We start from the raw sequence: 57,671 nt of genomic DNA, 5'->3' as shown, positions 1-57,671 counted from the left end.
TCGCACTAAATCCTTCGTTGAGTGCAAGGCGATGGCTAAGCTCATCTTTTGGAGCAGCCAAAACAGATACAGAAAAGCCGCATAGCAATAAGGCCAATACTTTATTCATGGATATCACTCCGATTAGACAATAATTACGTTCTTTATAGGTGTTTATTCACCTTGATTTGTCAGCGTTTTGTGGAGATTTTAACGCTGCATTGACCGCTATTTCCCACAGCATTGCTTAAATTTTTTGCCGCTATCACACGGACAAGTATCATTGCGGCCCACATTTTTGAATGGGTTAACACTTTGTGTTTTGGCACCAAGCATTAATTCATCAGCCATCAAAGCCACTTCAGTGATCATCAAATCCAGTTGCTCGGCAAAATCACTTAAACTGGGTGGTATCTCAAATCCAGATTCTTTCATCTGTTGTTGGGTTTGCTCTTCATTAATAGCAAGCATAAAAGTGGTAAGCAACGCTTGAAGCATGCGTAAACTACCATCCCCAATTTGGTGTTCGACCCAATGCTCTTCAACTACAGGCCAAACATTCATGAAGCCTTGTGCGTAATCTGCCCATTGCTCACGAGTATCTAACAAAGCAAGGGCAGAATATTCACTGCGCTTGAGTAAATGATATTGCTGATTTATCTGCTCAACAACCAAAGGCTCAATAGTATTGACCTTTTCACCAACCAAAGGTTCTAACCATGCACTCGGTTCAAGCGGTTGAGTAGCGAAGTTGGAGGCAAGTATCGCACCTTCTAGAAACAGTGGGGAATGTTGGCATTCAGCCTCAGAAATATTAATAAGATGGTAGGTCATTGAATTCAGTCTTTACGTGCATTTGGCCGCTAATTATATACTAACTCTTGCGGTTAGTGACTTTTGATTCCTCAACCACTACAATCTCGCCTCAAATTTCTAAGGCGATATGATAATGCGAGTAATTTTGGGCCCAATGGAGGGTGTGTTAGATCATTTAATGCGTGAACTACTCACTCAGATCAATGATTACGATCTGTGTGTTACCGAATTCGTGCGTGTTATCGACCAACTGCTGCCTGATCATGTTTTTTATCGCCTTTGTCCTGAGTTAGAAAATGATTCTTGTACCCAGTCTGGTGTACCTGTTCATGTGCAATTACTCGGTCAAGAAGCAAATTGGATGGCAGAAAATGCCGTCCGAGCCGCAAGCTTAGGCGCTCGAGGAATTGACCTCAACTTTGGCTGCCCAGCAAGGCTTGTAAACCGCAGTAAAGGCGGCGCAGCATTATTACAACACCCCGAGTTAATCTACCAAGTGGTCAAGGCGTGTCGAGATGCCGTGCCCGACCATATTCCTGTTTCAGCTAAAATTCGTCTGGGGTGGGAAGACCCTAATGATTGCTTTGAAATTGTAGATGCGATTGAACAAGCCGGTGCTAATGAGTTAACGGTGCACGCCAGAACTAAAGCCGGTGGCTACAAAGCCAGTGAAATCAAGTGGGATTACATTAATCAAATTCGTCAAAAAACGTCGATTCCTTTAATCGCCAATGGTGAAATATGGAATTACGCAGACGGACAAGCTTGTATTGAAACTACGGGCGTTGATTCATTGATGGTATGTCGCGGTGCATTTAATGTCCCCAATTTAGGCAATGTGGTCAAACATAACCATAAAGTGATGCCTTGGTATGATGTCGTTGATCTGATGCTGCGCTATTCTCAGTATGAAATAAAAGGTGACAAAGGGCTTTATTACCCGAATCGCGTCAAACAATGGTTCGCTTACCTGCGTCAACAATATCCTCAAGCTAACGAGCTATTCAGAGAAATACGTACTTTCAATACCGCAGCTCCTATCGTTGAACACATAGAACGATACCGCGCTAGCTTACATGCCTAAGCTTTGAGCTCAAGGCTAAAATACGAGTTTATTCTTGCCTGTTTTTTTAGCTTGATACAGTTTCTCATCGGCGGCTTTAAACCAAGTTTCGAAGTCGTCAGAGCTTTTTTTAACCACTTCTACGCCACCTGAAATAGTAAATCCAGAGTCAATAACTCGACTTGAATCAGCCACTATTGCATCTTTTACCCGTTGCATGATCTGTTTCATTCTTTCCACATTATGCCCCGTCAGGTACACCACAAACTCTTCGCCACCAAACCTTGCAACTGCATCGCTATCACGTGTATTCGTTTCTAGCTGATCAGCAACGTAACAAATTACGTTATCCCCCACGTCATGCCCATAAGTATCATTAATTACTTTAAAGTCATCTATATCCAACACCGCAATTACGGCATATTCACCGTACTTTATTTTACTCAAGAAAGTCTCTAAACCTCGGCGATTAAGTAGACCTGTCATTGGGTCTCGAGCCGCTAAGTCTTTTAAATGGGCTTGTTCAACACGCGAATTAAAATAAAACAATGTGACAACAGAAAATAGATAAACAATGAATACGACGGTTAAGTTGAATTTTTTCACCTCGAGGAAATTTTTAAATTCATCATGCCAATTTAATTCATAGTAAAGTAAGTGATGGAAGTCGAGCCCATCAATATTAAGCAATTTTTCCCGGTAAGCATTATCGGGAACAGGGGTGGTTTTATTGTCAATCAAATGTATTAAATTGGTCAGTTTACTCTGCTTATTGAGCAGTTTATCGACCTCGATATTTAAAGCGATAGCTCCTTGGAATTTGTCTTTGTACATTACCGGTAATGTCATGGATAAAACCGGTTCGCTTAAGGAAAACTCACCTAATGTTGCAGGGCCAGACACAGTAACTTGATTATGATTTGCAGCTGTTTTTTGCCAATAAGGACGTGATTTTACAATAGCAAGTGTATCTTTATTAATATTTTTGGAAACCGTATCTGGCGATGACATCACATAACCAAAATTATCGACATAATGAATACCGTAAATAAAATCATCTAAATCATGTAAAAATGACAATATTGGTGCTAATGCAATTTTTCTTGCTGCGCGTTTAAATAATGCACTACTCTCATCACACAGCGACTCCTTTCCCACCAACATATAACTGATCTCAACAGTTGGAATGTCATGGCTTTTATTGTCAGCTAAAATTGACGATTCAAAAGGCCACATGCGACACAGCCCCCCCGATACCTCTCGGTTAAGATCAACTAACTGCACATCCCTATTTTTGAAATAACTGGTAAAACTATAATCTAGCGAGGTTATAACTTTTGCTGAGCGTGTAAGCGACGCATCAATATACGCGTACTGGTTATCAATATCCTCATTTACGATATTCATATAATTGTGTACAACAAGCATCACCATAATCAGAGCAAAAACAATAGGCCCCAAAATAATCGATTTTAGACTTACATTGTGGTTCATTCAGCATCCTAGTTCAGATAGAGATATTAAAGCCCATCAAAAGTTTAATACAATTGATGGGCTTTCGACATAAATTCGGTAAAACAAAACCAAACTAATCAGCAGACGTTCCTTAACAGCGTATATTATAAAATCATAGCGTTATATACCCAAACCACTTGAAGGGCATGCAACGCCTAGACTAATTGAGCAATAGGCTATCATCAGCCAGTTCCTCACCACGGACCTTGGAAAACATTTCTAGTAGATCAGGCACTTTCATATTGGCACGCTGCTCACCAGACACATCAAGAACAATTTCACCTTGGTGAAGCATGACAGTTCGATCACCACATGCTAGGGCATCTTTCATTGAATGCGTTACCATCATTACCGTCAAATTGAATTCTTTGACGATAGTTTTGGTTAAATCGATAATGAAAGCCGCCATACGAGGATCAAGAGCTGCAGTGTGCTCATCAAGCAGCAGAAGTTTGCTATCTGACAAAGTCGCCATCACTAAACTCACGGCTTGACGCTGTCCACCAGACAGCAAACCGATATTATCACCGAGGCGATCTTCTAAACCTAACCCTAGAATCGAAATACGCTCTTGGAATAGCTTTCGGCGAGACGCAGAAAGTGATAAACCCCACCCTCTTCGCTTACCACGCATAAACGCTAGCGCCATATTTTCTTCAATCGTTAAATCACCACATGTACCTGCTAATGGGTCTTGAAAAACGCGCGCACAGACTTTGGCTCGCTGATCAACTGTCTGACGAGTGACATCAATCTCATCAACCAATACTTTTCCACCCACCATCGGTGTCTCACCAGTTACGGCCCCTAATAAGGTCGATTTACCAGCTCCATTTGACCCAATCACAGTCAAAAATTGATGTTCTGGCACTTCCAAATTGATACTTCTTAACGCTCGATTTTCTAAAATAGTGCCAGGATTAAAAGTAACTTGAATATCTTCTAAACGGATCATAATGTTTCTCCTGACGCTTTATCCTGCTTAGCAACAACGGGCTTCTGAGCAGGATTACTCCCCTTTTTTGCCTTGAAATTCCTTTTAAGTTTTGGAGCAATGAGTGCAACCGCGACCAGTACAGCCGTTACTAAGTTGAGATCCGACGCTTGCAAGCCAAACATCCCAGAACTCAGCGCAAAAGCTACCGCTAAGCGATAAAGCACAGATCCTACAATAACCGCTACAACGGCTACCCATATTTTGCGTCCTGGAATTAATGTCTGGCCTAAAATCACAGCGGCAAGGCCAACAACGATAGTTCCTACACCAGAAGTTACATCGGCAAAACTGTTCGTTTGTGCAAACAAGGCACCAGCAAAACCGACAAAGCCATTAGATAAGGCCAGCCCAAAATAGGTATAGAATGCGGTGCTACCACCCTGTGCTGAAACCATACGCGCGTTAACACCAGTGGCACGCAAACCAAGGCCAAAATCACTATTAAGCAAGCGTACTACTGCCCATGCAGAGATAAGCACCAGCACACCGACTACAATTGGGCGGATGTAAACAGGATCACCTAAAGCTTCAAATGGGGTCAGGATCGTGTCTTCACCCAACAACGCAATGTTAGGACGCCCCATGATACGGATATTAATAGAGAAGGCGGCAATCATTGTTAAGATTGAGGCGAGCAAATGTAAGATGCCGCAACGGACAGCTAGAAAGGCAGTAACCCAACCAGTGAAGGCCCCCGCTAAGATAGCCATGCCAGTCGCAACCCAAGGATTTATACCAGCAACAATAGCTGTAGCAGCTACAGCTGCTCCCATTGGGAAGCTACCATCAACACTCAGATCGGGAAAATCAAGGACACGGAAAGTCAGGTAAACACCCAGTGCCACCAGCCCGTAAAGCAACCCTATTTCTAGAGCGCCAAAAAAAGCAAAAGCAGACATAACAACTCCTTTCTCTGCTTAAACAGAGTTGGGGTACTGACCCCAACTCTGAATTTTCTTTATTTTACGCTCGTCGCACGATCTAGAACGGATTGAGGAATGGCCAAACCGAGTTTGTCTGCAGCGGTTTTATTGACAAAAAGGTCTGATCCTTTCGCCACTTTAACATCCAGTTTCCCAGGCTCTTGCCCTTCTAAAATAGCGGCAACATAATCGGCCGTTTGAACACCAATTTGATAATAATCAAAACCAAGGCTTGCTATTGCGCCACGTTCAACATATGAAGTCGCCGCACCAAATACTGGCGTTTTAGCTTGGTTGGCTGACACAATCATGCCTTCAATAGCACTAGCAACCGTGTTATCAATCAAGGCATAAATAATGTCAGATTTGGCCGCGATAGCTTGAGTTGCGGTTTGAACATCCGCGCTTTTTAACGCCGTCGCTTCTACTAATTCGATGCCATGCTTTTTGGTGCTTGATTTTAATAGTTCCATCAAACTAACGGCATTAGCCTCTCCAGGGTTGAAAACCACACCGATCGTTTTCACATTCGGCATAATTTCTTTAATCAATTCAACATGCTGTTCTACCGGTGATAGGTCAGAAAGACCGGTGACATTTTTACCTGGCTGCTCTAGCTTCTTAACAAGTTTTGCCCCTACTGGGTCAGTAACTGCGGTAAACACAATAGGAATATTCTTAGTAGCAGACACTAGCGCTTGCGCTGTTGGTGTTGCAATACCAACTAATACATCTGGATTTTCACCGACAAATTGACGAGCGATCTGTACAGCAATGGCAGGGTTACCTTGAGCAGTTTTAAAATCAAACTCTAAGTTTTTGCCCTCTTCATAGCCCTTTGCTTTGAGGCCATCAAGAAGACCTTGACGAGTGGCGTCTAAGGCCGGGTGTTCAACAATTTGTGATACTGCAACTTTGGCAGTTTTTGCCATGATACTCGTTGAAGATAGTAATGCGGCTCCAGCGAGAACGGCGGTAGCAATGACTTTGCCTGCTTTCATCTTAACTCCTTGATTTAAGCACTTGGTATTGGATGTTGTGTTTTATATTTTTATAAGTGTGCACTTAATGCGCAACTAACAACATTATTACCAGTAACTTAGAATAAAGGGAAGTGAGATTTAACAGTAAAATAACAAAAAGAGAGGTGAGAATACGGTCTTACGGTATTAAAGAGGAAATCCAAGAGGACTCCACCTGGAAGTCCTACAACGGTTAATTTCAGAGTACAACTAACTGGCTAGCACGATTTAAAACCAACGCTCTAATGCTGCTTTGTCTAAATGACGAAACGCACGATTGAGAATCACGGCTAACTCTTTGTAGCGCGGCTTTGCTTTCATCGGATCTAAAGCAAATCCATTTTCAACAATTTTTTGGTGCAGTTCACGATACCACCCCGCTAATGACGGAGGAAGTTGTGTGTTGGCACGATTACCTAACCACCACATACCTTGTAGCGGTAGACTGATCGCAAAAAGTGCAATCACGATGGCCTGTGGCATCGCTTGTGCATTATGAAACACCATTTGAGTCAGCACGCTGATCGCTGCGATAGCCGGCATAACTTTAACGCCGAATCGCGTTGCTTTAATAATACGCTGCTCTGGGAAAATAAATCCCAACTCTTTACGGATAGGCCAAGTATCCATGTACTTCTGGCCATCTTTCAAGCTGTGAACGATTCCAACTTTATTATTCATAGCGCTCTCTCACTCTAGATGCCGCTCATTTAACTAAAAAATAGTTTAATGATTCAACTAATCGCGTAAAAATTTGATGAAAGTTAATATTCTTTCAAAATTTTTTTGTTATATTGGCCCAATATCGCTATCCTTTGCAGACCCTCAATCTCATTGTTGCTGTTATTTAGCATTTAGGCAACTCCGAGATGAATTCTGCAAGGAATGCACCGACTGATTTTACTCAAAAAGTCACGTCTCATTATACGGAAATTCAAGTTTTATTGACCAAGATTAGTAGCACTCCGTAAAGGTTGGACTATTCTTGAGAATGATTTTTATCTTAACCGATTATTACAGGTAGTCACACATGTCTAAGCTAGTTTTAGTTTTAAACTGCGGTAGTTCTTCTCTTAAATTCGCTGTTGTTGATGCAGAATCAGGTGCAGAGCACCTATCAGGCCTTGCTGAATGTCTTCACCTTCCTGAAGCACGCATCAAGTGGAAACTTGATGGTAAACATGAAGCTCAATTGGGCGAAGGTGCAGCACACGAAGAAGCACTAGCGTTCATGGTTGAAACTATTCTTGCTTCTAAGCCTGAACTTGCAGCCGATATTGCAGCCGTTGGTCACCGTGTTGTTCACGGTGGTGAACAATTTACTGCTTCAGCACTGATCTCTGATGAAGTACTGCAAGGTATTGAAGATGCAGCGAACTTCGCACCACTTCATAACCCAGCGCACATCATCGGCATTAAAGCAGCTCAAAAATCATTTCCAAATCTAAAAAATGTTGCCGTTTTTGACACAGCATTCCACACAACAATGCCTGAAGAAGCATACCTATACGCGTTACCGTACAACCTATACAAAGATCACGGTATTCGTCGCTATGGCGCACACGGTACTTCTCACCTATTCATTGCTCGTGAAGCGGCTGAGCGTTTAGGTAAACCAGCTAATGAAGTAAACATCATTAACTGCCACCTAGGTAACGGTGCGTCTGTTTGTGCTATTAAAAATGGTCAATCAGTTGATACGTCTATGGGCCTAACTCCACTAGAAGGTCTTGTAATGGGTACTCGTTGTGGCGATCTTGACCCTGCGGTAATGTTCCATTTACATGACAAATTAGGTATGAGTGTTGCTGAAATCAACACAATGTTCACTAAAGAGTCTGGCCTTTTAGGTCTTACTGGTGTGACTTCTGATTGCCGTTTCGTTGAAGATAACTACGGTACTAAAGAAGAAGCTACACGTGCGATGGACGTATTCTGTCACCGCCTAGCTAAGTACGTAGCTGGCTACACGGCTTCTATGGAAGGTCGTCTAGATGCTATCGTCTTCACTGGTGGTATCGGTGAAAACTCTGCACCAATTCGCGAAATGGTTCTAAACCGTTTAGCTATCTTCGGTATCGAAGTGGATGGTGAAGCTAACCTTAAAGCTCGTTTCGGCGGCGAAGGTGTTATCACAACAGAGAACAGCCGCATCCCTGCAATGGTTATCTCTACTAATGAAGAGCTAGTCATCGCTGAAGATACAGCTCGTCTAACAGGTCTTTAATTGACTTTCTGGCTAACTCCTTGAGTTAGCCAGTTTTTTACCGAGGCTCAACAAATAATTCCTACTACTGGTAATGTTGAGCTTTGTTCCTTTTGTAATCTAATCTCGATTAGATTGATTTCAATAGTTTGAGGTACTCTACTCATGTCCCGTACTATTATGCTTATCCCTATTAGCGCTGGTGTTGGTCTTACTAGCGTAAGCATGGGTGTCCTTCGCGCAATGGAGCGTAAAGGCGTTAGCGTTTCTTTTTATAAGCCAATTGCACAACCACGTTCTGGTGGCGATCAACCTGATCTTACCTCTACCATTATCGGCCGTAACAGCGATATCAAAATTGCTGAACCAATGATGATGTCAGCCGCTGAAGCCTTAATCGGTAGCGAGAAGATGGATGTGTTGCTTGAAACGGTCGTTGAACGTTACAACCACATTAATAAAGTTTCAGAAGTAACGCTGATTGAAGGTCTAGTACCAACTCGTAAACACCCATTTGCTAACCAAGTAAACGCTGAAATTGCGAAAACTCTGGGTGCTGAAATTGTGTTTGTGGCCACCCCAGGTACGGATAATCCAACTCAGTTGAAAGAACGCATTGAAGTGGCGTGCTCAAACTTTGGCGGAACAAAGAATAAGAACATTTCTGGCGTTATCATTAACAAGCTCAATGCCCCTGTTGATGATGCAGGTCGTACTCGTCCTGATCTATCAGAAATCTTTGATGATGCAGACAGCGCCAAGCAAGCTAACCTTGAAGTGATGCAAATCTTCAACTCTAGCCCAATTCGTGTGCTAGGTTGCGTGCCTTGGAGCATCGACTTAATCGCGACTCGCGCTATCGATATGGCCAAGCACCTTAATGCAGAAATCATTAATGAAGGTGAAATCAAAACACGCCGTATTAAGAGCATCACATTCTGTGCGCGCTCTCTACCGCACATGATTGAGCACTTCAAACCAGGCTCTCTGCTAGTCACTTCAGCTGACCGTCCTGACGTTATCGTTGCGGCCTCTCTAGCGGCTATGAACGGCGTAGAAATCGGTGCGGTATTGCTAACCGGTGGCTATGATATTCCAAAAGAAATCGCTGACCTGTGCAAACCTGCATTTGAAAGTGGCTTGCCAATTTTCAAAGCACAAGGCAACACATGGCAAACTTCACTAAACCTACAAAGCTTTAGTCTAGAAGTTCCAGCTGATGATAAAGAGCGTATTGAGTTCATCAACGATCACGTTGCAAGCCACATTGATGGTCCTTGGATTAACTCTTTATCAGAAGGTACGCAAGGCATTCGTCGCCTAAGCCCACCCGCATTCCGTTACCAATTAACAGAATACGCTCGTCGTGCAGGCAAGCGCATTGTTCTTCCTGAAGGTGATGAGCCACGTACAGTGAAAGCTGCAGCTATCTGTGCTGAGCGCGGTATTGCTACTTGTGTACTTCTTGGTAACCCAGAAGAAATCCGCCGCGTTGCGGCTCAGCAAGGTGTTGAGCTAGGCGCTGGTGTTGAGATTATCGATGCCGATTCAGTACGCGAAAATTACGTAGCACGCTTAGTTGAACTTCGCGGCGCGAAAGGCATGACTGAAGTCGTTGCTCGTGAAAAACTGCAAGATTCAGTATTCCTTGGCACAATGATGCTTGAAGCGAATGAAGTTGATGGCCTAGTTTCTGGTGCAGTACATACCACTGCAAACACCATTGTACCGCCATTCCAAATCATCAAGACGGCACCGAATGCATCGATCGTATCTTCGATCTTCTTCATGCTACTGCCTGATCAAGTATTGGTTTACGGCGACTGTGCAATCAACCCAGATCCAAATGCTGAGCAATTGGCTGAAATCGCGATTCAATCTGCAGATTCAGCAGCAGCATTCGGTATCGACCCACGTGTTGCGATGATTTCATACTCAACTGGTGAGTCTGGTAAAGGCGCAGATGTTGATAAAGTACGTGAAGCTACTCGCATTGCTCAAGAGAAACGTCCTGATCTTATCATTGACGGTCCTCTACAATACGACGCAGCAATCATGGAAAACGTGGCAGCTTCTAAAGCACCAAATTCTCCAGTAGCAGGTAAAGCAACGGTATTCGTATTCCCAGACCTAAACACGGGTAATACAACCTACAAAGCGGTACAACGCTCAGCAGACCTTGTTTCTATTGGTCCAATGCTGCAAGGTATGCGCAAACCTGTCAATGACTTGTCTCGTGGCGCATTGGTTGACGATATTGTTTACACTATCGCCCTAACTGCTATTCAGGCTGGCCAAGAAACTAAATAATTTTTAGATTTTGGTTTAACCAATGACAAAAGCCCTCAAGGTTAACCTTGAGGGCTTTTTTTCAAGCTGATCACTTAATTACTGTGAGTGGTATAACATGATATTTATATCGCGATACTCTCGCGACCATGCGGACTTTCTAAATCCAATTCAGGGCCTGCGGGCACCACTTGAGTTGGGTTGATCCCGCTGTGACTGAAATAATAGTGACGTTTAATATGGTAAAAATCGGTACTTTCTTTCACTCCAGAAACTTGGTACAGCTCTTTTAAGTAACCATTGAGGTACTTATAATCAGCAATGCGCTTTTTATTGCATTTAAAGTGACCAACATAAACTGCATCAAAGCGTATCAATGTAGTGAATAAACGCCAATCCGCTTCTGTGATCTGCCCTCCCACCAAATAACGATGAGTCGCTAGGTGGCTATCCACCTTATCAAGAGCAGCAAAAAGCGATTGATACGCTTCTTCATAAGCCTCTTGTGTGGTTGCAAAGCCACAACGATATACCCCATTATTGATATTAGGATAAATATAATCATTCCATTCATCGATAGCAGCACGCAAAGCGTCAGGGTAATAGTCCTGTTGATTCCCCGTCAGTTGATCAAATGCACTGTTAAACATACGAATAATTTCAGACGATTCGTTACTCACAATCGTGTTGGTTTTTTTATCCCATAAAACGGGAACGGTTACCCTACCTGTATAATCCACTTTTGCTTGGGTATAAATTTGGTGTAAACGAGTATAGCCATATAACGGCTCTGGAATACCAAAGCACCAGCCCTCGCTAAGCATGTCTGGGCATACAATGGTGACATCGATATGTTGTGTTAATCCTTTTAACTCACGAAAAATCAGCGTGCGGTGTGCCCATGGACAGGCAAGAGAAACATAGAGATGATAGCGACCTGATTCTGGCTGATATAGCGCATCCGGTTTATTTTCTATCCAGCTACGAAAACCTGCATCTTCACGGATAAATTTACCGTTGCTCGCCTTGGTATCGTACCAAACATCATGCCACACACCTTGCACTAACTTTCCCATGATTCACCCTCTTAATATCGCTGCTTTATCATCCCATTATAGAGACCACAGTACAGGGCAAAACCCGACTCTATTGAGCTTGTCATTCAAAAAATTCGAACAGATCTTTGGTCGACTAGAATAAAAAAAGCGCGACCCAAACAAGGAGCCGCGCTTATGCCCGTCACAGGCTGAATTTACATGTCAACATGCAAGCATGAAACAGCATGGACATCACTGCCTTTAATCTGAGGCTTTTGTTTCGCACAAAGGTCCGTTGCTTGAGGACAGCGAGTTCTGAATACACAACCAGATGGTGGGTTAATTGGCGACGGTAAATCGCCTTCCAACATTTGGATTTTCTTCGAACGCTCTAGTTTTGGATCAGGAATCGGTACCGCCGACATCAACGCCTTGGTGTAAGGGTGTGATGGGTTAGCAAACAACGCCTCTGAAGTACCGAGTTCAACTGCATTACCTAAGTACATCACCAATACACGGTCTGAAATATGTTTCACTACCGATAAATCATGAGCGATGAAAACTAAACTCAGGCCGAGCTCTTTTTGTAGCTCTTTAAGCAAGTTAACCACCTGCGCCTGAATCGATACATCAAGCGCCGAGACTGGTTCATCACAAATGATCATTTTCGGGTTCAGGATAAGTGCACGCGCGATACCAATGCGCTGGCATTGACCACCTGAAAATTCATGCGGATAACGGTTAATCACATTAGGTAACAGACCAACTTTAGCCATCATCTCTTTAACGCGATCTTTCACCTCTTGCTTAGAAAGCTCTGGGTAAAACGTTTGTAGCGGTTCAGCGATAATATCACCAACCGTCATTCGCGGGTTTAATGAGGCAAGTGGATCTTGGAAAATCATCTGAATTTGCTTACGTGTCTGACGACGTTCAACTTCTTTCATTTTAGTCAGGTCATCACCCAACCAAACGACTTCGCCTTCTGTCGCTTCAACTAAACCGATAATGGCACGAGCAAACGTGGATTTACCACAGCCTGACTCACCAACTACGCCTAATGTTTCGCCTTCGTATAGTCGGACATTAACACCATCCACCGCTTTTAAGTTTGACGGTTTAGACCAAGGCCACGCGGATTTAGAGGCAATATTGAAGTGAACTTTGAGGTTCTTTACATCTAGTAATAATGGTTTTTGTTCGCTCATTTAACCCAAGCCTCCCAATCAGAAAAACAGGCACGTTGGCGACCATCGGCAAATGGCAATAAAATAGGTGCTTCACGTTTACAGCGTTCTGTCACTCGGTGGCAGCGCTCTTGATAAGGACAACCCGGTGGCAATCGTAGCAAGTTAGGTGGGTTTCCAGGAATTGTTGGTAATATTTCACCTTCCGTATCCAAACGAGGAATGGCTTTTAATAAACCTTCAGCGTAAGGGTGACTCGGGTTGTAGAAAATCTCATCCACAGAGCCATATTCCATCGTACGCCCAGCATACATTACCAATACTTTGTCACATGAACCCGCAACCACACCCAGATCATGGGTGATCATGATAATGGCGGTATTAAATTCGCTTTTGAGTTCATTCAACAAATCCATAATTTGGGCTTGCACCGTTACGTCCAATGCGGTGGTGGGTTCATCAGCAATCAGTAACTTAGGCCGGCATAGCAACGCCATTGCAATCATAACGCGTTGACGCATACCACCAGAAAACTCATGCGGATACATGGTAATTCGCTTACGCGCTTCGGGGATTTTAACCGCCTCTAGCATACGTACCGACTCTTCAAACGCAGCCGACTTACTCATTCCTTTGTGCAGCATCAGCACTTCCATCAACTGCTCGCTGACCTTCATATAAGGATTCAGTGACGTCATTGGATCTTGGAAGATCATCGCAATTTGTTCAGCGCGCACTTTGTTCAAGGCTTTTTCTGGCAAATTGAGGATCTCTTTCCCTTCAAATTTTGCGCTACCCGTGATAATACCATTTTTGGCAAGTAGACCCATAATAGCGAACACGGTTTGCGATTTACCAGAGCCAGACTCCCCTACGATACCGAGGGTTTCGCCTTGCTCCAGTGAAAAAGTTAAATCGTTGACAGCGGTAACAATACCATCTTGAGTGGTAAATTCGACCCGCAGATCTTTGACATCTAATAAGCTCATTATTGCTTCCTTAATCTTTTAATTATCGGTCTTTAGGATCAAGCGCATCGCGCAGACCATCACCGACATAGTTAAAGCAAAACAGGGTGACCACCATGAACGCGGCTGGGAAAGCAAGTTGCCAAATAGCGACTTCCATTGTTTGTGAACCTTCTTGTAGAAGTGCTCCCCAGCTTGTCATCGGCTCTTGAACACCAAGACCAAGGAAAGATAAAAATGACTCTGTCAAAATCATACTTGGGATCAACAGCGTCGAATAGACCGCTACAATACCCAACACGTTTGGCACAATATGACGTGTAATAATTTTCCAGTTGCTGACGCCACACACATGCGCCGCTTCAATAAACTCTTTGCTGCGTAGGCTCAAGGTTTGGCCACGCACAATTCGCGCCATATCAAGCCATGCAATTGCACCGATAGCGACGAAGATAAGTACGATATTGCGGCCAAAAAACGTGACCAACACAATAACAAGGAACATGAAAGGAACAGCGTATAGAATCTCCAAAATACGCATCATAATGCGGTCTACTTTACCGCCAATGAAGCCCGACGCCGCACCATAAAGTGTGCCGATCAGAACAGCAACCAACGCGCCCATTACGCCAACCATCAGCGAAATTCGCCCACCAACTAAGGTACGCACATACAAATCACGCCCAAGGCTATCGGTGCCGAACCAATGATCCGCATTGGGCCCAACGTGCATTGAATACCAGTCCGTATTGTCATAGGTATACGGGGCCATCATCGGTAGTACGATCACCGCAAGGGTCATCATCGTCAAAATACACAAACTGACCATTGCCGCTCTGTTACGCATAAAGCGAATTCGCGCATCTTGCCATAAGCTGCGGCCAGCTATTTCTAAGTTTTCAGAAAACTTCTCAACCGCGGCTAGGTTTTCTCTTTTCGTTAACATAACCATACGTCCCTGTTAGTAGCGAATTTTCGGGTCAATGACCGCAAGCAAAATATCAACAATGGCGTTGAAAAGAATAAATAGGAAACCAATTAAAATGGTTACACCCATCACCAATGAGTAATCGCGGTTAAATGCAGCGTTAACAAACAGCTTACCGATACCCGGTAGACCGAAAATCGTTTCAATCACCACAGACCCCGTAATAATACCGACAAACGCAGGCCCCATGTACGACACAACAGGCAGTAAAGCAGGCTTCAAAGCATGGTTAACAACGATATAGGGATAACTCAATCCTTTCGCGCGTGCCGTGCGAATAAAGTTACTGTTGAGTGTTTCTATCATTGAGCCACGGGTGATACGGGCAAAGGTGGCAATATAGAGCATCGACATACCCAGCACTGGCAGTACTAAATATTGGAAACTTCCATCTAACCAACCACCAGCCGGGAATATTTTCCAATGCAAGGAGAAGAGATAAATTAAAGCTGGGGCGAGAACAAACGACGGCATCACCACGCCAATCATTGCCGTCGACATGATGGTGTAGTCAATCCAAGTGTTATGTTTTAGTGCGGCAATCGTGCCAATGGAAACACCCGCGATAACGGTAAAAATAAACGCGATAAAGCCGACTTTTGCCGAGACAGGCAAGGCAACGGCGATCAATTCATTCACCGTATAATCTTGGTATTTGAATGATGGGCCAAAATCACCTTGCAAAATATTGGTCAAGTAGGTGAAGTATTGCTCAGACACGGGTTTGTCTAAGCCATATTTGGCTTCAATGTTGGCCATCACTTCCGGTGGTAAAGGACGTTCGCTTGAGAATGGGTTACCAGGAGCGAAACGCATGAGAAAGAAAGATACCGTGATCAACACCAACATGGTTGGTATCGCTTCTAATATCCTTTTTGCGATGAATTTAAGCATAAACTCACTCTTTCAGTCTGTGACAATGAAAATTAGAAAGACGCTGCATGTAAATTACTATCTGAAGATAGCTACATGCAGTGTCTAAGTCGTTATATTTTTATCAGCGTAAGTGGACTTACTTTGCTGTGATATAAAGATCTTTTGAGTAGATCTTATCTTCCGCATTATTCACCGGGAAGCCGCCTACATTAGGAGATACTAAACGAGATTTAACATACTGATAGATAGGGGCAATTGGCATATCTTTAGTTAATTGCTTTTCAGCATCCAGATATAGCTTAGTGCGCTCTTCTTCTGAGGTTGATTTCAACGCTTTATCAATAATTGCATCGTATTCAGCGCTTTGGTAGTGCAAACCACCCGTGGTGTTATTGCTCACCATTAAGGTTAGGAATGAAGACGCTTCATTATAGTCACCACACCAACCAGCGCGTGCCACTTCAAAGTTACCTTGATCTTTAGAATCTAGATACGTTTTCCACTCTTGGTTCTCTAATACAACGTCAAGACCTAACGTTTTTTTCCACATAGAACCCAGTGCTACAGCGATTTTCTTGTGGTTTTCCGATGTATTGTAGAGGAGGCTGAATTTCAGTGGGTTGTCTTTATTAAAGCCCGCTTCAGCTAACAATTTTGCCGCTTCTGCATCGCGCTCTTTTTGCGTCATCTTGCCGTATGCTGGCATTTGAGGATTAAAGCCAGCCGTAATTTCAGGTGTTAAGAAATAAGCTGGTTTTTGGCCTTGACCTAAAATCGCATCACTCACAATGTTACGGTCGATAGCGTAAGAAATCGCTTTACGTACGCGAACGTCGTCAAATGGTGCTTTTTTGGTATTAAAAATGTAGTAGTAGGTACATAGGTTACCCTGAATCGATACTGATTCCGGGTGCTCTTTCTTCAGACGCTTGAAGTGCTCTGTTGGCAATTCATTGGTGAAATCGATTTCGCCTGATAAGAAACGGTTCATTTCTGATACTTGGTTTTCAATAGGCAGGAAAGTAACTTTGTTAATGACTGTTTTGCCGTTGTCCCAGTATTGCTCGTTACGCTTTAGTACTAAACGCTCATTGACAACCCATTGATCAACAACGTAGGCACCGTTACCAACAAAATGCTCAGGCTTGGTCCATTGGTCACCAAACTTTTCTACGGTTGCTTTATGAACGGGTTTCACGGTTGTATGGCCCATCATCATGACGAAATAAGGCACAGCATCTTCAAGTTCAACAACGAGTGTATGGTCATCTTTAGCTTTAACGCCAAGTTCACTTTTGTCTTTCGTTCCTGCGATAATCTCTTTTGCATTTTTCATCTTGGTATATTCCATATACCAAGAGTAAGGAGAAGCCGTTACAGGGTCGACGGCGCGCTGGAAGCTGAAAACAAAATCACCAGCCGTGACAGGATCACCATTTGACCATTTTGCATTTTTGCGCAAATGGAAAATGAATGTTTTGTTGTCTGCCGTTTCCCAACTTTCTGCGACACCAGGAATGGTTTTACCATCCGAGTCTTGGTTCACAAGCCCTTCCAATAAGTCACGAATTACATGCGACTCAGGAACACCTTGGGATTTGTGAGGATCGAGTGTGGCGACTTCAGTACCGTTACCACGAACGATTTCCTGAACTTTGGCCAATTTGGTGCCGGCTGGAACATCAGCCGCGATAGAAAAAGTAGAAGTGGCAGCCACTGCCATACCCGCCCCTAGAAGAAGGGCTTGGGTGATTTTATTTTTATACATGCATAAACTCCAAGTTTTTATTTTTGCATCCATGACTTCCTCACAAGGTATCTAGAACGGCTAGATATTTAGATTTATTTAGCGCAAAAACTAAGCAGAAAAATCTAAAACCTTACAAGGAGTGCGGCACACATTATCAATCATTGAAATAATTTGCCATAAAAACGTCGTAAAAAGTCGCATAATCCTCCGACCAGATACTTAAATCAGTGGAAAAAAATGTCTAATAACCAAAAGTCAGTTCATTAAAGCAAATAATACATTTTGATTGTGATCACGGTACCAAATCATCTACCACAACACGATTTTACAACATCTTATGCTAGAGATTTGCTGAAAAATCTAGCACTAACGGTATCGTAGATCTAGCGTTAACTAACGATTAACTTTCCTAATTACATGTTCTGTGAAGAAAGTTACCCTTTCAGAAAAATAACACCACGACAACCTGTAAAGTAATATTTACAAATTAATGAATAATAAATGATATACCCAAACAACTTGAAGTTGCAGGTAGGCGGCAAGTGAGTTCATCCCCATGAGCATAGATAAACTATGTGATTGGGGTGAGCGAATGTAGCCAACACCGCTGCAACTTCAAGTAGGAAGGGTATAGAGCTAACTGTAAACGGCCCGGTTGTCGCATTAAAACGACAATGAGGATTGAATAACGCCATTCTCACTACTTTATAAAATAGCGAGAATGACACTCAGAGATGAAAGACGCGACTAAGAAGAGTGGATAAATTCAGCAAGGTTGATTAAACGGCGTTGATGCTCTGATACATAAGGGTTACTCACATCCCAAGCATATCCCGCAAGGATTGAACAAATCATTTGTTTAATGCGTGAGTTCGGATTTTCATAAAAGATCACATCTTGCAATGTGCCGTTATACCACCCTTCCACATAGGTTCTAAACACATCAACGCCGACCATTAATGGTTGTGAATAATCTTGATGCCAGTCAACCCGTTGACCTTTTAACTGATTAACGACACACGATGTAGCCAATTGCGCGGACTTCATCGCGATGGTGACACCAGAAGAGAATACGGGGTCTAAAAATTCACCAGCATTACCTAACAAAGCATAATGACGAGTCGCTAATTGCTTTACGTTCGCCGAATACCCGCCCAACTCTCCTGCAGGATTAGGGAATTGTGCGTTATTTAGAATTGCAGCAAGCTCTGGAACTTCACTCACTAATTGTTGAATGGTATCAATTTTTTCACTCGGATATTGAGCGAAAAAATCAGGCTCTCCGACAACACCTAACGAGCAGACACCATTTGAAAATGGGATAAGCCAATACCACACATCTGGGTTAACCGGGTGAACTGAAATTAATATTTTATTCCTATCATATTGCTCTTGAGGTGAATCGATATTATCAACAATATGAGTAAAAATAGCCTTGCGCGGTGGTAAACAAGAAGGTTCTTCCAATTCAAGTAGCCTTGGCAACACACGACCAAATCCACTCGCATCAAGTACATATTCTGCTTCAATCTGATATTCGACACCCTCTGAATCCTTAACAAGCAACAGTGATTGTTCATCTTGGAACTGGATATCAAGTAATTCATGCTGATAGCGAATTTCAACCCCCTGCTCAGCCGCAGAATCGGCAAGGACTTTATCAAAGTGACTTCGCTGCACTTGGAAGGTCGTTCCTGGGCCCGATGAAAATTTATCGGTGAAGTCAAATTGGGTATAGACGCCATTTTTGCGAAAAGCTGCACCATCTTTATATTGAAAGCCAGCGTCGACAACCGATTGCAGCATCCCTGCTTCTTCAATCACTTCCATACAAGCCGGAAGTAAGCTTTCGCCAATAGAGAAACGAGGAAACTGAGCTTTTTCTAGAACAATAACGTCAATTTGCTGAGCATGGAGCAACGCAGCTGCCGTCGAACCTGAAGGACCCGCACCAATAATGACGACTTGTGTATTCTCTTTATTCATAATAGGACTCATATTTCTGGAGTTAATCTTGGGCTTTTAGTTGTAATAAAGTATGGCCAAGACCAATGTTATCCGTTCTTTTTACAATTCCCAGCCCCGCTTCAGCCACAATTTCTAAGAAATCCTCACTACGGTAAAAACGACTGTTCCCGTTAGCTAAGCAAGTGAAATAAAGAGAGGTAGCATTGAGACTAAAAGACGCAGCATCATATTTCTGTGCGTCCCAAAACAGTTCAAGAATATACACTGTGGAGTCAGGTGTAAGGTTAGCGCGTACTCGCTTTAAAATGCTCAATATTTCCATCGGTGAGAAACAATCTAAAAATTGACTCATCCACCACACATCTGCCTTTTCAGGAAGTGGTTGTGATTTATCAAGCATATTGGCTGGAAACGGATGAATGCGATCCGCAAAACCTTGTTGGTCTGCATTGCGCATTGCCATCTCAAGTTGCTGAGGTAAATCAACAATGGTCACTTCAACATCAGCATCATAGCCACAGCATTGCAACGCCCATTTACCCGTATTGCCACCAATATCCACCAAGCGCTTAGGTTTGTTAGCAAAAACCTCGGCTAACAATACGGGAAATGAGCGATCAGAATAAAAATGGTCAAACTTAAACCAGCTCTCTTTGGCTTTCGGTGGTAATCGCGATAAACCTTGGTAAATAGTTTCCCAATCCCCCAACTCTTTTAAACCCGCAGGTTTGCCCTCAGTAATGGATTCCGTTAGATGCATCATCGCCGCGTAGCAAACGTCAGCAGTAAAATCCATATTCGCTTGCGTCATCCCATCATGAAGCAAAAAGATACCAAGGTTAGCGAGTGAATAATTAGGCTTATCCCATAAAACGATATGAGCGCTAATGGCCATATCTAGTAGCACTTTCACACCGTATTCAGACACACCAGTACACTGCGCTATTTTTTCTGCATCTAATCCTTCCGCTCCTGCCTCATCTAAAACCGCTAAAATACCGAGATCACGCAGTGTGCGAGCTGTATGAAAAACAATGGGAGCAAAAGAAAGCTTTTGTGCTTCCGTTTTCGCTTCTAAAGCGTTGTAAGGATCTATTTTTTGATTTAACACGTAACAACCTAATTTAAAATTTTCGAACAATATCCCAACACTTAATCCAACTTCCGCTCAATTCATTAAAAACATTATTTAAGTCAATGATACAAACAGTTATAGTTGTAAGGATTCATCATGTGCCATAGTATTTAACCCCAGCGAAAACAATTCAATATCTTATGTCAAATCAACAGCAATTAATCACACTAAATATTGACACTTGGAAAGCAAATTCGGCTGGCCTAAGTAACTATCAAGATTGGCAAGAATGGGCAAGTACTCAAATATGGCCAGAAGATGCGACATTAAATGTTGCCAATATTCCTGCGATGATGCGTCGTCGTATGAGTACTTTAAGTAAGATCGCCGTTCAAACCGCACTGGAAATAATTCAAGATCAAAAAATTGACTACATGGTTTTTTCTTGCCGCCATGGCGAATTACACCGCAGCGTCGATATCGTCAAGGCTATATTGCAAGGTGAAGAAGCATCACCAATGGCATTTTCACAATCGGTTCATAATACATCTGCAGGGTTAGCGACCATAGCGACTAAACAACCAATACCATTAACCTCTATCGCCGCTTCACAAAATACCTTCCAAAGTGCTCTATTAGAAGCTTGGCTGTATCTCGCAGAACATCCAAACAACAAAGTACTGTTAGTTGATTTCGACGAACCTTTGACAGATGAATATCAACAATTTGAAACTCATCATTACCAGAGTTACGCCTTAGGTCTCGTTATTTCTCAAGGTTCAAATTTAACGATATCATCTTGCCCTTCAACTAACGAAAAACTCACAATGCCTCAAGCGTTAACTTTTCTTAAGCACTATTTATCCAATCAATCTAGCTGGATAATTGAAGGCTCAACGCATGCTTGGCAATGGCAACGTACATGTTAAAGATCAATCAATATTGGCGAGTTTTCGCCACTGGTTTTTGTTTCGCTATATTCGGCCTTGGTGGCCTGTTTCTCAGTTTTATTGCCATCCCGCTTATTTCATTGTTTTCTCGCCAAAGCATCAAGCGTGAATATCGAGTACAAAAAAACATCCAATTCACATTCAATTTATTTTGCAAATTAATGAAACTCACCGGAGCAATTGATTATAAAATTGATGGTGCAGATATTTTAAAACAAGATAAAAACTGTCTTATTGTCGCTAATCACCCAAGCTTAATTGACTATGTTTTAATTGCTTCGCAGTTAAAACAATGCGATTGCTTAGTCAAATCTGCAATTTGGGCGAACCCATTTATGAAACATATTGTTAAAGCGGCGGGCTACATACCTAATGAAACTCCAGATGATTTATTGAATTTGTGTGAAAAGCGCTTTGATCAAGGCAATGTACTGTTAATTTTCCCTGAAGGGACTCGCACCACCCCGGGGATTAAGTCAAAACTACAACGTGGCGCAGCACAAATTGCGATAAGAACCCAACGTGATTTGCGAGTCATCCATATTACTGTTTCTCCTCACTTTCTTACTAAAGAAAGCAAATGGTATCAGGTACCCAAAACTAAACCCTTTTTCCATGTGGAAATTAAAGGTAGAATCGAGACGCAGCCCTTTATCGATCAAGCTGTGAATGCAACCACTGCAGCTAGGCATTTAAACCGCCATCTTGCAGATAAGCTTTTCCCATCAAAACAACATCAGTATTCACTAAAAAACGATAATATTTTTAGCAACTATTTGCATACAAACAAGCAGGTTTACGTGGAAACACTACATAAAGAAATCAAACAACTGATCATTGAAGCTCTTAACCTCGAAGATATCACTGTTGAAGAGATTGACTCCGATGCACCATTATTTGGTGATGGCTTAGGCTTAGATTCTATTGACGCTTTAGAGCTCGGTTTGGCGATTAAAAAGAAGTACAATATCGTTATTGACGCTGATGATTCCCATACTCGCCAACACTTTGCATCAGTGGCAAATTTAGCACGTTATATTTCATCTCAAACTAACCACAAATAAACAGATAGCGTTATGACAGAAGTAAACCAACAAGTATTTGATCAAGTTAAAGAAGCTCTCGTTGAATTATTTGAAATTGATGAATCTGAAATTCAACCTGACGCACATCTGTATCAAGATTTAGATCTCGACAGTATCGATGCTGTCGATCTTGTCGTCCATCTACAAAAAGTAACAGGAAAGAAAATTAAACCTGAAGAGTTTAAAGCCGTTCGCACTGTTAATGACGTTGTAGAAGCGGTAATTGAACTCGTGAAGGAAAACTAATGCGCCAATTGCTGACAGTTTTGTCTGCAATTGTCCTGCTTGCCTATCCTTTCGCGGTCTATTTAGGGATCAATGAATTTGGTCTACAGACTGTTGGAATTCTACTAGCCTGTATTTTCGGCTTAAGAATAGTAGCAGGGCAGCAGGCCAAAATTCAGGAATTGAAGCAATTAGCGTGGATAAGTGGGCTGATTGGCCTGACTTTAGCCATTTTAGGCATAGTCTTTAAACAGCATGGTTGGTTACTATTTTATCCCGTTGTCGTCAATGTATGCATGCTGAGTGTTTTTGCGTTAAGCCTTAAACAAAAGCAGACCATCATTGAACGACTCGCTCGCTTACAAGAACCAGACCTCCCGCAAAGTGGCATTGCCTACACGCGCACAGTAACCAAAGTGTGGTGTGTTTATTTTATGTTCAACGGCGTTATTGCCCTATTTACTTGTTTTCAATCTATCGAAATCTGGACCTTATACAACGGCCTCATCAGCTACCTCCTTGCAGGTGCTATCTTTGCTGGGGAATGGCTTGTAAGACAAAAAATTCGTCAAAGCTAGGCAAATTATGAATATCGACAACAACGATTTTTATTCACTTTCCACTTTATTGTCATCGCCAAAAGACCGTGATCATGTCGTTGCTTTTGATCGGGGAAAGCACATCCGTTGGTCACAATTTCTGTTTGACATAGCTCAACTACGAGATCGACTGCGTCAGCATAACGCTCACCATATTGCATTATGCTCTAATAATAGTTATCTCTTTGCTGTTGGATTTTTTGCGGTGTGTCATGCCAATAAATATTTGGTTTTACCGGGAAACTATCAACCAGCGGCTTTAGCCGAACTCAGCCCTTATTTCGAACTTCTGCTGTGTGATGAAACTATTCATCACACCCATTTAACCGACAGTTTGCTTCTAGAACATTCACAACATCCCAGCTCATTGATTGAATTCCCAACACTCGATCTAACTCAACATAGCGTCACGCTGTTTACGTCTGGAAGCAGTGGCATACCGAAAGCTATCATTAAAACACTGCATCAACTTGACGTTGAAATTGCTATTTTAGAAAAGCTCTGGGGGGCTGTGCTGCAAGATTCAAAGATAGAAAGTACCGTTTCGCATCAACATATCTACGGCTTACTATTTCGCCTATTATGGCCCCTATGTTCTGGTCGAGCATTCGCAATTTACAACTTAGAATTCCCGGAGCAAGTGATCGCTCACGCGCAACCAAATACGACCTTGATTAGTAGTCCAGCATTATTGAAACGACTAACTCAAGAAGAACATGCCAAGCCAATGTGCGCTGTTTTTTCTTCTGGGGGGCCACTCAGCTATAGCGCATCCTGTCATGCGGACACCCTATTTCATCAACGCCCGATAGAAGTCTATGGCAGTACAGAAACTGGCGGGATAGCCTACAGACAGCAGCACAATGAAATGCAACCTTGGCAATTATTTCCGTCTATTGATGCACAGCTCAATCATGAAAACTGCTTAGCTTTGCGTTCAGCTCATATTGATCCTAACGGTTGGTACCAAACGGCTGATGAATGTGAATTCACGGACACACGACACTTTATTCTTAAGGGGCGTACCGATCGCATCATAAAAATCGAAGAAAAGCGGGTATCTCTTGTCGAAGTCGAAAAACGACTTGAGCAATTAGCTTGGATAGTTGAAAGCGCCGTTCTTCCACAACAAGATGGCGAGCGCTTAATCCTAGTCGCTGCACTTGTGTTATCGCCAGAGGGAGAGACCAAACTAGCTGAGCTCGGAAAAGGAAAACTCTGGTTATTATTACGTTCTGAATTACGTCAATGGCTTGAACCAATCGCTTTGCCTCGCCGCTTTAGAGTGGTAAAAGAGATCCCACTCAACAGTCAAGGCAAACGCCTAATGACAGAACTCGTCACACTATTTCAACCATCATGATGATTAAGCCCAACACTATGGTCAAACGAAAACCGACATTATTAGCTACAGAGACCCAATCCGATAGCGTGGTCTTAACATTCAAGGTTGACTCCGATATTTTGGATTTTACTGGGCATTTCCCTCATTTTCCTCTGCTACCAGGAGTGACTCAGATTGATTGGGCTTTACACTACGCACGAGAATATTTACTAGTACCATCCGCATTTAAAGGGATGGAAGTGGTTAAATTTCAAGAGCCAATTCTGCCCGATGCAACCATACAGCTGACCCTAGTATGGGATGCTGAGAAAAATAAACTCTCGTTCAGCTATAACTCTCAACGAGGTGACAACACAGTCACTCACTCTTCAGGCAAAATGAAACTTGGTGAACCTAGTGTCTGACTATCGAGCCTGCTTTTTGATCCCATGCTATAACCACGGCAGTACTGTCGCAAATGTCGTTTCATCACTCGAGTCTTTCACACTTCCTGTGTTATTGGTCGATGATGGTAGCAATCTAGAGACAAAACATGCATTAAATGCACTCACTTCACGCGACAACCTCCACCTGCTCACCCTGACGGAAAACCAAGGCAAAGGTGGAGCGGTAATGGCTGGTATTCGTTATGCCCATCAACTCGGTTTTAGCCATGTCATCCAAATTGATGCTGATGGCCAACATGATGTACAAGCACTCCCTAAACTGCTGGCCGCATCACAAGCACAGCCTACGCATTTGATTTCGGGTCAACCAATTTACGACGAAAGTGTTCCTAAGGCTCGCCTTTACGGCCGATACGCTACCCATATCTGGGTATGGATTGAAACACTATCACTATCGATTAAAGACAGTATGTGCGGCTTTCGTGCGTATCCAGTTGAAAAATCAATTGAAGTAATCGATAGCTATCGAATTGGCAAGCGGATGGATTTTGATATCGAGATTTTGGTGCGCATGTATTGGCAAGGTGTCGACATCGACTTTGTCGAAACTCGCGTGATCTATCCGGAAGGTGGTATTTCACACTTTGATGCCTTATGGGATAACGTTAACATCAGTTGGATGCACACCAAGTTGTTTTTTGGCATGCTTACGCGCATTCCTCGGTTAGTAAAACGCAATTTCAGCCGTACGCAAGCTAATGTCCACTGGTCGAAGCAGCAAGAACGCGGTACGGTACTGGGTATTAAAACTCTGTTGTTTATTTATAGCTTACTGGGGCGCTCTGTTTTTAACCTCATTTTGAGAGTAGTCATTGGTTACTACCACTTAACGGGTAAACAGGTAAAACAAGCTTCGGAGCATTATCTACAACAACTAAGAGAGCACGCCAGCCAACACTCGCTTGCGTTGCCAACGCATTTATCTAGCTACAATCATTTGCTCTCTTTTGGTCACACCATGCTTGATAAGCTTGCGGCTTGGAAAGGTGATTTTACGGTTGATAATTTAACCATTCACGGACAAGACCTTTTTCAACAACTCGTCGAGCGCAAACAAGGCGTGCTACTGTTGGGGTCTCATCTTGGCAATATTGAACTGTGCCGAGCCTTGGGACGTCGGCATACATCGATTAAAATCAATGCATTAGTCTTTACTGAACATGCAGAACGTTTTAACACCGTAATGAAAGCCATCAATCCAAATTCAGAGCTCAATCTCATTCAAGTAAGTAGCCTTGGGCCTAGCACTGCCATTTTATTACAACAGAAAATTGAACAAGGTGAATGGGTCGTTATCGTCGGAGATCGAACGTCAACCAGTAAAGAAACCCGAGCCGTTTGGGCAGATTTCTTAAGTAAACCAGCCCCATTTCCACAAGGGCCATTTATGCTAGCATCTATTTTAAAAGCCCCAGTATACCTTCTGTTTGGTTTAAGAGATGATACGGCACAAAAACCTCATTTTAACGTCTATTTCGAGCACTTTAGCGACAGCATAGATCTACCGAGGAAAGAACGACAAGCGGCGTTAGCGCAGGTAGTACAACGCTACGCTGATCGGCTGGAACATTACACACTGCAAGCTCCACTGCAGTGGTATAACTTTTTCAACTTTTGGACTCTAAGTAAACAACAGCATGACGATTCAGACAGATAACCGCATAACTTTTGGCGTCGATCACCTCACCATTGAAGATGTTGTCGCGATTTCGCAAGGCGCGCAGGCCAACCTCAATTCTTCAGCGGAATTCACCGCTAAAATTGATCGCGGCGTCGCTTTTTTAGAACGACTTTTAAAAGAAGAAGGCGTGATTTACGGCGTGACCACCGGCTATGGTGATTCATGCACCGTGGCCATTCCGCCGAATCTAGTGGATCAATTACCACTGCATTTGACTCGCTTTCACGGCTGTGGCTTAGGCGAGGTATTAAGCCACCAGCAATCACGCGCAGTATTAGCAACACGCTTATGTTCACTAGCGCAAGGTGTCTCTGGTGTGAGCCATGAACTGCTTAACCAAATCGTCACCTTGATCAACCACGATATTGCCCCTCGTATTCCACAAGAAGGTTCGGTCGGGGCAAGCGGCGATTTAACGCCACTCTCCTACCTCGCGGCCACACTGATTGGTGAGCGCGACGTGCTTTATAAAGATGAGATGCGCCCGACTCAAGATGTGTTTGACGAACTGGGTATTAGCCCGATTAAGCTAAAACCAAAAGAGGGATTGGCGCTGATGAACGGCACATCAGTCATGACCGCTTTAGCCTGCTTAGCCTATAAACGCGCCGAGTATTTAACTCAACTCTGCACCAAAATTACCGCTATGGTGTCTGTCGGCATTCAGGGTAACGACTTCCATTTTGATGCCGCGCTATTTGCCGTCAAGCCGCATCCTGGTCAGCAACAAATCGCAGCATGGCTACGTGATGACTTACAAGCAGAGCGCCCACCTCGCAACAGTGACCGCCTGCAAGATCGCTATTCATTGCGCTGCGCACCCCATGTGATTGGCACCGTGCAAGATGCACTGCCGTGGCTACGTCAACTGATTGAAAATGAGCTCAACAGTGCCAACGACAACCCCATCATCGATGGCGATAATGAACGCGTACTGCACGGCGGTCATTTTTACGGCGGCCACATTGCCATGGCAATGGATACCTTAAAAACGCAGGTTGCTAACCTAGCCGATTTGCTCGATCGCCAAATGGCGCAATTGATGGATTACAAATTCAACAACGGTTTGCCGTTTAACTTAACTGGTGCAGAAGGCGAAAGAAAACCGATCAACCACGGTTTTAAAGCCGTGCAGATTGGCATTTCAGCGTGGACGGCCGAAGCCTTGAAACATACCATGCCTGCTAGTGTTTTTTCACGTTCGACTGAGTGTCACAACCAAGATAAAGTTAGCATGGGAACCATTGCCGCACGTGATTGCCTACGTGTGCTTGAACTGACAGAACAAGTGGCGGCCGCCTCACTGTTAGCGGCTACCCAAGCAATAGAATTGCGCAAACGTCATAATGAGCTGGATGAGCAACACATGAGTCACAATATCAAGCAAATGCGTTCCGCTGTGTTGCAAGAGTTTGACTTTGTAGTGGAAGATCGTCCACTAGAACATGATTTGCGCCACTTTATTAACCGCATTCAACAACGCCACTGGGCACTTTACTAGGAAGCGCGATGAGCGATGTACTTCATCCATTGGAAAGTGAGGTGACCTTAGTCACCTCGTTTCAAGATGCCGACCCAATGGGCGTTATCTACCACGGCAATTATTTTCGTTTTTTTGAAGAAGCACGCCGCGTGCTGATGGAAAAAATTGATTACAGCTATCATGCGATGACTCAATCGGGCTACCTATGGCCAGTGATTGATACCCACGTGAAGTACGTGAAAGCGATCCCGTTCAACCATACGATTCGTGTCAAAGCGACCTTGACCGAATGGGAAAATCGCTTGCGTGTTAACTACATGATTTTTGATAGCCAGACCGGGCAACGAATGTGTAAAGCGCACACCACTCAAGTAGCGGTTCGCATCGACACGCAAGAGATGTGTTTCGCTTCCCCAACGCTATTTACCGACAAAGTGCAGCACTGGCATACCTACGGGAAATTATAATGCGCCGTTTTCTATGGCTAACTTTAGCTCTATTCTCGCCCCAACTCTGGGCACAGGTGACCGACCTTGCCTCACTGCAAGCGCAGTTGGCGAAACACCAGATCGTGCGCGGAGAGTTTACTCAACTCCGCCATATTGAGATGTTCGAACAACCACTATCGTCAGCTGGGAAATTCTTGCTTGATGAACAAAATGGCCTACTTTGGCAACAAAACTCACCATTTCCGGTTAATTTAGTGCTAACACAAGACAAGCTTCGCCAAACTTTTGCTAACCAACCACCACAGGTGATTACCGAAAAAGAGAACCCAATGGCGTTTTATTTCAGCCATCTCTTTTTGTCGGTATTTCATGGTGACACGCAGCAATTAAATAAACAATTTACGATGACGCTGCACACCGGAGATGGCCAGTGGCAGTTAAATTTAACGCCGAGAAATGAGCCACTGAACTCTGTGTTTACCTCGATAACGTTAACGGGACGAGATGACATTGATGGTTTAATCCTGCAAGAAGTGCGAGGCGACAAAACCGAGATTCAGTTTACTAACCAAAACCACCAGCCAGAGCGTTTAACCCATGCTGAGCAAACGCAGTTTAACTTCTAAATCGAATCGGCTGGCATTGTTCTGGCTGACTTTTGTGATCCTCTGTCTTGGCTTACTGCTCAAGCAGTGGGCCTTTTCGGCAGCCTCACCAATCGAAACGGATATCCTTAAGCTACTGCCAGCCAACCAGCAAAGTGTGCTCGCCGAGCAAGCGTTTGAAAAAGTCACCGCTAGTATGAGCGATAAGGTAGTATTTATTGTCACTGCACCCAATGAGGCTGACCGACTCAAATCCGTGACAACGCTAGAAAACCATCTCAAGCAGAGTGGCTATTTCAAGGATGTGGTTGGGAAAATCGATGCCACTCAACAGAGCGCTTGGGCTAGTTACTACTTTCAACATCGAGCACAGCTGCTCACCAGCGAGCAACGTAATCAGCTCAGTCAACATCCCGAACAACAAGTGCAAACAGTAGTGCAAGCCCTATATAACCCTTTTTCTGGGGTGACAGGGAAAGAGCTAAGTCACGACCCTTTTTTGCTATTTCGCGACTACTTAGCGCAAGTTAGCCAGCTATCGTCTCATTTTCGTTTGCAAGATGGATACTTAACCCGCGAGTATCAAGGCCAAAAATACGTGCTGATCACCGCTCAGCTCAACGATTCACCATACAGTTTCAAAGCGCAACAAGTGGTGCCCGATATTGCTCAATGGCAACAACGCATCAAGCAACAATTTGGGGCGGATATTTATCACACTGGTGTTTTATTTTACGCCGATTTTGGTACTCAAAGTGCCAAGTCAGAAATCAGCACCATCGGCCTTTTCTCATTACTCGGCATTGTGCTGTTGGTAATGCTGGTTTTTCGCAGTGCCATGCCTTTACTGTTGGCACTGCTCTCGGTATCCGTTGGGTTAGTGGTTGCCATGGTGATCACCACCGCGTTTTTTGGTCAGATCCATCTGTTTAGCTTAGTGTTCGGTGCCAGCTTGATTGGCGTTTCAATCGACTACGCCTTTCACTACCTGACCGATCGCCTTGCCGCGAATGAACAATGGGACAGCATGCAGGGGCTAAAACATATTCTGACCGCCATTACCTTAGGGTTAATCACCAGTTTAATTGGCTATCTCGGTCTACTGGTCGCCCCTTTCCCCGGCTTACAACAGTTAGCGCTATTTTCCGCCTTGGGGCTCGTTGCCGCTTACGCAACGGTCGTGGCTTGGTATCCGATTTTGGCTAAAAAGCCAAGTTTATCGAGAACTCTCCCCGGCCTCACTTATTGGTCTTTATGGTTTTCGCTTTGGCAAAAGCCATGGGTTAAATGGGGCCTACCCTCGGCGTTATTGATCACCAGCAGCCTTGCCCTGACACAAGTGCACTACAACGACGATATTCGACAATTACAAGCCATGCCGAGCGAATTAAAACAGCAAGAGCTGCAAATTAGCGCCTTGACTGGTATTCAATCATCACAGCAAATGTTGGTCGTCAGTGCCGACGATGATGAAACATTAATGCAGCAGTTAGAAAAATTAGATACGCAATTGTCACAATGGCAACAACAAGGCGTACTTTCTGGCTATCAAAGTTTAAGCCAAAACATCAGCTCGCTTAAGCATCAACAAGAAAACTACGCACTGGTTGAAGCACTGTACGCGAACCAAGGTGCAGCACTGGCTCACACGCTGAAACTATCTTCGATTCCTAAACTGGAAGCGTCATTTTTGCCCATTACACTGGCGCATTATTTAGCCCATGATGTTTCCCAACCGCTGCGCTTTCTTTATTTGGGTGAAGTTGAGCAAAAAGTGGCGGCGGTAGTGCTGCTGAAAGAGGTTCACCAAGCGGCGGTAATTAAGCAGTTTGCGGCGCAAAACAGCGACTACGCCTATTTGAATAAAACCGAAGAGATCTCAACCCTGTTTGGGCAGTATCGCCTTAAAGTGATGGAATTAATTGCGCTGGCACTGACCTTGATCAGCGCTCTCACTACTTGGCGCTACGGCGTGAAACACAGCATTCGCATTATGTTACCTTCGCTTATTGCTTGTATGGCTGGGTTAGCCGTCACCGTCGCGACAGGCTCTACGCTCAATTTATTCAATCTATTAGCGCTAGTATTAGTGATAGGTATCGGTATTGATTACACGCTCTTTTTTGCCGAACAAGCCCGCAGTCACAGTACCTTGCTTGCCATAACCCTTTCAGCACTGACTACTTTGCTCTCGTTTGGTCTGCTTGCTCTTAGCCAAACTCACGCCATTCACAGTTTTGGTTTGACGGTACTTAGCGGCATTTTCGTTGCTTGGTTGCTTTCACCAATGGCGATCAAATCACAACCTGCCGCCATGAAAGCGCATGAGGAAAAACCATGATGATGAGACAGATACGCCTTACACTGCCCATACTGTTACTGATGTTGTCTGGCTGCTCTTTAGTGCCAAACCAAGCTTCCACGCAAGTAGAAATTAGCCCCAACACATTCGTTACACTGCCCAAACCTGCGCAACTTGGGTACCAAGTCACAGCAAGCCAGTTGATCAGCGCCCGTTGGCAAGATGACAGTGGCCAACATAACCAACAGCTTCCGGTCCAGTTGCAGGTGACCGATGACAAGATTGTGCTGGCAGGGTTTTCATCTTGGGGAACGAGGATTTTATCGCTCAATTATCAGCAAGATACTATTGAGACCAGCGTGCTCAATGGCTTGGAAAACACCTTGCCGAAGCCCGAACAGATACTCTTTAACCTGATGATCACGCTCTGGCCGCGAAATGCTTGGGAAGCCTCGTTAAATAAGGTAAAGTGGCAAATCATTGATGATGAGAATAGACGAACACTCATCAATGAACTGGGTGAAACAGTGATTGTTATTGATTATCAACATCCCTTCTCGATGAAGGGCGATATTCGCTTCCACAATCAATTATTGAATTACACCATTACGATTACAACGCTCAGTGCCCAGCACCCTTTGCCGCCCACACAACCGTAGATAGCTATCATGAACTCATCCACGACTTCTCCTATTGATTCTCGCTCACCTATTTATGTCCAAGACTGCGGTTTTCACTGCGCGATGGGGAGTGACTCGTCGCACATTCACCAAAGTTTAGCGCAGGGCTATTGTGACAACATTGTGGCTGACGACACGTCGCTCAATACTGGCACCGCAACCATCGTAGGCCGAGTGAGTGAACCGCTACCAGAAATCCCAGCGCATTTAAGTGCGTTCAATACGCGCAACAACCAACTGGCTTTATCGGCACTGCAACAAATCGAACCAAGCGTCCGCCACGCGATTGCCACTTATGGTGCAGATCGCATTGCAGTGGTGGTTGGCACGAGCACGTCCGGCATTGCTGATGGCGAAATCGCACTCGCCCACAAGTTAGAGCAGGGCGAATTCCCAAGCGACTACCACTACTACAAACAGGAATTAGGCAATTGCAGTGATTTTATCGCTCGCTATTTTGCAATAAGCGGCCCCTGCTACGCCATTTCGACCGCCTGTTCATCCAGTGGCCGCGTCTTTATCACCGCCAAAAGAATGCTTAATGCTGGGTTGGTTGATGCGGTGATTGTCGGTGGTGCTGACACTTTGTGCCGCTTAACTCTCAATGGTTTTAACGGTTTAGAAGCGCTGTCTCAACGTTTGTGTAAACCGTTTGATGCACAGCGAGATGGCATCAACATTGGTGAATCTGCCGCTTTTATGCTGCTGGGTAAAACGCCGTCTCAGCAACACACTCACGCCATTGCGCTATTGGGTGCAGGCGACAGCTCCGATGCACACCATATTTCTGCACCCCACCCAGATGGAAACGGTGCAGAACAGGCAATGCGTAACGCGCTGCAAGATGCCAAATTAACCGCCAGTGATATCGGCTATATCAACGCTCACGGCACCGCAACACAGCTCAATGACAGCATGGAAAGTAAAGCGATTTTTCGCGTTTTTGGCCAGCACGTTGCGGTGAGTTCAACCAAACCACTCACTGGACATACGCTCGGCGCGGCCAGTGCAACCGAAGCCGCCATTGCTTGGCACATACTGCAATACCAATTGCCTTTGCCCATTCAGCGCTGTGCTAACAAAGCGCCAGACATCGATATTACGCTAGTGGAAACCACTCAATATTTAGAAAACAAGGCCATTTTAAGCAACTCCTTTGCTTTTGGTGGCAACAATATTAGCCTCATTTTTGGTTACGTTAATGACAAAGCTTCCTGCAATTGATCAACTGCTGCCTCATCAAGCGCCGATGATTTTGATTGACCGCGCGCTTGAGGTACAGAGCGAATCTATCCACTGCCAAGTGGATATTGAATCGCACCACCTGTTTTTTGACCCAGTGACACAAAGCATACCGGCCTATGTCGGTATCGAGTTTATGGCACAAGCTATTGCCGCGTGGTCTGGGTATCATTCACTTATCCAAAGCATTCAACCACCGATTGGCTTTCTGCTCGGCAGTCGCCGTTATCGCGCGCTGTGCGATGCATTCTTGAAAGGGCAAACGCTCGATATCTATGCTGAACAACTAATGCAAGACAATGGTATGGCTGTGTTTAGCGCAAGAATAGAGCACCAGCACCAGCTTTTGGCCGAATGCCAATTAAATGTGTATGTGCCATCAGAACAAAAATTAGAAGAAATGAAAATGAGGAGTCAAGCATGACCCGACACGTATTAGTGACTGGTGCGAGTAAAGGCATAGGCAAAGCGATTGCGATTGCGCTCGCCAAAGATGGTTTTGCCATTGCCGTCCATTACATGGGCGACCAGCAAGGTGCCCTGCAAACACTAGCGACCATCGAGCAAAACGGTGGTTCAGGCCGATTGATTCAATTTGACATCAGCAACCGAGCTCAGTGTCGCGAAGTATTGGAAGCCGATATTGCTCTACATGGCGCTTATTACGGCGTGGTCAATAACGCGGGCATTACTCGTGACACGGCGTTTCCCGCCATGACAGAACAAGAATGGGATGGTGTAATTCACACCAATTTAGACAGCTTTTATAACGTCCTCCACCCTTGTGTGATGCCAATGGTGCAAAAACGCCAAGGTGGGCGCATTGTGACTTTAGCATCGGTGTCGGGCATCACGGGCAACCGAGGTCAAACCAATTACAGCGCCGCTAAAGCTGGCGTGATTGGCGCGACCAAATCGCTCGCGCTTGAACTGGCTAAGCGCAAAATCACCGTCAACTGTGTTGCTCCGGGTTTAATCGATACCGGCATGGTAGATGAGCACGTCAAAGAGCACGCACTGCCACAAGTTCCTTTACGCCGCATGGGTGAACCCGAAGAAGTCGCAGGCCTTGTGAGCTATTTAATGTCTGATATTGCCGCTTATGTTACTCGCCAAGTTATCTCGGTTAATGGAGGCTTAGTATGACCCGTCGCGTTGTCGTTACAGGCATGTCCGGCGTGACTGCTTTTGGTAATGACTGGGCCAGTATTGAGCCAAAACTCAGAGCTTGTGAAAATGCCACTCAATATATGCCTTCCTATGAGCAGTATGAGGGTTTAAACACTAAACTCGCCGCGCCAATAATGGGCTTTACACTGCCTAGCCACTACAAACGTAAACAAGTCCGAGGTATGGGCCGCGTGTCACAACTGGCGACCGTTGCCACCGAAAATGCGCTGCTGCAAGCAGGCTTAATTGGTCATGAAGTGCTGACGAATGGCCAAACCGGTATCGCTTATGGTTCATCAACAGGCAGTACCGATGCCATCGGTGCGTTTGGTGTCATGCTCAACGAAAAAACCACTCGAGCCATTACCGCCACCACTTATGTGCAGATGATGCCTCACACTGCCGCGGTGAACGTAGGCCTATTTTTCGGGCTCAAAGGCCGCGTCATTCCAACCAGTAGCGCCTGCACGTCTGGTAGCCAAGCCATCGGTTACGCGTATGAAGCGATCAAACACGGCTACCAAACCGTAATGGTGGCGGGCGGTGGTGAAGAGCTCTGCCCTACCGAATCGGCCGTATTTGATACCTTATTTGCCACTAGCCTCAAAAACGACCAGCCAAAAACCACCCCACGCCCGTATGATACTCAGCGTGATGGTTTAGTAATTGGTGAAGGCGCAGGAACTTTAGTGCTTGAAGAGTATGAACACGCCATCGCACGCGGTGCCGCCATTCACGCAGAAATCATCGGTTTTGCCAGCAACTGCGATGCCGCCCATGTCACTCAACCACAAATGGACACCATGCAAATCTGTATGGAGATGGCGCTGCGTGATGCCAATTTAAGTGCAGATAAAATTGACTATGTTTCTGCCCACGGTACGGCGACCGACCGGGGAGACATAGCAGAAAGTCACGCCACCGCAAACGCGTTGGGTAAAGTGCCGATCAGCTCGTTGAAAAGTTATTTTGGTCACACATTGGGCGCATGTGGCGCGGTTGAAGCTTGGTTGGGTTTAGAAATGATGCGCAGCGGTTGGTTTAATCCAACCCTTAACCTAGATAACATCGACCCGCAATGTGGCGATCTTGATTACATTACAGGCACCGGGCGTGAGCTGGATGTGCAATACCTAATGAGCAATAACTTTGCTTTTGGTGGCATCAACACTTCGATTATTTTTAAAAAATTCAGCGAATAATCCCATAAAAAGCCGTTGCCCACACAACGGCTTTTTTTACTACGTTGAGTTACAGGCAGTTGGTAAGTAATTTCATCTCTATGAGCATAGACAGGCTATGTGATTCGGATAAACGAACGTAGCCAACCACTGCAACGAGTAGGGCAAGAATAAGCCGATTTGACAAAAGTCAGACATAACCATACAAGCTATTGATATTATCCTCTCTATCGATTTTGTACAGTGTTCACATCCAAACATAAGCCCTTAAATGGAAGAACATAATGAAAAAGATCGCACTATTTATTACAGCATCGCTTATCGCGGGCAACACTTTAGCTGCCCAAACGTACATTCGTAACGGCAATATCTATACCCACGAAGGTCAATGGGTTGCGGAAGTGGGTGCTTTTGGCAGCACTGACCTACTCAAGGATCAAGACAAGTCTTACGGTGCTTTGCTGAACTTTGGCTACCACGGTGAAGATTTGAATGCAGACCTCACCAGTATTAACTACCGCTTCTTTGGTAACACAGGGGATGTCGTTAATCTAGGTACTTACCTGACGGGCAGCGGCGTTACTTATGACCAAGATTCGGCAAACAGCGTTAAAGGAATGGATAAGCGTAAAGCCACGATTGATCTAGGTTTAAATGCTGATATCGCGCTGGGTAACGGTACCGTATCGACCTACTTCCAACATGATATTCTCAAAGAAAACAAAGGCTACAAAACTGGCGTTAACTACTTCCATGTCATCGATTTAGGTGCTGTTGATTTGGTACCTTTTGCGGGCATTAGTTACCAGAGTTCGGATTACAACAACTACTATTTCGGTGTGAAAGACAAAGAAGCGACCGCACAGCGTAAAGCTTACCATGCAGGTGGCGACTTCTCTTACAACCTAGGTTACAAACTGGCTTACCCAATTAATGACCGTTGGGAAATCACCCAAACCAGTTCTTACACCCGTTTAGGCTCTGATGTCGCCAATTCGCCAATCGTAGAAAGCGCAAACCAATGGCTCGTTGGCGCAACCGTCGCTTACCACTTTTAAGCTGTACCGCCCTCAGGCAGGAGCCGTATCCCCTGCCTGATTTTTCTACTTGAACTGCCCATCTCGATCAAAATAGCGTTGATATGAACCCACGCATTGATTCTCTATGAATCTTGCCTTTTGCATGTCTGAGTTTTCCATGCCTGAGGTAATTCATGGAGTACAAACCTACGACCCCATGAAACTCAATTTTGCCCCATTTCGCGTTAGATCTTTTACTCATCCACATTCGGTTCATATACTTTTGCACTACTAAAAATTATCCATTCTTATAGTACTGTTAGCTGAGCATCCCCGCGATGAATCACGGGGCGTAATTTCACCGTAATTATGAACATTTGGTCAACCTATTTTTACAAACTCCAACACCCCACCCACTATTAGATGCTTATAAAGCAGTAGGTTATCTCTCACATTCATTTCTTTATGCTATTAATTGGGAAGTAATGTGTGTACGCTCGGTCTCTATTGATATTTTGGGCAACCATGTGCATTTCACCAAGTTTAATACGGTAGCGACTATATGGATTTTGAAATACTAATTGATAGTTCTTTTTCTGAACATTGCAGTAGCAAAAGCATTTCTCCTATACACAACAAACATGTTCTTAGCCTCGTCAATGACTTCGAAGATGGTAAATGGAGGTTCAAACATTTCCAAAATTTCATTTGGGACAACATTGCTGAAACATCTCTTTCAATTACCGAACGGCAAGCACTAGTTGACCAATCTCATTCTCTTTTAACAGCTGCCGCTGAAAATTTACGATTGGTAGACAAAGATAAGAGTAAAGACATTAGCAAGGGAAGCGAGTTAGCAGAAATACTTCTATACGGTATTATGAAGCACCATTACGGCGCTTTACCCGTAGTACCAAAGATATTTTATAAGCAAAACGCGCAAGATAATGCGAAAGGTGCAGATAGTGTGCATTTAGTCATCAAAGACAATGACTTTACTGTCTGGTTTGGTGAAGCTAAATTCTACAATAAAATCGAAGATGCTAGGTTGGCTTCCATCGTCAGCTCTGTGGCTAATTCTCTAGACACTAAAAAACTAAAAAAAGAAAACAGCATTATCACCAATGTTAGTGATATAGATTGTCTGATTGAAGACGAAACACTTCGAAAGTCCATTAGAGATGCGCTTTCTAGCCGCATCTCTATAGATTCTTTGAAACCCAAAATTCATGTACCTATTTTTATTCTACACGAATGCGAAATAACCAGTTCGTGTACCAGCATGGATAGCGATTATGTAAAGAAAATCAAGGATTATCATATAGACAGAGCTAACGCCTTTTTCAAAAAACAAATAGAGGGCTTAAAAGGTGTTCACTTATATGATCAAGTGACATTCCATATAATTCTATTTCCAGTCCCAGATAAGCAAAGAATCGTGGACAGATTTGTAAAAAAGGTAGAGCAGTACAAGGAAGATGATTGATGGATGTTTTTAATAAATGTATTGAAATAAACGACTTTATAAATATTTATGATGAATTTTCTGCTAGAAATGAATTGATTAAGTTACTGGCATTTTTAGAGGAAAATGAAGAGCCTTATAACCCACTAATTAATAACTTGATTAGACAAGTTGGACTCTACCCATATTTAGATTTAGATACATCGTCGTGGCAAGACCGTTTCGCTCATGAGTCATTTAAGGTTGATGTTGGTGAAAAAAAGCCGTTAACACTTCATCGTGAGCAATCATCTATATTAAAAAAGCTGATCAACGGTAAGCACCTTGCGGTAAGTGCCCCTACTAGTTTCGGCAAAAGCTTCATTATCGATTCATTTATTGCAATCAAAAAACCGACTAATGTTGTCATAATCGTACCCACAATTGCCTTAACCGATGAAACACGCCGTCGCTTGCACAAAAAATTTAGCTGTGAATATAAGGTGATTACGACTTCAGAAGTCTCATTGGCAGACAAGAACATCTTTATTTTCCCTCAGGAACGAGCAATCCATTATGTTAACAAACTGGATTCAATAGATATGCTTGTTATAGATGAGTTTTATAAAGCCAGTGCCGATTTCGATAAGGAGCGTTCTCCTGCACTAATAAATGCGATTTTGAAACTTGGTACTAAAGCTAAACAACGTTATTTCTTAGCACCTAACATTACGTCGGTTAACGAAAGTATATTCACTAAGGGTATGGAGTTTGTGCCTGTAGACTTTAATACGGTGTTTTTAGAGAAGCATGAGTTATATAAAGATATTGGTAAAGACGACAATCTAAAAAGTGACGTTTTACTTGAAATCCTTTCTAAAACTAAAGGAAAGTCTCTGATTTATGCAGGCACATACTCCAACATTACCAATATTTCTAATTTGTTGATAGACAAGCATAAACCCACTGAACGTCGATTGTTGAGAGACTTTGAGTCATGGTTAACTGAAAATTACGACAGAAATTGGAAGTTGACGAACTTAATTAAAAGAGGGTCCGGTATTCATAACGGGCAGTTGCATCGCTCATTAACTCAGATTCAAGTTAGGTTATTTGAAGAACCCGAAGGATTGACCAATCTAGTTTCAACTTCTTCCATCATTGAAGGTGTAAACACATCAGCGGAAAACGTTATTATTTGGAAGAATAAAAATGGCAAGTCTAAATTAAATGATTTCACTTATAAGAACATAATCGGCCGTGGTGGTAGAATGTTTAAGCATTTTATTGGTCAAATCTATATATTAGACAAACCACCACAAGCAGGTGATACACAGTTAACTCTAGATTTACCAGAAGAGCTAGCTGGCGATGTTGATCTCGATGAACTTAAGAACGAACTTACTCCTGAGCAGATTGCCCATATTATCGCTTACAAGCAGGAAATGGACGAGATACTTGGGTACGGCAAGTTCAACGAATTACAAGAATCCGGTCAGTTTGAATCCAGCAATTCAATGGTGCTTCGTGATATAGCTAAGGAGCTTGTCGCTAACAAGCAGACTTGGTCAGGGTTAAATTACCTTAACTCAACAAATGTTAATGAGTGGGATCGTTTACTTTATTTGGTGCTAAAAATGGCGCCAGGACAATGGGGAATCCAATACGGAAGTTTTGTAGGCTTTATAAAAGTGCTATCAAACAACTGGAAGTTAACAATACCTGAATTATTAGACGAGTTAGACCACTACGATATTGACGTTGACAAGTTTTTTGAACTAGAAAGACACGTTACCTTTAAATTAACTTCACTTTTAAATGACATAAATGTAATTCAAAAAAATATCATTGACAAATCAGTTGACATATCACCGTTCATAGCTAAGGCATCAAACGCTTTTTTACCTCCTCTTGTTTATCAATTAGAAGAGTATGGCTTACCACGAATGTTGTCGAAAAAAATACATGAGTACGGTGTTATTGACTTAGAAAGAACTGAAATTGAGCTGCACGACGTATTCAAAGAGTTCATAGACATGACTATAGAGAACAAAAGTATGTTACTACGTATCTTTAGTTCTTTTGATAGATACATTTATGATTACTTCTTAGAAGGCATAACCACAGATTAAAACTGTTTCGGCTCCTAGATGATAGGAGCCCACACTTAACCCCTTATCGTATAAGTGATGGAACGAGAATTTTTTAGTACTTTTGTTGTCGTTGTTAATCCTGGCTTGGATTGAATGTCCAGTAACGCCATGCCTAAAACAACTTCATTTCTGTACAGACCGTTACAACCTGAATTTTAATGTAAGCGCGTCATAAACGTGCGTAATGTCTGTTTTCTTCCTTAAAAGGTAAAGGAACTCAATGCGTCTTAGAGCTCTCTAGCAACTTAATTTCGCTTCACGCTTTGGCTCTTTTAACGATGACGAAAATGGCCCATTCGATAGAAAAGAAGCGAACAGAGCAGCAAGCCGCAGCCGAAAATCTTATTCGCTGGCATCGATTCATCATAAATCAGCACGCTCAGAACCAGTGTCCAGATTGGCTCAAGCAGCATTAATATGGCTGCATTGGTGGGGTTGGCGTGCTTTTGACCTACGGTTTGCATCAAATACCGCAAACTGGTGGCCAGTAATACGCTCAAAGCAAGCCACTGCCATGTCATCACACTCACTTGAACCGGCCATGACTCAAAGAGTAAAGAGAGTAAAACCCCAAGGCAGCCTCCGACAAACAGTTGTAATGTGGTGAGCAACATTGGCGGCAGATTAGCCGAAAAACGACTGTTAAAGTTAAAATGCAATGCCAAGCTAAAGGCAGCAGCCATAAACCACAACTGGCTGGTCGCAACAACCCACTCCCCGTTCCACGACAGTAAAAAAAGCCCAATCAGTGCAATGGGTAGTGACAACCAAAATGCGCGCGCCGGTTTAGCGCCAAACAGCGGCCATGCTAATAACGGAACAAACAGCATAGAGAGGCTCATGATGAATGCGCCCTCGCCTAACGTGTCGCTAATGGAAATCGCGTGGATCCAGCAAAAAATCGAGCCACCTAATAACACACCCACACTCATCGATTTTAAACAATCGTGCAGTGAGGCTTGGCGCAGCGCTTTAAGACAAAATGGCAGTAGGCACAGCGACGCTAAAAGAAAGCGCACCCCAATAAAGCCAAAAGGTGGCAACCCCTGGATTGCTTGTTTGGAAAAGACCCATCCAGCGGCGGCCAGCAATGTGGTCACAACTAGAATAAGTTCAGCTCGCCGATTGGAATACATAATTAAGCTTATTGAATGATGAAGAAGGCGATTGTAACGGCAATTTTTATCGCACGTTAGGTCAGTTAAATTTTTATTATATCCAAACAACTTAAAGTTGCAGGTAGGCGGCCAGTGAGTTCATCCCGATGAGCCTAGATAAACTATGTGCTTAGGGTGAGAGAACGTAACCAACACAGCTGTAACTTCAAGTTGTTCGGTATATCAAATTTAGGCAAAAGAACGGCTTACCAAAGCAAGCCGTTTCGTTTTTGTTCTGTATTACAGTGCTTTTACCAGTTCAGCAATGCCCTGCCAATCACCTTGATCCATTAGATCGGTTGGAACCATCCACGTACCGCCACAAGCCACAACCGATTTAATCGACAAATAGTCTTGAACGTTACTTGGGCTAACGCCACCTGTGGGCATAAAGTTCACTGGATAAACGGCTGTCAACGCTTTGAGCATTGCCACGCCACCCGAAGGCTCTGCTGGGAAAAATTTTAATGTGCACAAACCCATTTCCATCGCTTGTTCAACCAAACTCGGGTTGTTCACTCCTGGAACGATCGCTATGTTGCGCTGTTGACAATATTTCACAGTGGTTGGGTTAAAACCGGGACTCACCACAAAATCAACACCCGCTTCAATCGCTTGGTCAACCTGCGCCGTAGTCAGCACTGTACCTGCGCCAATCAGCATTTCCGGGTAGGCTTCACGCATCAAACGAATCGATTCTACAGCCGCTTCTGTTCTAAAGGTGACTTCCGCGCATGGCAACCCATTTTCAACCAACACCTTTGCTAAAGGTATCGCTTGGCTGGCATCATTAATCGCAATCACAGGGACGATTTTGATTTCTTTCAATCGTTGTTCAAGAGTTTTCATTTCATAACCTTATATTGAGAAGCTCTTTATAATAAGAAGCTTAGGACAGCGACAATCACAAACGCAATACTACCAAGCAGTGTTTCCATCACCGTCCAAGTTTTAAGTGTGGTTTTCTCATCCATTTCCATCAAGCGAGAAACAAGCCAGAAACCCGAATCATTGAAGTGTGATAGGACCGTTGCCCCACCAGCAATCGCAATCACGATAAAACAAAGGTCAAGCTCACTCAAACCAGTTGTTTGTGCCACTATCGGCGCAATCAAGGCAGCGGTAGTTGTCAATGCAACGGTTGCTGAACCTTGTGCTACGCGTAAACAAGTTGAAATAACAAAAGCCGCAACAATGATTGGCATACCAGTATCGGATAACACGTCAGCCAATGCTTGACCAATCCCACTAGCACGCAATACCCCACCAAACATACCGCCCGCACCGGTCACTAAAATAACTGCACAAATAGGCGCTAACGAATCACTGCACAGCTTCTCAAGCTTACTCATTCCAAAATCTTTAGCAAACACAAACAAGCACGTTAATAATGTAATCAGCAGGGCTACTGGTGTTTTACCATCAATAACACCTGCAACAGACAACGTACTTAAACCAGTATCCATAAATATGAGCAGTACAGGCATAACCAAGATAGCTAATACTGTGGTGAATTTTGGCAGTTTGTTTTCATCTATAATTTGGTCAGTATTGAAAAAGGCTTTGGATAGGGGGATATCAAATTTCTTACCCGCATACAAACCAAATAAATATGCGCCAAAATACCAAGTAGGAATGGCAATTCTTATATCTAGGAACTTGAGAATGACTCCAGCCTCGTAACGGATTGAAGTGACATACCTAGCCACTTCAATTTTTATAGTTGAATTAGCAAAAATATGATCAAGCAGATATGAAGGAGGACATATGTCCTCCCTACATTACCAATGCCTACCTTATTATGAGCTCTTCGAAAACAATTACTCTTACAACTATAATAGAGGACATCAGCATGGAACTCTTTGCCCTACTGGATATCAATAACACGCTAGTTAACATTCCGATTGGTGGCGGTTATGCCATGAGCTGGATTGAAGCTTTCGGCACGGTATTTGGTCTGTTATGTATTTGGTTTGCCAGCCAAGAAAAAACCATTAATTACCTTTTCGGTTTGTTGAACGTTACACTGTTTGCGGTAATTTTCTTCCAGATCCAACTTTATGGTTTACTTTTATTACAACTTTTTTTCTTCTGTGCGAACGTATACGGTTGGTACGCTTGGACAAGACCAAATGCAGATGGTGATACCTTGCAAGTTCGCTGGCTAAACAAGCAAAAGTTAATCACCACCACCGTATTCAGCGTTGCAGCTATCGCTTTACTCACTCTATATATAGACCCATTCTTTTTCACATTAGCTAACATTACGGTTGATAGCCTAAATCTATTTGGTGCAAATTTGGCACAACCGACATTAGAACCCGATGCGTTCCCATTTTGGGATTCTGCCATGACCATTTTGTCGATTGTTGCGCAGATTTTGATGACACGTAAATACGTCGAAAACTGGATGCTGTGGGTTGTCATCAATATTATTAGTGTGGGTGTGTATGCCACGCAAGGTGTCTATGCTATGTCAGTACAATACGCAATTTTGATGTTCATTGCGGCCAACGGTACTCGAGAATGGGCACGTACAGCTAAAATTAACAGTCAAAAGAAACAGGGGACTAGTGACAACAAAGAGGCGCTAGCATGAACAAACAACCCCACATTTGTGTAGATGAGAGCCAAGTATCACCACATGTGATTGTATGTGGAGAGCCCGACCGAGCCAATCGAATCGCCGATTTAATCGATAATGCTAAATTATTGGCTGAAAATCGCGAATACCGTTTATTTAACGGGCAATATAAAGGTAAACCAGTCACCATTTGCAGTACTGGAATTGGCGCTCCATCCATGATCATCGCAATTGAAGAGCTTAAACAGTGCGGCGCTACACACGTTGTTCGTGTCGGCTCGGCAGGTGCAATGCAAACTCAGATTCAATTAGGTGATTTAATTGTCGCAGAGGGTGCTGTGCGCGATGAAGGGGGTTCTAAAGCATACATAAAAGCGGCCTATCCTGCCTACGCGAGCTTTTGTTTGCTCAAAGAATTGGAGTGTTTTTTAGCTAACCAATCAGCACCTTACCACTTAGGTGTGGTGCGCTCCCATGACAGCTTCTACACCGATGAAGAACAAAAAATCTCTCATTACTGGAATAAAAAAGGCGTGTTAGGTGCGGATATGGAAACCTCAGCATTGCTGACTGTGGGGCGTCTGCGTGGGCTTGAGGTCGCTTCAATTCTAAACAATGTAGTTCTGTATCAGCAAGATGTGAAAGAAGGCGTTGAACAATATGTTCATGCCAACCACGCAATGATGGCTGGTGAAAAATTAGCGGCAACAGCGGCTTTAGAAGCACTGTATAAACAAAGCTAACTCTTCATATTTCATTCAGGTAAATAATCTTAAGCGGTAGCGTATGCGCCGCTTGTATTAAACGAGATCTAAAGCACAGCCCATGGTCAAAAGAATAGAATGTATTGTAATTAGGGTAAAGTCTGATTAGCTTTAACACACCTATCCGTTGATGAGTTCACTATGAAGATTAGCCCCTATGCTTCAGGCCGTTTCCAATCATTCTTATCTGATAAAAGTCGAGCATTTAACGAGCTAATTTATCAGTGTCAAGTTGCCAGCAGTTACCTTGATTCAGGAAGCGAAATTCTTCGTCAAGGCGAGAAACTGGATTATTTATATATCGTTCCAATTGGTCGTGTATCGATGAGTATCATTGCCGCTAATGGCCGACGTTTTCAACTTGGTGAAGCCAATTGTGAGTATCACATTTTCGGTGAGATGGAGTATTTCACTCAAACGCCTTGCCAATGGACTGTGGTTGCTGATGAGCATTTACAAGTTGATACTATTTGCTTGACCTCACTGACTCAAGCGCTGCATGCTCACCCTGAAATGATGTTTTTCTTTGCCGCTGCTCTAGCGGAAGATTACCAAGACTCAATGGATATTTATACCAACCGGCTGCTTCATCCTATTACTTACAATATTGCTTACGACTTATTGATGCAAAAAGAAACCAGCGCCGCACTCGGAGGTTTTGAAAAAGTAAACCAAGAAGCGGAACGTTTTGGTACTTCTGGTCGAGTTTATCGACGCGCCGTGAAAGATCTCATGGATAAAGGGTTCATTACTAAGACAGAACAAGGCTTAACCATTATCAATGAACGCGAGTTAAGAGCATTCTTAAATAGCCATGAATAAACCCGGATGCAATTGCTCAAGTGTGACTGGCTCAGACAACTTATCAACAAAGTCATCACTTATTGCTCGATACACCTTGCTTTATTGACCCTACGCCCCAAGAAAGAAAAAGTAAGGCAGAACTCCACTTTTAACGGTTCTTTGATTCACCGCAATGCGGGTTTTCTTCTGCCAGATTAAATATACGCTTTCACTTTGAAGCTGCATTCTAAGGATAAAAAAGATGTCTGATGTACCAACCACCGTTGAATATACGGTTGAAACCCTGCAACCTGTCGTTGAATCTTCTGGCTCTATTTGGGGTTACGTCGCTGGCGGTGTCGTATTAGCGATTCTACTTGGCTATTTCGGTTTCAAAAGACTGAATAAACCGGCTTTTGTCATCAAGCAGATGCGTAAACGCAACCGCAAAGAGATGAAAAAACAAGGTGTTGAAAGTGCTGAATCGATGGCCGATCTAGACCTTCTGTTAGATGCAGTACAAGAATATGCAACGCAGCAGTCAATGAGCGGAACTGCAATGGTTCAGTTACTTGCTCCACTTAATGATGCAAGCAAAATGAAATCTGCGGGGGATTTCTACCATTCAATGGCCTACATTGCCAAAAGCATTAATAACCTGACACTGGCCAAAACGTTACAGAATAAATCAAAGCAAGTTCGTTCAAGCTCGCCCCTGATGGCTGGTTTGTTAAAACGTGCTGGTGTTTAGTACGACTTAGCTTCCATCTCCAAAACTCGCCATAGCGCCAATAGCGTTATGGCCCATTGCTTTAATTGGCCATTTCCGCATTACTATACCCCTTATCAAACATCCACAGTACATTGACTGATGAATGCCACATATCGATACTCCATCAAAATGAAATATCTATCCAATTGAAAATATTCAGCTAAAGTTGTTATAGATATTTTTAAAAATATCACGACAAGCTGTCATGTGATAAAAGCTGTGTGTACCTAGCAGGAAAAAGATAATGGATCTATCGCAAGAAGCACGCCCGAAAGCTGCTTTAAAGTTAAATAAGACAATCTTAAATGCACTTTGGCTGCCTTTGATTATTCTTATCTTTGGTTTATTTACCGCAAGTCATTTTAATCAACTGCATCAGACAGAGCGAATTGAGCATATACAACATGATTTATCTGCTCGATTGCAGCAGATTAGCGATGGGGTAGCGGAAAAAGTTACTCTATATCAATATGGAATACGTGGCTTTAGAGGTGCGGTAATGACTGCCGGTGTCGATGCATTTGATTATGAGCAAATGTTTCGCTATACCCAGACTCGTGACTATCCCAAAGAATTTCCAGGTGCTCGTGGCTTTGGATTTATCCGCTTTGTTGAACCACAGCAAAAAGAAATGTTCCTTGAGCAAGCTCGCCTAGACAGGCCGGACAAAACCTTCAATATTCGCTCACTTTCAGAGCATAATAGCAGCTTGTTTGTCATCCAATACATTGAACCCGAAGAGCGTAATAAACAAGCGGTCGGCTTAGACATTGGTTCAGAGGCTATGCGTCGTGCCGCAGCTTTAGATGCAGCCAAAAATAACTCGGTACGTCTCACTGCTCCTATAACTCTTGTGCAAGCCAACAAAAAGGCACTGCAAGGGTTTCTAATACTCATGCCTGTGTACAACACCAATAAAATAGCGGATTCCTCTTCTGTGGAAGAACGATTAAGCAAGCTGGTAGGCTGGAGTTATGCACCTATTTTGATAGATGAAGTGTTAAGTGCAGTGGTCGGCCTCAATGACGATGTTATTCTAACCATAGGTGATATCAATGACGGTACTTCAAATCATTTTTTCACTCGCGGCTCAATTCAAAATAGGACCCCTTATCAAGTAACTCAAACCATTGATTTGTTTGGACGTCAATGGGAGCTCAATCTTATCGCTACCAACAAGTTTATCGAATCCCTGCCATTAAATGCTTACAACCAGACTTATCAAGAAATCTTAACAGCCACATTACTGCTCATGTTGACTGTCTTTATTATTCAAATGATACGTTCACGTCGCGCTCAGTTAGCCAACCACAAAATTGAACTCGCTCAAGCAAGGGAAGCCACACTGACGGAAACCAATCTGCAATTGGAAAAGTTAGTAAACCAAAGAACAGAAGAAATTTCACAGGTCAATGCCCTGCAACGCAGTATTTTAAGCAGTGCGGGTTACGCTATTATCGCGACTGATTTCGATGGGGTAATCACTGTATTTAACCCTTCAGCAGAAAAACTAGTCGGCTACAGCGCCAGTGAAGTGGTAGGGAAAAAAACACCGGCCATATTTCACTTACCTGAAGAGGTCGTTCGACGAGCAAAAGAACTATCGTTAGAACTAGGCAAAACTGTAGAAGCCGGATTTGATGCCTTTGTCGCTAAAGCAAAATTAGGCAAATCCGATATTAATCGCTGGACTTACGTCAGTAAAAACGACCAACACATTCCGGTTAAACTGTATGTCAGTGGATTAAGAGATGATCACGGTCAGCTAGTCGGCTTCTTAGGTATAGCTTATGACTTAACCGAACAGCTACAAAAAGAGAAAGAACTAGCGGAAGCCAAAGAACAAGCTGAGTACGCAAACCAAGCTAAGTCTGATTTTTTAGCGAACATGAGTCATGAAATTCGCACCCCAATGAATGCAATTTTGGGATTACTGCAGATGACCCTCAATACTGAGTTAAGTAGCCAACAAACCGATTACTTAAATAAGACTAAAAGTGCGGCTCAGTCGCTACTCATTCTTTTGAACGATATTTTAGATTTCTCTAAAGTAGAAGCCGGAAAACTCGAATTAGAGCAATCTCCATTCTCACTGCCGGAACTGCTACAAGAGACAGGAATACTCCTATCCTCAAGCCTTCAAAACAAAGCCATTGAAATCATTTATCAAGTTGCGCCAGATGTTCCAACCATCTTGATCGGCGACAGCTTACGCCTGCGGCAAATATTGTTAAATCTAGCCGGCAACGCCATTAAATTCACTAATAGCGGTGAAATTAAAATATCTATAGAAACACAACAAGTTTCAGACAATAGCTGCACCTTGCTATTTAAAGTGTCTGACACGGGTATTGGGATGACTCAAGAACAGCAAGCGATTATTTTTAATGGCTTTAGTCAGGCAGAGTCGTCTATTAGCCGAAAATATGGTGGTACAGGCCTAGGTTTATCAATCGTTAAACGGTTAGTCAATCTGATGCAAGGTGACATTAGCGTGACAAGTCAACTTGATGAAGGGAGCGAATTTGCTTTCACCATTACCTTAGATTTCTCACCTGTGTGCACTGACATCTACTCACATATTACACATGGTTTAAAAATATTATTGGTTGAAGATAATGAAACCGCACGTCTAATCCTTCAAGACACACTGCAACGACTCGGCTGCCAAGTCTTTGCCGTACCTAATGCCGATGAGGCTTTAGCGCAGCTAAATCACTTAGCTCAACAAGATGAGGTGATTGATCTCGCATTTGTTGACTGGAAACTGCCTGATATGGATGGATTGGCCCTTACTCGCGCAATCAAAAACCAAAAAAATATCAAAAAAACACCGTTGGTCATCATGATCACCGCTTTTGGCCGAGAAATTCTCGATAAACATTTAGAAGCCACCCATGAGCTTTTAGAAACCGTTTTAATAAAACCGGTAACGCCAGAGCTAATCAAACAAACCATTATCAATGTGCTTCAAAGTAAGAGCACGACACTTGAAGAAACACGGATTACCAAAAATTCAAACGATACCTTAGCGGGGATCAATATATTACTTGTTGAAGATAATCCGACTAACCGTTTGGTCGCAACTGAATTGCTCAGTCAACGCGGTGCAACCATTATTGAAGCAGAAAGTGGCTTTAAGGCACTAGAAATACTACAAAATCAGCAATTCTCCCTAGTATTGATGGATATTCAAATGCCCGGCATGGACGGTTATGAAACCACTCGTCAGATCCGACAAAATATGAAGCTTACCCAACTACCGATATTAGCAATGACTGCTAATGCGCGGCCAGAAGACAAAGCTGCCTGTTTAGCTGCAGGTATGAATGAGCACATCGCCAAACCTTTTGAAATCAATGGGGTGATTCAAAAAATTCAACACTTCGTTACTCAAAGCTCTGCTCCAACAGACCTGCCAGTAGAACGACAAACTGTGGCTCCCCGCAATCAAAAAATATCAGTACAAGCCCAAGAGTATGCAGATAAACATGGTATTGAACTGCATCAAGCGATAACTCGCATCGGTGATTTCTCTGTTTACCTAAAAGTAGTTAATCAATTTGTTATTGATATGCAGGAAGCTATATCACAATTGCAAGCGACTGAACTTGTTACGGATGTGGCATTGCGTGTCTACCACAGTTTAAAAAGCGGCTCAGCAAGCTGTGGACTCATACCATTGTCGAAAAAGTTAGAGAAAGCGGAATACGAATGTTCAATAGCAACCACGGAAACGATGAAAAGAAATAGTAGCTTATTAGCCGACGTTCTATTTGCCCAATCACAACTGAAATCATTGATCAATTTACTCAGCGACGAGCAACCAACAACTGCAACACCACCCGCTATGGATAAAGCAATATTTAGAGAAAAACTGCTGATGCTCGAGCGATGTTTCAACACTTCAAATATGGAGGCGACGACAGTATTTGAAGAAATCTCAGCACAATTAAAAACGGTTGATGAAGAATTAACAAAACAACTTGCCGAACAAGTGCAAAATTTGGCGTTTGAACAAGCAGCTGCAATACTAAAAGAAATCATGAAATGCCAGGAGTTTTCTGATGCTATCTAATTATGATTTATCAAGCTTTAATAAGAAAACTGACTTCACAGTACTTATCGTTGATGATCAGCCAACCAATATTCAGCTTATCTATCAGTTATTGAAAGATGAATATCAGATATTGATGGCGACATCAGGAAAGCAAGCAATCAGCGTTTGTAAAGAAAGCCAACCCGACCTGGTATTACTCGATGTCATCATGCCTGAAATAGATGGTTTACAAACCTGCCGCTTGCTCAAAAGTGACCCAACGATTGCTAATATACCTGTTATTTTTATTACTGGACTAACCGCACAAGAAGATCAAGATGCATGCTGGGAAGCTGGTGGCGTGGATTTTCTCAAAAAACCCTTTAATGTCAATACGTTAAAAAATCGCATCAAAGCTCACTTAACGCTAAAACATCAAGCTGATCTGCTGCGATCTTTAGCGTATTTAGACGGTCTTACCGGCCTTAACAATCGCCGCTATTTCGATCAACACTTAAAGTCTCACTTAGCGCAAGCTTACCGAAAAAAACAGCCGCTTTCGTTATTACTGATCGATATTGATTATTTTAAACAATATAACGACACATTTGGTCACCTAGAAGGTGATGACTGTTTAAAGAAAGTCGCCACCGCTTTACACCAATGCTGCCGAAGACCGACCGATATCGCTGCGCGGTATGGGGGTGAAGAGTTCGCCATTATTCTTCCTGAAACAAGCCAAGAAGGTATTTGGCACGTGGCCAGCCTTGTTCAAGATCAGATCAAAGCGCTAAGTATCGACCACCCAGCGGCGGAAAACGGTTTTTTGACCATCAGCATTGGGGGGGCAGTCGATCTAGAAGGTACTCATTCATCGGAGCAATTAATCGCATTAGCCGACAAAATGCTTTATCAAGCAAAAGATACTGGACGAAACCAAACGTGTATCACCTGTGAAAAGAGAGCAGAACACGACAAACCAATCCTTTCTTAAGGTAATCAAAAGATAGAAGACAAGGATACCTCCTTGCTGTAAAACTTCATTAACCCTTATTTAACAAATATTTATCGCCTGAATTTATTATTCGTTTAGGTGCACATTTTTGCATAGCTATCGTTAACAACCCACGTCAATTGCAGTATTACTGGTAATAAGTTTAGGGCAACCACAAAGCTACATCGAGAGCTCATTTTATCGGGTGGACTCCCAATGCAGTATTTGAACCCTCCAGCTGTAGACATAACCACCACCGAGTTCTTACGCCTACCCCTGCCTGCCGTTCATTAAAGCTTGCCCATCAGCAATTTTTTAATTGATTAGGAGACTCACTATGAGTGATATTGCACTTTCTATCAGCATTCTTTCGCTGGTGGCTGTGCTTGGGTTGTGGATTGGTAATTGGCGAGTATATGGGGTTGGTTTAGGTATCGGTGGAGTGCTGTTTGGTGGCATTCTCGTCGGACACTTTACTGGATCTTGGGGAATCGTCCTTGACTACAATACCTTGCACTTTATTCAAGAATTCGGACTTATCTTATTCGTTTACACCATAGGCATTCAGGTTGGTCCTGGTTTTTTCTCTTCGTTACGAAGCTCTGGGCTTAAGCTCAATGCTTTTGCAGCCCTTGTCGTATTATTAGGTTGTATCGTTACTGTCGCCCTTTATTACCTGTTTGACGTTCCACTGCCTGTCATTCTTGGCGTGTTTTCCGGTGCGGTCACCAACACTCCTTCTCTCGGCGCAGGGCAACAGATATTAACCGAACTAGGCGGCCAACAGAACTTACTCGATTTAACTGGGATGGGCTACGCAATAGCTTACCCATTTGGCATCTGTGGTATTTTGCTAACCATGTGGCTACTGAGAGTCATATTTCGCGTGAGTGTTGACGCAGAAGCCGACGAATTTGAAATCAAAAATGGCCATAAAAAAGAAAGCTTACATACCATCAACGTCGCCATCAAAAACCCGAACCTCAATGGGTTACTTTTAAAGGATATTCCCGCTTTAAGTGAAGGGGATATTGTCTGCTCTCGCTTAAAACGTGGCGAACAACTTTCTGTGCCAAAACCCGATTCACGAGTAGAAGTGAACGACCTACTGCATCTCGTCGGCGATAAACAAGCGCTTGATAAAGCTCGCTTGGTGATTGGTGAAGAAGTTGACGCATCACTCTCAACACGAGGTACGGAACTGCGTGTACAACGCTTGGTCGTTACCAATGAAATCGTGTTAGGCAAAAAACTGCGCGATTTAGATCTTAAAGAGAAATACGATGTCGTCGTCTCACGCTTAAACCGCGCAGGGGTCGAACTAATCCCAACCAGCCAATCTACCCTGCAATTTGGTGACATTCTTAATTTAGTCGGTCGCCAAGAAGCCATTGAAGCGGTAAGTGGTATGGTTGGTAACGCGCACCAGAAACTCCAACATGTGCAAATGCTCCCCGTATTTGTTGGGATTGGACTTGGTGTTTTATTGGGATCAATTCCTTTCTACCTACCCGGTTTTCCCGCGGCGATCAAACTTGGCTTAGCGGGTGGACCACTGATTGTCGCTCTAATTTTGGCCCGTATAGGTAGCATAGGTAAAATGTATTGGTTCATGCCACCGAGTGCTAACTTAGCACTACGTGAAATTGGCATTGTGTTGTTTTTGGCAGTCGTAGGACTAAAATCTGGCGGTAATTTTGTCGAGACTCTCGTACAAGGCGATGGAGTCAGTTGGATGGGATATGGCGCGCTCATCACAGCAATTCCATTAATCACTGTAGGAATTTTAGCTCGCGTGCTGGGGCATATTAACTATCTCACTATTTGCGGAATGTTAGCCGGTTCGATGACCGATCCACCCGCCCTTGCCTTTGCTAATGCACTACATGAAACCAGTGGTGCATCGGCTTTAGCTTATGCCACCGTTTATCCACTAGTCATGTGTTTACGTATCTTATCGCCGCAAATATTGGCGTTGATACTATGGACACTGTAGCGTGTTGAAATAGTATTCAATAAGCGAGTAATCGTAATAAATAAAGGTTACTCGCTATTTATTTAAGGTAGATGTTCAAGGCGACACCTTTACAGAATCTTGTTAAAGAGTCATGTCAGAAGTTACTGGAAGACCTAACTAATCTCTTTGAATTTGACGAAATAGCTGCGATAGAAGATCAATACGAAAAATACCAATTCCCGATATAGAAAAGAATTTCCAACACTTGAGCTATGGTTCGATGAAATCTCAGGTAGTGATGGTAATTTAGTGCTAACTACACCAGATACTGAACATAGATCTAGATTCACTACTCTCGATGAAAAGGTTGAAGTGGATGGAACAGAGAGAACCAAGTACATTGCCGTAAATCAGGCATATCGATGCAATTAATGTGTAGCGGCATGCAATTAGGCTAGAGCTACTTTTATTGTAGTTACTGACAGCACTCTACACGATTTCGGCCATTATTCTTGGCGATATACAACTTTTCATCTGCGGCCTTATAAGCTTCATTAAAGGATTCATAATCGAGCATACTGGTAACCCCAAAGCTGCATGTAAAGCTAGGCATAGCATCAGATAATTCCGTTGCTACGGAAATTGTTTCCTTAAGTTTGTTCGCCATTAAGCATGCCTCGGATAGAGTTGCTTCTACTATTAACATAAACTCCTCTCCCCCCCATCGAATTAACATGTCGTCTTCTTGGATGGATGCTTTAACGAGGATCGATAGTTGTTTTAAGGAAGCATCCCCCACATCATGGCCATGAGAATCATTAATCTTTTTGAAATGATCAATATCAAACATTATGAGCGATAGTTCTTTTCCTCCAGATTTCATGTCGTTAAACTTATTTTCAATAACAGTCTCAAGGTACTGGCGATTATAGGCACCTGTAAGTTGGTCAATATGAGCTTTTTTCTCTAAGCTCTCATTTTCCACCTTCAGTTGTGCTACTTCACTCAGATCTACATCAACACAAAACATCTCTGGCTGCTCTGTCCCTTCTCCGAGCATTATATGAGAAGAAAACACATATACTGGCGCTTTATCTTTCGTATCCAGTATCAGCTCACCAGCAGGTATAACATTACCGTTTTCATACCAATCAGTAATATGCCCAACGACACTATCACGCATTTTTTCAGGAATGATTAATGACTCAATTGTCTGCCCTATCGCCTCCTCTGCTGTATAGCCATATATATCCTCACAGGCCTTGTTCCAGTAGATAACCTCTCGATTCTTGTTGTAGCCTTGTATAGCGACAGATGGGATGCTATTCATAAGCTCAAGAAATCGACTATTCTCGTTGCGTGACATGACAGCATGACTGTTTTTGTAATTGGTAAGGTCAACAATCTTTTTCATTATCAGCTTGTGCTCGATGGGAACTTCACCTAGTTCACTGCATCGTTCTAATACTTTTAACAAGTCATTGCACTCAGCAATATGTTTCTGTAATTTAGCTCTCAAGAGAAATGTGGTGTTAACATTCATTAGATTCACTTTTAAGTTTTACTGTTGCGCCATCAGTTTGAACTACGGCTCAACCAAGCGATTAAATCATCAATTCCGCTGCGCTATCTGTATATTCTGGATAGATGCAAACATGGCATTCTATTTATGCTAAATTATAGAAATATTAATATGGGGAAAATGCTTTTTGGGACTTGAATAGCATTTTTTAGCTTCGCTGTACGAGAAAAATAGCAGGCAATCTCATGATCAACAATCCATGATTCCAGTGATTTAAAAAGCTTTCCACCCAAACCTTTCCTTGTTGAATCTTGCCGTATACCAATAACGCAGTACATTGAGTGACTGCTTCTCTTAGTTGTATTACCAATTCCCTTAACGTATCGATGAATTTCTTTCGATTTAGATGCGACGAACATTACTTGGTTATCACGCTTTTGGAAGGACTCAATGATAGCTTCTTGCTCTTGCAGAGTTATATTTCTTTCGTCTGGTTCCAATAGCATAAATTGTGTCTCGCTATCTAAACGATGCATCAAGTCCAGAAGAAGTGATGCGTCCTTTTTATCTACGCTCCTTACTTCCATGATTAGTCCTCACTTTAAACACTACAGTCGAAAGATTGCATTGAAGCTCTATTCTGATGCTAGGACAGAGTATGAATGAAACGTTGCTAACTTAATAGAGCCACCTTGATTTGACTCGGTATTGCTGGCATAGATATGCAAATAGGCAAGAAATGTTAAAAAGTGAAAACTTGTGGGAGAAAACGTGCACAACGTCTTAGCTTACGTTCGCTCAGCCAGAGCCGGTAAATCAGGGGCTAAATTTATCGGTTAAAAAATTCGTCATCTCGTTTTTGGACAAAAGTGAGCTACACGATTAACTTAATTAATAAGTTATGGATTAGATTAAGTACTGCGATCATCTTAGTGTAAGTGCTCAAAGTCACAGGAACTGATCTATGTCACTGCTTTTCTAGGTGGGAAGTATAAGAATGCAATTGACTGCAACTATGCACTAAACTGTACAAGAGCTAAAAAATGATTAACACCATAACATTAAAAGGTGTAGCTAGTTACTCACCAACTTCGCCAGTGGTTATTCAAACTGACAACAAGAAGATAAACCTGTTCTATGGTTTAAATGGTTCTGGTAAGTCCACAATAGGTAAATTTTTACATTCTCCTGAATTGCCCGAATATCGAAACTGTTCCATTCAACCTCGTGAGTTGGTTGAAGATATCTTGGTTTACAATCAAGAGTTTATACGTAGCAACTTCTATGAAATTCCTGACTTTCAGGGTGTATTCACTCTGAGCGAAGAAAACAAAGAAGCCGAACAAGCAATTGAAGAAGCAACCGAGAAAACAGCTCGCCTACACCAAAGCATCGAGGTTTCCAAAACAAAGATAAGTCGCAAGCAAAGTGACATAGAAAATGAAGAGACTTCACTAAAGGAATCTGTCTGGAAAGCAAAAACCACATATGAAAATGGCGCACTAGATTTTTGTCTAGAAGGATTACGGAGAAACAAAGTTGGCTTTCTGAACAAGGTAAGATCAAGTAGTGGAAGTGTCACATCTACAATTGAATCTCTGCAAAAAGAGGCTCGTGAGTTAACAGGGCAAGACGGTAGTCTACGTCCAAGCGTACCCAAGATTAGCCTTGATGTCAGTAGCTTTGAAAATGCTCCGATTTTAACTCAAATTATCGTGGGATCTAAGGATTCATATCTATCCGACTTAGTCGAAAAACTGGGCAATTCTGACTGGGTAAAATCAGGTCTGGGATATATGAAACCCGATAATCCGTGTCCTTTCTGCCAGCAAGAGTTAAACTCATCGATTACTGAAGCGATCAATCAACTATTTGACGAGACATACTCCAAAAAAGTAAGCCAGATAGGCTAAAAGTGATCGGATAATCGCGAAATCGGTGATCGGTTTAAACCGAAATGGGTGATCGGATAATCCCGAAATGACTGATCGGAATGCTCCGAAATATGCATTTGGCAGGTGGAAGCTGTTCTTGATATGTCCATATCGGCCAGTCTTTATCATAAAGGTCAAGTTGTGGTTTAGGTGTAACAAGTTCCATATTGGCTTCCCAAAATGAGTCAAGTGTACCCACGTCACGCCAGTAGGGCTGATTTTCACTGTCTGGATCTTTGAAAGAGTACGCAAAAACATTACTCTCATTAATGATTGAAGGAATGATATCGTGGTCAAAATCGCGGGTGGATCCTTGGACATCCACATCTTTTAATAACTGGTTAAAAAGAAAATCAACATTGAATAAATAATTGCCCATTGAAGCCAAACACTTATTCGGTTTATTCGGAATTTCATTAGGTTGAGCTGGTTTCTCATCAAAAGCGA

At 43.1% G+C, this 57,671-nt stretch carries 50 protein-coding genes and 2 pseudogenes (1 of these 52 running past the window's edge); 31 read left to right on the top strand and 21 right to left on the bottom strand.

All coding sequences use genetic code 11. The annotated features are described in order from the left end of the window. Both lolA and EYW48_RS04815 read right to left on the bottom strand, forming a co-directional pair. Window positions 1-109, bottom strand: the start of a protein-coding gene (gene lolA / locus EYW48_RS04820; protein WP_176313028.1) for an outer membrane lipoprotein chaperone LolA. The gene continues 494 nt to the left of window position 1, outside the view; the window shows 109 of its 603 coding nt (coding positions 1-109); it begins with the start codon at window positions 107-109; its stop codon lies beyond the left edge, outside the window. A gap of 98 nt (window positions 110-207) precedes the next feature. After that, window positions 208-813 carry an SEC-C metal-binding domain-containing protein gene (locus tag EYW48_RS04815; protein WP_277431946.1) on the bottom strand — a complete coding sequence of 202 codons (606 nt, stop codon included), beginning with the start codon at window positions 811-813 and terminating at the stop codon, window positions 208-210. Window positions 814-928: 115 nt separating this feature from the next. On the opposite strand from EYW48_RS04815, the gene dusC reads away from it, so the two are divergent. Next, window positions 929-1,879, top strand: coding sequence for a tRNA dihydrouridine(16) synthase DusC (gene dusC, locus EYW48_RS04810; RefSeq protein WP_053309284.1), 951 nt, complete (start codon window positions 929-931; stop codon window positions 1,877-1,879). 15 nt (window positions 1,880-1,894) lie between these two features. Here the strand turns inward: dusC and EYW48_RS04805 are convergent, their stop codons facing one another. From EYW48_RS04805 to yfbV, 5 genes are all read right to left on the bottom strand, one after another. After that, window positions 1,895-3,352 carry a GGDEF domain-containing protein gene (locus tag EYW48_RS04805; RefSeq protein ID WP_277431945.1) on the bottom strand — a complete coding sequence of 486 codons (1,458 nt, stop codon included), beginning with the start codon at window positions 3,350-3,352 and terminating at the stop codon, window positions 1,895-1,897. 181 nt (window positions 3,353-3,533) lie between these two features. Beyond that, on the bottom strand, window positions 3,534-4,328 hold the full coding sequence (locus EYW48_RS04800) for an ABC transporter ATP-binding protein (RefSeq protein WP_168521697.1): 795 nt from the start codon (window positions 4,326-4,328) through the stop codon (window positions 3,534-3,536). After that, entirely contained in the window at window positions 4,325-5,269 is a 945-nt protein-coding gene (locus tag EYW48_RS04795; protein ID WP_053309281.1) for an ABC transporter permease, read from the bottom strand. The genes EYW48_RS04800 and EYW48_RS04795 overlap by 4 nt, the downstream gene beginning before the upstream one ends. A gap of 59 nt (window positions 5,270-5,328) precedes the next feature. Next, window positions 5,329-6,294, bottom strand: a complete 966-nt coding sequence (locus EYW48_RS04790; protein ID WP_053309280.1) for an ABC transporter substrate-binding protein — start codon at window positions 6,292-6,294, stop codon at window positions 5,329-5,331. A gap of 249 nt (window positions 6,295-6,543) precedes the next feature. Next, on the bottom strand, window positions 6,544-6,996 hold the full coding sequence (gene yfbV, locus EYW48_RS04785) for a terminus macrodomain insulation protein YfbV (RefSeq protein ID WP_053309279.1): 453 nt from the start codon (window positions 6,994-6,996) through the stop codon (window positions 6,544-6,546). Window positions 6,997-7,345: 349 nt separating this feature from the next. Between yfbV and EYW48_RS04780 the strand changes: the two genes are divergently transcribed. Together EYW48_RS04780 and pta are read left to right on the top strand one after the other, a co-directional pair. Next, window positions 7,346-8,542, top strand: a complete 1,197-nt coding sequence (locus EYW48_RS04780) for an acetate kinase (RefSeq protein WP_053309278.1) — start codon at window positions 7,346-7,348, stop codon at window positions 8,540-8,542. A 144-nt stretch (window positions 8,543-8,686) separates the two neighbouring features. Continuing rightward, a complete protein-coding gene (gene pta, locus EYW48_RS04775) occupies window positions 8,687-10,831 on the top strand; it encodes a phosphate acetyltransferase (RefSeq protein WP_053309277.1) in 2,145 nt (714 codons plus the stop codon). Window positions 10,832-10,935: 104 nt separating this feature from the next. Here pta and EYW48_RS04770 read toward each other — a convergent pair whose 3' ends face one another. From EYW48_RS04770 to EYW48_RS04735, 8 genes are all read right to left on the bottom strand, one after another. Next, the gene (locus tag EYW48_RS04770) at window positions 10,936-11,886 is read right to left on the bottom strand and encodes a glutathione S-transferase family protein (RefSeq protein WP_053309276.1); all 951 of its coding nucleotides are present in this window, start codon (window positions 11,884-11,886) and stop codon (window positions 10,936-10,938) included. Window positions 11,887-12,062: 176 nt separating this feature from the next. After that, entirely contained in the window at window positions 12,063-13,055 is a 993-nt protein-coding gene (oppF, locus tag EYW48_RS04765) for a murein tripeptide/oligopeptide ABC transporter ATP binding protein OppF (protein ID WP_277431944.1), read from the bottom strand. Continuing rightward, window positions 13,052-14,023, bottom strand: a complete 972-nt coding sequence (locus EYW48_RS04760; protein WP_010319733.1) for an ABC transporter ATP-binding protein — start codon at window positions 14,021-14,023, stop codon at window positions 13,052-13,054. The genes oppF and EYW48_RS04760 overlap by 4 nt, the downstream gene beginning before the upstream one ends. Window positions 14,024-14,045: 22 nt before the next feature. After that, the gene (gene oppC, locus EYW48_RS04755) at window positions 14,046-14,948 is read right to left on the bottom strand and encodes an oligopeptide ABC transporter permease OppC (RefSeq protein WP_026028150.1); all 903 of its coding nucleotides are present in this window, start codon (window positions 14,946-14,948) and stop codon (window positions 14,046-14,048) included. A gap of 15 nt (window positions 14,949-14,963) precedes the next feature. Next, window positions 14,964-15,884: an oligopeptide ABC transporter permease OppB gene (gene oppB / locus EYW48_RS04750; protein ID WP_013856495.1), complete on the bottom strand. Its 921-nt coding sequence runs from the start codon at window positions 15,882-15,884 to the stop codon at window positions 14,964-14,966. A 118-nt stretch (window positions 15,885-16,002) separates the two neighbouring features. Next, window positions 16,003-17,634: an ABC transporter substrate-binding protein gene (locus EYW48_RS04745; protein ID WP_029189786.1), complete on the bottom strand. Its 1,632-nt coding sequence runs from the start codon at window positions 17,632-17,634 to the stop codon at window positions 16,003-16,005. Between the two features lie 729 nt (window positions 17,635-18,363). Beyond that, window positions 18,364-19,602: an NAD(P)/FAD-dependent oxidoreductase gene (locus EYW48_RS04740; protein WP_053309270.1), complete on the bottom strand. Its 1,239-nt coding sequence runs from the start codon at window positions 19,600-19,602 to the stop codon at window positions 18,364-18,366. A 22-nt stretch (window positions 19,603-19,624) separates the two neighbouring features. Next, entirely contained in the window at window positions 19,625-20,695 is a 1,071-nt protein-coding gene (locus EYW48_RS04735; protein ID WP_277431943.1) for a class I SAM-dependent methyltransferase, read from the bottom strand. A gap of 164 nt (window positions 20,696-20,859) precedes the next feature. Here EYW48_RS04735 and EYW48_RS04730 point away from each other — a divergent pair, with 164 nt between their 5' ends. The 20 genes and pseudogenes from EYW48_RS04730 (at window position 20,860) to EYW48_RS04635 (ending at window position 40,697) form a co-directional block, all read left to right on the top strand. Continuing rightward, window positions 20,860-21,588, top strand: coding sequence for a beta-ketoacyl synthase chain length factor (locus EYW48_RS04730; protein ID WP_171980831.1), 729 nt, complete (start codon window positions 20,860-20,862; stop codon window positions 21,586-21,588). Then, a pseudogene (locus EYW48_RS04725) lies at window positions 21,582-22,334 on the top strand (lysophospholipid acyltransferase family protein); the annotation flags it as partial. The gene EYW48_RS04730 and the pseudogene EYW48_RS04725, both read left to right, overlap by 7 nt. 75 nt (window positions 22,335-22,409) lie before the next feature. Further along, complete coding sequence (locus EYW48_RS04720) at window positions 22,410-22,673, top strand: phosphopantetheine-binding protein (protein WP_053309267.1); 264 nt, start codon at window positions 22,410-22,412, stop codon at window positions 22,671-22,673. Window positions 22,674-22,685: 12 nt separating this feature from the next. Next, entirely contained in the window at window positions 22,686-22,940 is a 255-nt protein-coding gene (locus EYW48_RS04715) for an acyl carrier protein (RefSeq protein WP_053309266.1), read from the top strand. Continuing rightward, complete coding sequence (locus tag EYW48_RS04710; protein WP_171980829.1) at window positions 22,940-23,497, top strand: hypothetical protein; 558 nt, start codon at window positions 22,940-22,942, stop codon at window positions 23,495-23,497. The genes EYW48_RS04715 and EYW48_RS04710 overlap by 1 nt, the downstream gene beginning before the upstream one ends. A gap of 7 nt (window positions 23,498-23,504) precedes the next feature. Then, window positions 23,505-24,881 (top strand): AMP-binding protein, encoded by a 1,377-nt coding sequence (locus EYW48_RS04705; protein WP_277431942.1) that lies wholly within the window; start codon window positions 23,505-23,507, stop codon window positions 24,879-24,881. A 17-nt stretch (window positions 24,882-24,898) separates the two neighbouring features. Next, window positions 24,899-25,267, top strand: a complete 369-nt coding sequence (locus tag EYW48_RS04700; protein ID WP_171980827.1) for a 3-hydroxyacyl-ACP dehydratase — start codon at window positions 24,899-24,901, stop codon at window positions 25,265-25,267. After that, window positions 25,260-26,966 (top strand): glycosyltransferase family 2 protein, encoded by a 1,707-nt coding sequence (locus EYW48_RS04695; protein WP_277431941.1) that lies wholly within the window; start codon window positions 25,260-25,262, stop codon window positions 26,964-26,966. Before EYW48_RS04700 ends, EYW48_RS04695 begins: the two co-directional genes overlap by 8 nt. Then, window positions 26,947-28,491 (top strand): aromatic amino acid ammonia-lyase, encoded by a 1,545-nt coding sequence (locus EYW48_RS04690; protein WP_176313037.1) that lies wholly within the window; start codon window positions 26,947-26,949, stop codon window positions 28,489-28,491. The genes EYW48_RS04695 and EYW48_RS04690 overlap by 20 nt, the downstream gene beginning before the upstream one ends. An 8-nt stretch (window positions 28,492-28,499) precedes the next feature. Then, window positions 28,500-28,940 carry an acyl-CoA thioesterase gene (locus EYW48_RS04685; protein ID WP_053309261.1) on the top strand — a complete coding sequence of 147 codons (441 nt, stop codon included), beginning with the start codon at window positions 28,500-28,502 and terminating at the stop codon, window positions 28,938-28,940. Then, window positions 28,937-29,548: an outer membrane lipoprotein carrier protein LolA gene (locus tag EYW48_RS04680; RefSeq protein ID WP_176313045.1), complete on the top strand. Its 612-nt coding sequence runs from the start codon at window positions 28,937-28,939 to the stop codon at window positions 29,546-29,548. The genes EYW48_RS04685 and EYW48_RS04680 overlap by 4 nt, the downstream gene beginning before the upstream one ends. Beyond that, the gene (locus EYW48_RS04675) at window positions 29,520-31,868 is read left to right on the top strand and encodes an MMPL family transporter (RefSeq protein ID WP_277431940.1); all 2,349 of its coding nucleotides are present in this window, start codon (window positions 29,520-29,522) and stop codon (window positions 31,866-31,868) included. The genes EYW48_RS04680 and EYW48_RS04675 overlap by 29 nt, the downstream gene beginning before the upstream one ends. After that, window positions 31,868-32,488: a DUF3261 domain-containing protein gene (locus tag EYW48_RS04670; protein WP_277431973.1), complete on the top strand. Its 621-nt coding sequence runs from the start codon at window positions 31,868-31,870 to the stop codon at window positions 32,486-32,488. Before EYW48_RS04675 ends, EYW48_RS04670 begins: the two co-directional genes overlap by 1 nt. 9 nt (window positions 32,489-32,497) lie before the next feature. Beyond that, window positions 32,498-33,733, top strand: coding sequence for a beta-ketoacyl-[acyl-carrier-protein] synthase family protein (locus EYW48_RS04665; RefSeq protein WP_277431939.1), 1,236 nt, complete (start codon window positions 32,498-32,500; stop codon window positions 33,731-33,733). Beyond that, the gene (locus EYW48_RS04660) at window positions 33,711-34,175 is read left to right on the top strand and encodes a hotdog family protein (protein WP_277431938.1); all 465 of its coding nucleotides are present in this window, start codon (window positions 33,711-33,713) and stop codon (window positions 34,173-34,175) included. The genes EYW48_RS04665 and EYW48_RS04660 overlap by 23 nt, the downstream gene beginning before the upstream one ends. After that, entirely contained in the window at window positions 34,172-34,897 is a 726-nt protein-coding gene (locus tag EYW48_RS04655; RefSeq protein ID WP_017045136.1) for a 3-ketoacyl-ACP reductase FabG2, read from the top strand. Before EYW48_RS04660 ends, EYW48_RS04655 begins: the two co-directional genes overlap by 4 nt. After that, the gene (locus EYW48_RS04650) at window positions 34,894-36,123 is read left to right on the top strand and encodes a beta-ketoacyl-ACP synthase (RefSeq protein WP_017050422.1); all 1,230 of its coding nucleotides are present in this window, start codon (window positions 34,894-34,896) and stop codon (window positions 36,121-36,123) included. Before EYW48_RS04655 ends, EYW48_RS04650 begins: the two co-directional genes overlap by 4 nt. A 263-nt stretch (window positions 36,124-36,386) precedes the next feature. Continuing rightward, the gene (gene ompV / locus EYW48_RS04645) at window positions 36,387-37,160 is read left to right on the top strand and encodes an outer membrane protein OmpV (protein WP_277431937.1); all 774 of its coding nucleotides are present in this window, start codon (window positions 36,387-36,389) and stop codon (window positions 37,158-37,160) included. Window positions 37,161-37,683: 523 nt separating this feature from the next. After that, window positions 37,684-38,607, top strand: coding sequence for a DUF1837 domain-containing protein (locus tag EYW48_RS04640; RefSeq protein WP_199871507.1), 924 nt, complete (start codon window positions 37,684-37,686; stop codon window positions 38,605-38,607). Beyond that, window positions 38,607-40,697 (top strand): DEAD/DEAH box helicase, encoded by a 2,091-nt coding sequence (locus EYW48_RS04635; protein ID WP_277431936.1) that lies wholly within the window; start codon window positions 38,607-38,609, stop codon window positions 40,695-40,697. The genes EYW48_RS04640 and EYW48_RS04635 overlap by 1 nt, the downstream gene beginning before the upstream one ends. A gap of 293 nt (window positions 40,698-40,990) precedes the next feature. On the opposite strand, the gene EYW48_RS04630 is transcribed toward EYW48_RS04635, so the two are convergent. From EYW48_RS04630 to EYW48_RS04620, 3 genes and pseudogenes are all read right to left on the bottom strand, one after another. After that, window positions 40,991-41,854 carry a DMT family transporter gene (locus EYW48_RS04630; protein ID WP_274693946.1) on the bottom strand — a complete coding sequence of 288 codons (864 nt, stop codon included), beginning with the start codon at window positions 41,852-41,854 and terminating at the stop codon, window positions 40,991-40,993. Window positions 41,855-42,115: 261 nt separating this feature from the next. Then, entirely contained in the window at window positions 42,116-42,724 is a 609-nt protein-coding gene (locus EYW48_RS04625; protein ID WP_053309253.1) for a bifunctional 4-hydroxy-2-oxoglutarate aldolase/2-dehydro-3-deoxy-phosphogluconate aldolase, read from the bottom strand. Window positions 42,725-42,750: 26 nt separating this feature from the next. After that, window positions 42,751-43,518: pseudogene (locus tag EYW48_RS04620) on the bottom strand (GntP family permease); the annotation flags it as partial. A gap of 209 nt (window positions 43,519-43,727) precedes the next feature. On the opposite strand from EYW48_RS04620, the gene pnuC reads away from it, so the two are divergent. The 7 genes from pnuC to EYW48_RS04585 all read left to right on the top strand — a co-directional run bounded on the left by pnuC (window position 43,728) and on the right by EYW48_RS04585 (window position 53,807). Beyond that, entirely contained in the window at window positions 43,728-44,474 is a 747-nt protein-coding gene (gene pnuC / locus EYW48_RS04615; protein ID WP_176313040.1) for a nicotinamide riboside transporter PnuC, read from the top strand. Beyond that, window positions 44,471-45,202 (top strand): nucleoside phosphorylase, encoded by a 732-nt coding sequence (locus EYW48_RS04610; protein WP_171980817.1) that lies wholly within the window; start codon window positions 44,471-44,473, stop codon window positions 45,200-45,202. Before pnuC ends, EYW48_RS04610 begins: the two co-directional genes overlap by 4 nt. Before the next feature lie 162 nt (window positions 45,203-45,364). Next, complete coding sequence (locus tag EYW48_RS04605) at window positions 45,365-46,045, top strand: Crp/Fnr family transcriptional regulator (protein WP_171980816.1); 681 nt, start codon at window positions 45,365-45,367, stop codon at window positions 46,043-46,045. A gap of 223 nt (window positions 46,046-46,268) precedes the next feature. Then, entirely contained in the window at window positions 46,269-46,757 is a 489-nt protein-coding gene (locus tag EYW48_RS04600; protein ID WP_053309248.1) for a hypothetical protein, read from the top strand. Window positions 46,758-47,022: 265 nt separating this feature from the next. Then, window positions 47,023-50,856 carry a response regulator gene (locus EYW48_RS04595; RefSeq protein WP_277431935.1) on the top strand — a complete coding sequence of 1,278 codons (3,834 nt, stop codon included), beginning with the start codon at window positions 47,023-47,025 and terminating at the stop codon, window positions 50,854-50,856. Then, window positions 50,846-51,811, top strand: coding sequence for a diguanylate cyclase (locus EYW48_RS04590; protein WP_277431934.1), 966 nt, complete (start codon window positions 50,846-50,848; stop codon window positions 51,809-51,811). The genes EYW48_RS04595 and EYW48_RS04590 overlap by 11 nt, the downstream gene beginning before the upstream one ends. A gap of 337 nt (window positions 51,812-52,148) precedes the next feature. Beyond that, window positions 52,149-53,807, top strand: a complete 1,659-nt coding sequence (locus EYW48_RS04585; protein WP_053309245.1) for a putative transporter — start codon at window positions 52,149-52,151, stop codon at window positions 53,805-53,807. Between the two features lie 436 nt (window positions 53,808-54,243). Here EYW48_RS04585 and EYW48_RS04580 read toward each other — a convergent pair whose 3' ends face one another. Both EYW48_RS04580 and EYW48_RS04575 read right to left on the bottom strand, forming a co-directional pair. Continuing rightward, window positions 54,244-55,311 (bottom strand): diguanylate cyclase, encoded by a 1,068-nt coding sequence (locus EYW48_RS04580; RefSeq protein ID WP_274671661.1) that lies wholly within the window; start codon window positions 55,309-55,311, stop codon window positions 54,244-54,246. Window positions 55,312-55,445: 134 nt separating this feature from the next. Then, window positions 55,446-55,877 (bottom strand): hypothetical protein, encoded by a 432-nt coding sequence (locus EYW48_RS04575; RefSeq protein WP_277431933.1) that lies wholly within the window; start codon window positions 55,875-55,877, stop codon window positions 55,446-55,448. A 456-nt stretch (window positions 55,878-56,333) separates the two neighbouring features. Between EYW48_RS04575 and EYW48_RS04570 the strand changes: the two genes are divergently transcribed. Further along, window positions 56,334-57,203, top strand: a complete 870-nt coding sequence (locus tag EYW48_RS04570) for an AAA family ATPase (protein ID WP_277431932.1) — start codon at window positions 56,334-56,336, stop codon at window positions 57,201-57,203. Between the two features lie 34 nt (window positions 57,204-57,237). Here the strand turns inward: EYW48_RS04570 and EYW48_RS04565 are convergent. Further along, window positions 57,238-57,671, bottom strand: a 434-nt coding sequence (locus tag EYW48_RS04565) for a sugar phosphate nucleotidyltransferase (RefSeq protein WP_277431931.1), incomplete at its 5' end; no start/stop codon positions are given.

It is taken from the genome of Vibrio sp. 1180_3, from assembly GCF_029478545.1.
Taxonomy (GTDB): domain Bacteria; phylum Pseudomonadota; class Gammaproteobacteria; order Enterobacterales; family Vibrionaceae; genus Vibrio; species Vibrio aestuarianus.
The sequence above is the reverse complement of the archived record's forward strand: the minus strand, read 5'-3'. Positions and strand labels throughout refer to the sequence as shown.

Bases quoted from the DNA above. Each gene is read 5' to 3' on its own strand.
- EYW48_RS04815 (WP_277431946.1), bottom strand. From the start codon at position 813: ATGACCTACCATCTTATTAATATTTCTGAGGCTGAATGCCAACATTCC.
- dusC (WP_053309284.1), top strand. From the start codon at position 929: ATGCGAGTAATTTTGGGCCCAATGGAGGGTGTGTTAGATCATTTAATG.
- EYW48_RS04805 (WP_277431945.1), bottom strand. From the start codon at position 3,352: ATGAACCACAATGTAAGTCTAAAATCGATTATTTTGGGGCCTATTGTT.
- EYW48_RS04800 (WP_168521697.1), bottom strand. From the start codon at position 4,328: ATGATCCGTTTAGAAGATATTCAAGTTACTTTTAATCCTGGCACTATT.
- EYW48_RS04795 (WP_053309281.1), bottom strand. From the start codon at position 5,269: ATGTCTGCTTTTGCTTTTTTTGGCGCTCTAGAAATAGGGTTGCTTTAC.
- EYW48_RS04790 (WP_053309280.1), bottom strand. From the start codon at position 6,294: ATGAAAGCAGGCAAAGTCATTGCTACCGCCGTTCTCGCTGGAGCCGCA.
- yfbV (WP_053309279.1), bottom strand. From the start codon at position 6,996: ATGAATAATAAAGTTGGAATCGTTCACAGCTTGAAAGATGGCCAGAAG.
- EYW48_RS04780 (WP_053309278.1), top strand. From the start codon at position 7,346: ATGTCTAAGCTAGTTTTAGTTTTAAACTGCGGTAGTTCTTCTCTTAAA.
- pta (WP_053309277.1), top strand. From the start codon at position 8,687: ATGTCCCGTACTATTATGCTTATCCCTATTAGCGCTGGTGTTGGTCTT.
- EYW48_RS04770 (WP_053309276.1), bottom strand. From the start codon at position 11,886: ATGGGAAAGTTAGTGCAAGGTGTGTGGCATGATGTTTGGTACGATACC.
- oppF (WP_277431944.1), bottom strand. From the start codon at position 13,055: ATGAGCGAACAAAAACCATTATTACTAGATGTAAAGAACCTCAAAGTT.
- EYW48_RS04760 (WP_010319733.1), bottom strand. From the start codon at position 14,023: ATGAGCTTATTAGATGTCAAAGATCTGCGGGTCGAATTTACCACTCAA.
- oppC (WP_026028150.1), bottom strand. From the start codon at position 14,948: ATGTTAACGAAAAGAGAAAACCTAGCCGCGGTTGAGAAGTTTTCTGAA.
- oppB (WP_013856495.1), bottom strand. From the start codon at position 15,884: ATGCTTAAATTCATCGCAAAAAGGATATTAGAAGCGATACCAACCATG.
- EYW48_RS04745 (WP_029189786.1), bottom strand. From the start codon at position 17,634: ATGTATAAAAATAAAATCACCCAAGCCCTTCTTCTAGGGGCGGGTATG.
- EYW48_RS04740 (WP_053309270.1), bottom strand. From the start codon at position 19,602: ATGAATAAAGAGAATACACAAGTCGTCATTATTGGTGCGGGTCCTTCA.
- EYW48_RS04730 (WP_171980831.1), top strand. From the start codon at position 20,860: ATGTCAAATCAACAGCAATTAATCACACTAAATATTGACACTTGGAAA.
- EYW48_RS04715 (WP_053309266.1), top strand. From the start codon at position 22,686: ATGACAGAAGTAAACCAACAAGTATTTGATCAAGTTAAAGAAGCTCTC.
- EYW48_RS04710 (WP_171980829.1), top strand. From the start codon at position 22,940: ATGCGCCAATTGCTGACAGTTTTGTCTGCAATTGTCCTGCTTGCCTAT.
- EYW48_RS04705 (WP_277431942.1), top strand. From the start codon at position 23,505: ATGAATATCGACAACAACGATTTTTATTCACTTTCCACTTTATTGTCA.
- EYW48_RS04700 (WP_171980827.1), top strand. From the start codon at position 24,899: ATGGTCAAACGAAAACCGACATTATTAGCTACAGAGACCCAATCCGAT.
- EYW48_RS04690 (WP_176313037.1), top strand. From the start codon at position 26,947: ATGACGATTCAGACAGATAACCGCATAACTTTTGGCGTCGATCACCTC.
- EYW48_RS04685 (WP_053309261.1), top strand. From the start codon at position 28,500: ATGAGCGATGTACTTCATCCATTGGAAAGTGAGGTGACCTTAGTCACC.
- EYW48_RS04675 (WP_277431940.1), top strand. From the start codon at position 29,520: ATGCTGAGCAAACGCAGTTTAACTTCTAAATCGAATCGGCTGGCATTG.
- EYW48_RS04670 (WP_277431973.1), top strand. From the start codon at position 31,868: ATGATGAGACAGATACGCCTTACACTGCCCATACTGTTACTGATGTTG.
- EYW48_RS04665 (WP_277431939.1), top strand. From the start codon at position 32,498: ATGAACTCATCCACGACTTCTCCTATTGATTCTCGCTCACCTATTTAT.
- EYW48_RS04660 (WP_277431938.1), top strand. From the start codon at position 33,711: ATGACAAAGCTTCCTGCAATTGATCAACTGCTGCCTCATCAAGCGCCG.
- EYW48_RS04655 (WP_017045136.1), top strand. From the start codon at position 34,172: ATGACCCGACACGTATTAGTGACTGGTGCGAGTAAAGGCATAGGCAAA.
- EYW48_RS04650 (WP_017050422.1), top strand. From the start codon at position 34,894: ATGACCCGTCGCGTTGTCGTTACAGGCATGTCCGGCGTGACTGCTTTT.
- ompV (WP_277431937.1), top strand. From the start codon at position 36,387: ATGAAAAAGATCGCACTATTTATTACAGCATCGCTTATCGCGGGCAAC.
- EYW48_RS04640 (WP_199871507.1), top strand. From the start codon at position 37,684: ATGGATTTTGAAATACTAATTGATAGTTCTTTTTCTGAACATTGCAGT.
- EYW48_RS04635 (WP_277431936.1), top strand. From the start codon at position 38,607: ATGGATGTTTTTAATAAATGTATTGAAATAAACGACTTTATAAATATT.
- EYW48_RS04630 (WP_274693946.1), bottom strand. From the start codon at position 41,854: ATGTATTCCAATCGGCGAGCTGAACTTATTCTAGTTGTGACCACATTG.
- EYW48_RS04625 (WP_053309253.1), bottom strand. From the start codon at position 42,724: ATGAAAACTCTTGAACAACGATTGAAAGAAATCAAAATCGTCCCTGTG.
- pnuC (WP_176313040.1), top strand. From the start codon at position 43,728: ATGGAACTCTTTGCCCTACTGGATATCAATAACACGCTAGTTAACATT.
- EYW48_RS04610 (WP_171980817.1), top strand. From the start codon at position 44,471: ATGAACAAACAACCCCACATTTGTGTAGATGAGAGCCAAGTATCACCA.
- EYW48_RS04605 (WP_171980816.1), top strand. From the start codon at position 45,365: ATGAAGATTAGCCCCTATGCTTCAGGCCGTTTCCAATCATTCTTATCT.
- EYW48_RS04600 (WP_053309248.1), top strand. From the start codon at position 46,269: ATGTCTGATGTACCAACCACCGTTGAATATACGGTTGAAACCCTGCAA.
- EYW48_RS04595 (WP_277431935.1), top strand. From the start codon at position 47,023: ATGGATCTATCGCAAGAAGCACGCCCGAAAGCTGCTTTAAAGTTAAAT.
- EYW48_RS04590 (WP_277431934.1), top strand. From the start codon at position 50,846: ATGCTATCTAATTATGATTTATCAAGCTTTAATAAGAAAACTGACTTC.
- EYW48_RS04585 (WP_053309245.1), top strand. From the start codon at position 52,149: ATGAGTGATATTGCACTTTCTATCAGCATTCTTTCGCTGGTGGCTGTG.
- EYW48_RS04580 (WP_274671661.1), bottom strand. From the start codon at position 55,311: ATGAATGTTAACACCACATTTCTCTTGAGAGCTAAATTACAGAAACAT.
- EYW48_RS04575 (WP_277431933.1), bottom strand. From the start codon at position 55,877: ATGGAAGTAAGGAGCGTAGATAAAAAGGACGCATCACTTCTTCTGGAC.
- EYW48_RS04570 (WP_277431932.1), top strand. From the start codon at position 56,334: ATGATTAACACCATAACATTAAAAGGTGTAGCTAGTTACTCACCAACT.